We start from the raw sequence: 57,671 nt of genomic DNA, 5'->3' as shown, positions 1-57,671 counted from the left end.
AGTAGTTACTTCTAATATTTCGCTTGTATCATAAAGTGTTGCCTCGGCACCTAACATTTCAGCAATCGCTTTACCTGGAACAAATAATTCTCCATCTAAAGGAATCACATAAAGTGACAAGGCATCCCCCTCATTTTCCAGCTTAAATTGAACTAATTTCGTTTCGTGAAAAGGGAGCTCTCCTTTATTAACGACGGTCGTTCTTGTCCAAATATGCCACGTGTTCATATTTGTTATTACATCTGTTTGGTCATTGTAATATTCATACTCTTCATCGTAGTCGTAGTCATCGTCATATTCTTCATCGTAATCATATTCATAGTCCTCATAGTCCTCATAGTCATCATCGTAGTAGTCATCATCGTCCGCCTTGACAATTCCTCCATTTGCAAGGGCCCATACTAATATAACAATCGTTGAAGTTAATCCAAATTTTTTAAAATTCACTTCATCCACTCCCTTCTATAAACGTCATTTTATATAGGGAAAATGATAATTGCCTGAAAAATACATAAAAAACCATTCAAGTGTATTATTTTTTCAAGACTACACTTATTTTTCAAATTGTTGATTAGTAAAGGAATGCGCAAATGTTAGTTTGTAATAAAGCTTGATAAAAAAATTCTATTCATCCCTTATTTAACAGCACATAAAAAAGCTCCATTTTGAAAAAAAAGACCAAAATGGAGCTTCTCGTTTTAGCTAAGAATGATACATGGATAAAAAAGTTTGATTATTTCCTAAAAGTGTTGCTCAATAATAGCGCACGTTTGCGAGACAGTTATATCTCTTTCTGTAACGATAAAAAACCTTTTATTAGTTACTATGATCGGTATGAGTAAGTATAATTTTTGTACCCGATTCATTGCTCTCTATTGAAATGTGAAGGTTTAATAACTTAGGAACCTCATTAATAATATTCAATCCTTTTCGACTTGATTGATGAAGTTTTTCCATTGGGTTAAAGCCTACCCCATTATCCATTATAATCAGCTTCTGTTTACCTTCTTCTTTAGAACCTTCTATTGTTAAATGATTAGCTTCAGAATGATATAAAACATTTTGTAATACATTATCGAAAAGTCTTTCAAACCATACTTTATCCAACGTCCAAATAATATCAGGTTCTATATTGAATAGATATTTTATTTTTTTATGATTTAAAGCGTTCTTCCACTTCTCCATAAACTGATTGATGGACTCTTCCAAGTTAATTGGTGACCTGTGGGTAATTATTGAATCAGAGTTCAAGTAATTTTTGTGATATATCCGATCACTTAGGGTAGATATAGTATCTGTATTTTTATTTATTTCTTTTATTGCTTCATTGATGTTTTGTCCTGTTTGTAGGTAATATAAATTAATTTTAATGATAGATAGTGGTGTTTTAATATCATGTGCCAGTTGATCTAAGTACCTTTTCCTTAGTTCTTCCGATTCTTTATATTTATCTTGATTATACTTTAAGCTGTTAATTAATATATTCACTGACTCACCAAGGTGTTTCATTTCGATATTCTTTAACATTTGAATCTTGACAGGTTCTGGATAGTTTTGGTCTTTAGCTATATCTCTAATAAAATTGGAAAGAAAGCTTATTTCAGATGAAATATTAATTATGATTTTTGAAAGAAATGCAACATATAATAAAATCATAACAAAAAAAATGGAAAACACGTATATATACTTTTCGTATGCTATGAAAGGAGTGTCTGTTCCTTTTATATAATCATGTAATAGATGGATACCTAATACAATATAGTTCGATATCATAAAGGCAATTGGGAAGAACATAATCGAGATAAGCGTGAAAAGATATAGCTTTTTATTCAATAACATCATTCCTTTGGTACAGATAATTTATAGCCATAACCATAGATGGTTTGGATCAATTTGCCCTCAATATCCACTTTATTTCTCAAACTATTTATGTAAACGTTTAAGGAATTTGCTTGATTATTTTGATCGTTTCCTTCCCACACATGATTTATTATTTGTTCCCTTGACAAGCTAATATTAATGTTTTCATATAGGTAAAAGAATAATTTTTTTTCCGTCTTGCTTAATGGTATTTCGGTTCTTGTTTCACTGTTTAAAATGATATGTGCTTGCTTATTGACAACTATATCATTTAAATAGACAAGATGAATATACCTGGCTTGCAGCAAGTTTTTTAGCCTTGCAATAAGTTCTAACGGTTCAAACGGTTTAGGTATGAAGTCATCTCCCAACTCCAGCCCTTTGATTTTGTCATCAATTTGACTATGGGCTGTAAGAAAAATAACAGGCTTTTCAGGATAAATCATTTTAATCCGTTTACAAACCTCATACCCATTATCAAATGGTATTTCTATGTCCAATAAAAATATATCTATATTGCCAAAATCCGAGTAGTTAAATCGATTATCCGTTTTCACAATAACCTTATTAAAATAATCATTCAAAAATACATGTAAGAACTTTGATATAGTGGGATCATCCTCAAGCACAAAAATGTTTAATTTTTTGAGTGTGTCTTCCATGGCCAAATTTCTTCTCCTCTTTATAGCTTCTTTATATATATTATTCTTAAATTTATAATCAGCATAATAGAATTTATTAGAATAAACAAACCTATACCTATAATAGTTGATGACATACCCCCTTCATAGTAAAATTCATTATCAATTAGATGTAATCCCAGTCTATACCCGAATGCTGTAGGTATGAAAAATGAAAAAGGTGCTGCCATTAGAATCATTGACAATAAAGTGATTCCTATCCCAATAGAGATGCTTGCCACTACATTTTTCGTTAATTGAATAATTACAGCGAAAGTTAATATTATAGTCGGCACAACTATTGCGTTCAGGGTTGTATAAGAGTAAATCAAACGCAGTATATCTTTAATCCTACCATCTACAAAAAAATAAAAAACACATAAAATAAGTAACTGTATTAAAAAGATAATTGACATAATAATTAAGGATACAAAGATTTTGGAAAAAAGTAGCCGAAAACATGGGATATTATAAGTTATCCAGTCCAAATATGTTTTGTTCTTAAATTCAATATAAAAAACAAAGGAGATTAACACGCTTGAAATGATCGGCAACATCATAAAAGACTGATTATAGTAGGTGAAGTAAAAACCACTATCAAGGCTTATATCTCTATTATTTATGGCAAAGTTAGCAAAGTTCATTAGTAATGGAATCAAGCTAAGCACCACAATTACCAGAATTACTTTTTCGCTTTTTATTTTAACCCATTCATTTTTAATTAACTTAAGCATGTCTTGTCACCTCAATTAAATCTGAAGACATCAACTTGATATATAAGTTCTCCAAAGTAAGTTTTTGTACGTCCTTGTATATAAAATCCTTATATGCCAGTAAATCATTAAACTTCATTTCACTTGCAATGAAATAGGTTTCTTTTTTATTGTCTTCAAGTAATGTAATATCTTTTTTTAGATTATTTTCTATGTGCTGTACTTTTCCATACATATATATATTTTCTTCATTATCAATTTCCAAGATTTTTTCTCCGTTTCTCATGAATAACAAAGTATCTGTAATCAAAGAAACTTCATTTAAATTATGACTCGAGATCAATATTATTCTATCTTTGTTTTTAAGATTCCTTTCTACAAGATCCCGCATATCCTTCATACCCATAGGATCTAACCCATTAGTAGGCTCATCCAACAGTAATAAATCCGGACTACCCATTAGGGCTTTTGCCACACCCAATCGTTGTTTCATCCCCATGGATAATTCTTTAAACTTCTTTTGTTTAGCATCAACTAACCCGACTAACCTTAGTAAGTCATTTATGCTAGAATCATCCTGCTCAATATCAGCATATGATGCATGTAATTTCAGGTTTTCTATACAGGTTAAATTAGGGTAAAAGGCAGGGTATTCGATTAACTTTCCAATTGTTAGATTATCCGGTTTTCTGAGAATGTCCCCCTTATAATTAATTGTATTTAATAACGTTTTAAATAACGTAGTTTTTCCTGCCCCATTTGGTCCCAATAGTCCATACACTTTCCCTTTTTTCAACTCAAGATTGATACTTTTTAGAATAGTATTCCCATTTACATCGAATGAAACATTTTTCAAAGTTATCATTTCTTCCCTCCTAAGTGTTATATATAATTAAAAATGATATTATGCTCATGATGTAAACAACAAACAATATTAATGCTGGTTTGAAATTACTGTTTTTAAATCCATTTTTCACTATTTCAAATATAAAAAAGGAAACAGACAGTAGAAATGAAACAATTGCCAGCACTATGAACACTTTCCCCATAATTACACCCCTTTGACTTGTATTGTATCTGTACTATAATTCATGATTATTAAAAAAATATTAATCAATATGATTTTTGTAAAATAAAAATGTAGACTAAGTATCTCTTCCTAAATCAGTATTAGGAAATTGCGTTTATAATTGAAATTTCACAATAAAAAGCCTAATTCTCAATTTACTAAAGCTCCCGTTAGTTGAAGTGTATCTTTTTCAAAATGTTCAATTAAATTTTGTTAACATATACTCTAATATGGTAAAATCGATTCTATAAAAACTATTACAAATTTTGTAACATATACTTTTACTTACATTATAAAGAAAGGGAGTGTCCATACCATGAAAAAGAAAATACTTGTGCTTTTATCTATGGGTTATGGGTACTCGACTGCAGTTTTCTTTTAGAAAAATAATAATTGGTGGAGTCTGCCTAATTATTTAAAAAGATATGCAGAAAATTTATAATGAGTGAGGTAATATTATGGAAAAAATTATCAGAAAAAACCCTAAGCTAATGCCAAAACCAGTAGGCGACTACAGTCATATCACTAGAGTGCCTAAAGGGGCAGCCTTAATAGTAACATCAGGTCAAATAGGAACAGATATGAACGGCAATATTCCGAAGAGTTTAAACGACCAAATAACTAATACTTTTACAAACATGAAAAAGGTTCTTGAATCAGAGGGGTTGTCTCAAAAGAACGTTATTAAGGTTAATATCTGGGCGACTGAAGAGATAGATTGGGATTATTTCGACCTTAAATGGGATAAGTTTTTTGATAGTGAATTCCCATCTATGACAATTGCATATATATCAGCATTAGGATTGCCTGAATTAAAAATAGAAATTGAACTATGGTGTGCTGAAACTTAATGACAAAAAAGGAACAGTGTTTTACTATTCCTGTTGTGAATTTAGAATAAAGATTGATTAAAAAACTCTATTCAAACCCAGCAAATTCAAAAACACCATTTTGAAAAAAAGTTTGATCAAAATGGTGTTTTTCGTTTGAGCTAAATATCATCACTTTATAAAACAGTTTGATTATTTCCTCATAGTGTTGCTACAGTTTTTTATTTTAAAGCAATATAAATTTCAATATCACCTGTTGATGTATATTTTTCAAAATCTACTGTATAAGCACGCTGCAATTCTCCAGCTTCTTCAAGCCCCCATATTGTTTGCCACATTTTATACACACCTTGCTCGATTTCTTTATCTACAGAGAATACACGATATTGTTGTTCATCCTTTATTCTAATAGTTTCGCCACTGTTAGAAGATTCTACCGCAACTGACAATCGATAATCACCCTTATAGTTAGACATATATGTATCATACACACCATATACCGTACCTTCATAGCCATGTAAGATTGCTCCTGCGCGTTACCAAAGCTCTCCTATCACTATCGCCATATTAGGGTCTTCAAAATTATTTGTCTTAATGCTGTCTACTACATTCAACTCCATATCTATCGCCTCCTTACAACCATTACACAAACATTTGTTCTTATGCGCAAAATTTTATTTAAAAGTTAATAAAAAGGAAAATAAGTATTCACCACTAAAAGTCGGGGTTGCCATACATGGCACATTCTCCTCGTCGTTCGTACCTCCGTGCCCCGCTACGCTTTCGTCGCAAATAAATTTGGAGCGGAAATCAATCCCAAGTTACAGTGATGAGCCATTTTTAGGATGTATTTTTGCTCATTACGAGTATTCAAATAATAAATTCAACTTATATAAAAACCTATAATTTTCACATAATGTTCACATCCTAAGAAAGAAATATATAGCTGATCAAGCTATATCTCATTTAAATTTCACATTTATCCTATACAATAAGCGTTGATAAATTTATGATATTTTCTTTTGAAAAGGGAGGATTTTGTTTTGAAAAAAACATCTTTAGCGGCTTTATTCCTAGCAATTTTTGTAAATGTACCAGGTGTTGATGCACATACACATTTACACAGCACAAATCCAGAAAATGGATCAGAAGTAACGACAGAGCTCTCCAGCATCTCTTTAACTTATGAGGGACAAATTGAGGAAGGCAGTTCCTTTGACATCACATCTTCTGAAGGACAAAACATCGAAGTTGAAACATTTTCTATAGAAGATAGCGTTTTAACAGGTACACTTGCTCAGCCTTTAGAAAACGACCAGTATACAGTGGCTTGGACTACTATTAGTGAAGACGGTCATCCGCTAACAGGTGAATTTTCATTTACCGTAAATGTGCCACAAACAACAGCGGAAGAAGATATTACTTTAATAGAAGAAACACAAACTGAGGAAGCAACAAAAGAGGTTTCAGAACAAACAGCAGCAGCAAATGAGTCTACAGAAAAAGCACAGTCCTCTAACACGCTATTTATAGCATTAGGTCTTTTAGCCGCTATTATTATAGCGAGCGCTATTCTTTTATTAAAAAGAAAAAAATAAACGATGACATTATTATTAATACTCAGTCAAGCATTGTTATACTTTTGTTTTGCGCTATTGTTAGGGGCATTTATTGTACAAGCAATTCCAGAAGACTATAAACCAACTGTCCACATTAAACGTAAGTGGTTAGTCATAAGTGCAATGGCCATTCCACTACTTACGTTTATGCCAATTTTGCAAGTTGTGCTTATTTTACAACCCCATTTCGGGTTCTTTACAAGCTTAGCTAATGTTTTAGTTTCGTATAAAATTGGTTTTTCATGGGACATCACAGTATTACTTTCTGTTGTGCTGATGATTTACTTGAAGGTGTTCAATAAACGCCTTTCATTAGGCTTATCTATATTCGGCGCATTGCAAGTGCTACTTGTAATAGCTGCTGTCGCTTGGGCAAGTCATGCAAGTTCGACGGAGCCATTGTTAGGGTTCATTTTTGACTTCATCCATTTTGCGGCGGTCAGCGTGTGGGTCGGCACAGTATTTGTGATTAGTTGGTTCTCGGTCGATACAAAGAACTGGACACAATTTTTACAATGGTTCTCTCCCACTGCCATGACAGCATTTGGAGCAACAGCACTCAGCGGGATATTTCTGACAGATATACTAGTTCCTGATTATATAACAGGATGGTCAACGGATTATGGGCAAGGCTTACTCATTAAGCATTTGCTATTAGTTCCGCTTGTGTTTTATGTTTTAATTAACGGCTTACTTATCAAACTGAAGTTATCGAAGCCTGGCTTCAATCCGATTCGCTGGGCAAGACTTGAATCGATCCTTTTATTAGCCATATTCGGTGTAACGGCGATATTCAGTCAACAAGAACCACCGATCGAATTTTTAACAGAGGAAACCGTATCAAGCCTATTCCAATTTGTTTATACAGCACCTCTTGAATTAGGCATGACAGGTCACTTGCAAATGAATTGGTTTGGTTTGTTATTCTTCGTTTTAACCGCGGTGTTCATCGTCTTACTATTAGTGAGCTTTTTCAAAAATGCACCAGTAATGATCCCCATGCTGATGGGTGCCGCTATTGTCATTTGCGTCTATTTTGCGCTCATGTCTATTGTGGTGTTTAATTTTATTGGGTATTGTTTGTAGTTTGAAGGAGCTGTTTATGCAGGTATTCCTCTGAAATTGGTTATCAGATTCACGGGAGGAACATCTCCTTATACATGCAAACTGCATCTCTATTGTTAGGTAAACACTAACAATGGAAGATGCAGTTTTTGTATGGGGAAATGTAGTGTGGAGGAGAAAAATATAAAGCAAATTTTGATAGATAGAAATATTTATAGACCCATAACAAACCACGCTTCAGAACATAGTAAAACATAAGTGGATTTTTACATAAGCACACTAAACTCGCCCTTAAATATTGAAGTTATGATTTTTTCTTCATCATATTGATTAGTGATATACCCCCTCTACTAATGGAAATTAATTACCATATAAACGTATAGGGGCGGTCTGATAAAGCTGAAATAAAAAAGTTTCCCAAACAATAAGAGTCGTCTTATTTTCATAAATGCAATTAAATAAAATGAACCTCTTTTAACCTGCCATGTACTCAATAGCTGCATTTTTTATTCTTTCTGCTCTTACATCTTGTATATATTTCATTCTTATATCATCTATGTTTGCATCATATATTTCTCCAATATTTGAAAACTTTTCACCTAACCTTTTAATGATTTTCTCAGACAACTTTAGATTATCAATACCATGACTTCTTAAAATTTTATATAAAGATTCATGTTCTAACTCTGGTATTTCCATTACATTACCACACTTTGGGCAAAAACTATATTCTTCATTATTAGTTTTGAAATCGCATTTAGCATTAATGCAATGGAACTCGTTTTCAACTTTTAGAGTTTCAATTAATTGTGTCATCATTTGTGTAGTTGGATAATATGCTTGATTATTTTCAATAGCAATTGAGATATTTTGAATTTCTTCTACATCTTTTATTATTCCATCGGATATTAAAATACTTGGATTAAAAGACATAAAATATCCAAAGTGTCCTTTTTTAATACTCTTTTTTGTATAATCAATAGATATAAGATTTGAATAAGCTAATACCTCAAAGACCTGTGGTATTTTATCATATACGCTAGTAGCAACATAAAAACCACTTGAAAGTTTCTCCTCCTTACCTCTTCTTTTATTATTCCATTCCTTTAAGTTCGGTATTAAAAATTCTTTTACTAACTTTTCTGCTTGATTGATAAATTCTTTATATTTAACTAATCGATTCTTAAGAGTGTTAAACTCTTTCCATTTAGTTTCAAGAACCACCCTTATACTATTTACCACTTTTTGCGAAGGAATACTCTTTTGTTTAAACACACCACTACTCTCTAATTCATCTATTATATGAAAAGCGAAGCGAGGATTTCCATTACTACAAATGCAAATCATGTCTATTATTTCTGCTTTTACTGATAACATTTGCCAATACTTCTGATCATAACCTTGTATTCTCTTTTTTAGTATTTGTTTAATATAATTTAAATTATCTTTGTTATTTGGGAACCAACTTAAACTTAGTTCTTTAGCATCTTGCCCTCTTTCGAAATACTTACCATAATTGGTTATACCTGGATAAACAGCTGCTTTACATGCTACTTGAGGGTCTCGTAGTCCTTTAAAGAATGAAAAAAACTTTTCTTGTTGGCTGAAAGAAAAAACATGCGCTGCTTCATCAAATAATAATACTATTCTTTTAAGTTTAAAATCATTAATTAAATTTTTCAAAAAACTCTTAAAACTATTTGGATTATCTAATATATTACTTAATTGAGTTGACGGCGCTTGATCTATTAGTGCTATATTGTCTTCGATATCTCCTGTTTCTAATACATGAATATAATCAGAAAGTAATTGATAATAAAAAGAGTGATTATTCTTAGATTCTTCCGAACCAAAAATACTTGATAGTCTTTCATTTATTTTGTCAATATTGTCTGGTCTTAAATTTTGAATCTTTATTAATATCTCTAACAATATCTTGCCCATTGTCCATTGTAAAAAGGGATCAATTCCATTCCTAATCATCTTTATTCTTTCCAATCGAATTGATTCTTCGAAACTTACCCATACTCCTAACACACTATCTTTTTCAAATGCTTCATTGACCTTCAAAGCAGCGTATTTCATTAGCATTGTTTTTCCAATACCCCTACTCCCTTCAAAAATATACTGTTCAGAATCAGTTAATCTCTGAATTTTTTCTTTACTATATTCGATGAAATATTCTTTTATAAACTCATCATCTAAACTTTCTGTTCTATCAGCTATATAGTCTCCTAATGATTTTTCTAGTACACTCATAATGCCACCGTCCTTGATTTATTTGCTAATTCAACTATTTTTAAATTTGTTTTATCACCAAATCTTAATATATACATTGTTGCAAGTATACTTAATACAGAATTCAAATGTTTTATAAAGTCGCTAAAGTACTCCTGACTATACTCAATCTTTAATGTTTCTTTTTTTGTTAGTGTCTTATATCTACCATGTACAATGTCACTTAATTTTTTATAAGTTGTACCTAAATAATTACTGACTGAATCCTCTTTATTTTCTATTTCTCTTATATTTTTACAAAAAGCATTTATATATTTAGTTGTAAAAAAATTATATTCTCTTATAAGCTTACTTACATATTTATCCGCTATTGCATCATGCTCTTTAAATAAATGAAATTCCACTCGATGATCATAATAGAATAAGGACATACACCCAAGCTCTAACACACTTCTTAGCGTAATTATACCTTGTCTATAAAATCCAGAAGTAGCAGAGTTAATACTTGCTATAATATCAGATGTTATTTCATTCCAAAATTCTCCGATCTCTAAATCGAATTTTTTTATTCCTTCTAAGATTTCAAAAGTACTATCTATTATATCTACAAGAGGCATAATATTATTTCTTTCAACAGTTGTGGAAACTATTTGTTGTACATTTTTTATTATGTTATCCTCAAATACTTTTTTTGTATAAGACATACCTTGAATCCTCCAATTTAATTATCATTTGCTACTTTCGAATTATTTCTATATTATTCAACACAATTAGACAATACCATAATTTACATGTTTTTATCTACCATTCATTCAATTTATTATAATAATTATAAATAACTAGCAATGAGTAAAAAAAAATCCTAAAAATATCAATTTAATAGTAAGAGGTATTAAAAGAGAGTAGTATCATAGCCTCTGCGCTTGTGGCTCCTGTGGCTATGGCGCGCTACAGCAAAAGTGAATACTTCTCGATGTGCTAGAAAAATATTTCGCTTATGTAAAAGAAATTATTTTCTTTCATTTTGTAGGTATAATGGACCAGCCTTTACTTTCATCAATGAGTGCCTTTAATTATTTTTTAGCAATGGATTATTTTATGGAACAATAGTTACTTGTAGCGGAGGCACGAGACTCCGACGGGAAAAGCGAGACAAACAAGCCCTGCAACGAGAAGAATTGATTTTGCCCGCGGAAAGCTAATTTCGGAGCGGAAAGTAACACTTAATCAAATGGTAATTTATGTTTTGGTATTTGCTCATTGTGAGAAATAATCTAAATAAAACCTTACATAGAGTTTTTATATTCTTTTATAAAAATTGTATTTTTACATCGAATTAATTAAATTTTCAAGAAGAAAAATCATTTCAAAATAAATAAATGAAAGTTTCAACAAATTTTTCTTAAAGATTAAACACAACTAAACACTATAGAATGATTTTATTTTAAAAGATGAAAATATTACCTTTTTTAACTATAATTATAATAAAAGGTAGGTGCAAGTATGATTCTTATTTTAACAGATTCTTTCGATATTCATGTCGACATGGTAATAAAACATTTAGAAAAGCAATCTGTAAATTTCTTTAGATTTAATCTTGATACAGCTGCTTTAAAAAATTCTGTATTAACGTTTAAAAATTCAACCTGGGAGATTAAACAAAACTCATCATTAACTACGTCTGATGAGATTGAAATCATTTGGGCTAGAAGAGGCTTTGTTGAATTAACTTTAGAAGAATTAAATAACCATTCAACCGGATTCCAAATTTGGAAAAATGAGTGGAACAAGACACTTAATGGTTTTTATTCCACGTTGAAGGATAAGATTTGGCTAAATAAACTTGATTTAGCCTACAAAGGGGAAAATAAATATTTACAAATGGAAAATGCAAATCTTGTAGGATTTAATTTGCCTCCTACATTAATTTCTAATGATAAACAAGATTTATTAAACTTTGTAAACGAACATGTAACTGTTGTATTTAAAATGATGGCTCAAGATTTCTATCAATCAGAAAAAGGATTATACGAAGGATTATATGTAAATTTAATTAACTCTCAAGATCTTGAGAGAAATTTCAATGTTTCTGGTGAAAATCCCATTGTCCTACAAAAATACATCCCAAAAAGTTATGAAGTAAGATATACCGTTGTTGGAGATAAACATTTTGTCTGTAAGATCGATTCACAAAAATCTACTAAAGCAAATATTGACTGGCGAAGATACGACATACCAAACACACCTCACTTCTCAATCAATCCGCCTAGCGACATTCAAAATAAAGTAACTAAATTAATGAATCTTTTTGGTTTAAATTACGGTGCATTAGACTTTATTGTAACCCCAGACAACGAATGGTACTTCCTAGAAATAAATTGTTTTGGACAATGGTTATGGATTGAAGATTTAACTGGCTTAGAAATTTCTAAAGGTATTGCAGATTGGTTAAGCATGAATGTAAAGGAGGTGACAACACAATGAAAGTTTTCGCATTAAATTTCTTAGAAGCGCCAACTACAGATAAGCAAAAGCTTGATAACAGCTGGTCTTGGACGCCAAGCAACCCAAATGCTACGGACATCTATGCTTCTGGTAAATCTACTTCTTCACGCGAGTCTACATATGCGGCAGAAAAGGATAGTCGCTCGGATAGTGATAGACCAAATGAAGGTATGCATATTGCATAATAGACCTTAAAGAATGAAGTTTCTTGATTTAGTATTTATAAAAAGAACGAATCCCTTTCAATGGATTTGTTCTTTTTAACTTCATTTATATTAAAAAACGGCTTTGATTGTAGCTAATAAAATAGTTCTTATACCCATCTTCACTAGCATTGCATTAAATTAGCTTAAATTTTAAAAATACTCAAAATGAATAAATTTCATAAATCGATTTTTTCAAGAGCTTAGACTAACCCTATTTCTTGATTTTCATTTTTTAAAAATTAAGCAGCTGTGTTTTGTTCATTTAATTGTGCATTCAAACGATCAACGGCTAATTTGCAGGCATTATAAATAAACGTCACCATATTGAAATGGAGCTTGGCTTTTCTCCCTGTTCGATGACGGACATTATTTAATTGAACATATTCTTTTAAGTAGGCATTCACACGTTCAACGGCTGTACGTTCTTTGTACAGTTTATCCCATGATGCGGAGCCTCTTGCTGGATACGTATACTGGCGAATATCCGTTTCACATTTGATTTTAAAGACTTTTTGACACAGTGAATCCTCGCGTAATGGACACGTTGCACATTCTTTTGGACGTGTAAATTTTAAACTTGAGTATTTCTCGTCAAAGCTATCGTAACAGTACCTATGCTCACGTACACATGTTGGACGAAAATGTTCATCGAAGCCCAAGATTTCGGATTCACGACGTTTAACGTATGGAATGACTGCTTTCATGTCTTGATTTAAGATTTGTCGGTAAATCGCTTCATAATCATATCCTGCATCAAAAATAGTGGTTGAAAATTGTTTTGGTATGACTTCTGCTATCTTTTTTAACAGGGGTATGGCTGCTTTACTATCACTTAAACTACCGGACGACATCAAGCGTGCCACAATGTACTGACTTTTTGTTGAAACAGCTAAATGCCCTTTAAAGCCGAACCAGAACGTGTTTTTACCGTCACTATTTTTCTTGACGCCCCAGTTGGGTTCGATCGGGATGTCTTGCCAAAGTGTCGGTGTTGGAATCGTTCATTGGGCTTCTAATTTCTTTTCATAAGTAGTGAGATTGGCCTCGATTTCAGCTTGTTCTGCAAGCCAAGCCTCACGTTCTTTTTTCGATTTACGTCCACATTTTTTCGGTGCTTTTTCTTTTTTTTCAGATGGTTTTGACGCATCGCGAGCTTCAAAATGTGTCGCGTCAAAACTTAGGTGCTTATCATTCAGAAACTTTTCCTGCGGCTATACAAGAGCTATGAGTTAATCTGTATAATGAGTTCTCTACTCCACTATCAATCCTCATATGTTTGTTAAAGCGAATTCAAATTTAACATCACCAAGGATGTCCAGTAATCCTTATATCTCCCCGCCAACATCCACAATAAACTTTCATTATCTATTCGATAGAGGAACCCCCTACCCATCAAAATAAGCGCTCACTCTAAACGAGATGGCGCTATTTAACACGAGTTTCATATTCACTTTTCTCCTCAAACACCTTCCACATATTTTGAAATCTTGCATATCCTTGTGCCTTCGGATGCAGATTTTCATTGTATTTAGTCTGATGAATTTGATTGTATAAGCTTACATAATATGCTTGTCTGTTTCTTAAAGCGAACTGACATTTCCGCTTATTATAAACGATATCACAACCAACTGTGTATTGGGCATTCTCTACATAATCAAGAACGTCCTTAATTGCAAATGCCATCAATTCTTCTGTTATCGCATTTCGACCTAAGTTAAAATCATACTCATTTATCAGAAACACAAGATCCCCATGTGCGCGATTTACTGCAAGCTTCTTTGTATCTTTATGGTAAAGCTCCTTATTGTTGTTTACCAACTTTTTTTCGTCATAATGCCAAAAATCCCCTTGCATCTCAAATACAATGCGTTGCCCATTTTTAAGTTGTACTACACAATCATTGCGAAATAGGGTGTCTGCCACTGGTACCTCTACATCAACTTTACCCTCGTTAAAAATATATTGAATGACTTTCTTCATCAATACGCCATTTTCAGAATCACCCATACTTAGTGCACATTGAGGGCATTTCGCTAATGCATATGTGCGTGAAGCAACTGTTGCTTTCCATTCATGTCCCTTCTTACATTTCCACCAATAATAACGATTACTAGCATAAGGTAATTTACTACACAACATCCCATTCTTTAGGCTGTCCCATTCCTCAGAAATTTGAGGAAACTTAACTTTTAAAGAATTACATATCGGACAAGTAAAATTAGAATAAAACTCTCCACTGTTTTTTCTAGATGTATATTTGTTAGGTGTTGTTGCCTCCTCTTCCGTTTGAATACAACGACATTCTACACATGTTAATTTTATTTTTGTTTTACTCCCCTTTCTCCAATAAGAGAAAGGTTTATTATCATTTTCTTTTTGATCATAATATCGCTCTAAATCCGGACGGACTTCATAAAGAAAGGAAGGACCTTCATTGTTCATTTGGACAATAGATTTTATAATCGGTAAACAATGTTTACAATAAGGAGGATTTTCATCAGAAATCAAATCTTTATATATTTTCTTGCATGTACCTTTACACACTACTCCGCTACAAGGAACTTCAATTTTCGTTTCTGTTCCTTTAATAGAATAAATTTTTATCACATCAAAACCTACTCGTTGTAGATTCTCTCTTAATGTTTGCGCTGTATGTTTTGTTACTTGTTCAAATGAATGTTCTTTTTTAAACGCCTTAATATTCGGATATTTAAATGAATACGTACGTTCTCCTTCATACCAAAAAGTATAACCTTGGATTGACATCTTATTGCCTTTTAATACCTCGTTTACTTTCGTCCTATTTCGAATCCCTAATGCTTTCGCAGCTTCTGATGGAATCCTAAAAGGTCCTAAAACTTCTCCCTCTCGTTTATATTCTTCCCTATTATAAAAAGGATTTTTAAGAGAAGGAATAATTACCTTCTGTGCCCACACTAGCGGTAATATAAAGCTCTGCTCGGTAAAAAACACAATTCTCACCTCCAGAAAGAACTAGAGAACATATATTCTTATCAATATTATTATAACCTTTAAAAACAAGTGGAGCCCATAGTAATTTTTTGATTTGAAACTACAGAAAAAAGCATCTTTTATGATCAAGATCATAAAAGATGCTTTTAGTACGTCCCCAACAGGATTCGAACCTGTGACCGACGGCTTAGCTTACCACTATAGTTTTCACTACCAATGCAATCATTGTTTGATGGTCTGGACTGTAACTTCACCATTTCAGGTGCGACACGTTCAGTCTCTACGGAACCTCTCACCTTCTAAAAGGCAACGACTAATCTACCTGCTAACCGCTCTTCGACTAATCTCGTTTCCTCGGTATTGCCATCAGCATCATCTGTTAAGGGTTTACCGATACGGTGTCGTCCACTTTATATGTTACTTTTCCATATAAAGGCTCCTATTACTTAAAGGCCGTTGCTCTATCCAGCTGAGCTATGGAGACATGTCTAAATCCCTACTCAATCCAGTAGGAAGGACAATATTTATTATATGCGCTTCACATCAAAAAGTCAACATGAATTTTACTATGTAGGGAAGGATTGCCTCGTTTCACTGCAATAGAATTCAATCATGTCTATAATACGCATAATCATTACGTTATAGAAATACTATTTATTCGCATTCATTGTGTGCAGCCTATCAAGGTGCATCCACTTATTATACTGCCCCTATTCGACACTTTTTAAATGAGCTGCCTTCATAGAATAATCCTGGATGCATCAGAAAAAAAGAAGCTGATTTGATTGCTTTTTTCACCTTTAAACATAAGTTCATAAGAAAACAGGTTAGAAATTTTAGAAAAGCTTCTAACCTGTTTTTTGTTTCATTTTATTCGTCTTTTGCTACTAGTTTAAAGTATAAATTCCGTAACTCCGCCGTCCGGAAAAGTCCTAGATGGGTTCTAAATTGTGGATGCTTTTTCACACCATTTGTGCGCAATTCCTTCACATACCAACCTTTAGAGTACTTGTGCATTCCCCAGTCCCCTTTTACTTTTAATGGCCCTCATCAAAACAAAAGCCGTTTTCCGTATCTATCATATGCTGGTGAATGATTTACATTACGCCTTACTCCAACTTTTTTCGGCACAAAGGGAGTGTCCGAGAAGGTATTCTGGGACACTCCCTTTGCGCCGAGGATGGTGGAAATTTTATTTCTACCACCGCAGAAGCACCGCCTGCAGCGGCTATTGAACATACGAACGAAGCACTGTCCGTAAAAGTAAAACTTTTCGGACAGCCCCATACATTATCGTGTAAATTCAATGGTTTCCAATAATTCACTATCATCAGTAAAGCATTGCACCGTGTAACTGTGATCAACGATAGTTACGATGACATAACTTTTTTCTGCGCGCCCTCGTGGCTTTAATAAGCTACCAGGGTTAATAAACAAAATACCGTCAATCATTTCTGCACCTAATAAATGCGAATGACCGAAGCAGCAAATATTTGCTCCTACTTCCTTCGCACGATACATTAAAGAAAGGATGGATGATTTCACGTTAAAGAGATGGCCATGTGTAACAAACACAGTTGTTTCCCCTAATTCAAACACCTTTTCATTTGGAAATCTTTCGTCTGTTCGGTCACAATTACCGCGCACACGCTCGACACCTTCTAAATAAGCATGATCATAAGGCAGCTCACTATCCCCGCAATGTACAACCGCGTCTACTTGTGGATGATTGTCTCGAACCTTCTTAATCACTTCCGCATCCCCATGTGTATCACTCATCACTAATAACTTCATCCCGACACCTCCCTTCTGACGTACTATAATAAAGTTGGTAAAAGGTCTGCTAGTTTGCGGATGGCATTCCCACGATGGGAAATAGCCCCTTTCTCTTCTGGTGTTAGTTCGGCCATCGAACGATTTAATTCAGGCACAAAGAAAATCGGATCATAGCCAAAACCATTTGTTCCACGCTTTTCTTCTAAAATAATGCCTTCACAAGTACCAAAAACAGTCGTTGTTTCTAATGCCGGACCAGCAATCGCTAAAGCACACATAAAGCGCGCTGTACGCTTTTCTTCAGGCACGCCAGCTAAGTTTTCAAGCACTTTTACGATATTTGCCTCGTCATCATGGTCGCCTGCATAGCGCGCAGAATAAACACCTGGCGCGCCATCTAACGCATCCACTGCAAGCCCTGAATCATCTGCTATCACAATAGTATGTAACGCCTTTGCCAGTGTCTCAGCTTTTAACACGGCATTTTCTTCAAATGTTGTACCTGTTTCTTCAATTTCCATATCCGGTGCAACATCAAACATGGTAACAACCTCATAGCCTAGGGGACTAAATAACGCTTCAAAATCTTTTGCTTTCCCTTTATTTTTTGTCGCTATGACTACTTGCTTCATTGTGCGCTTTCCCCCTTTGCTCCTACAAGGGCAGAGACTTCACCTAATGCTTCTTTTTGCATTTCGATTAACTGAGCAATTCCTTGTTCACCTAATGCGAGCAATTCGTTCAGTTCAGCACGTGAGAATGTAGCTTCTTCCCCTGTGCCTTGTAATTCAACAAAGCGTCCAGCACCTGTCATAACGATATTCATATCAACAGCTGCATCCACATCTTCTACATAGTTTAAATCTAGTACAGCACCGATATCATCAATCATACCTACACTTGTCGCAGCAAGGTAATCGACAACGGGGAATGTTGTAAACGGCTTTTCTTCACCCAATTTCGCAATCGCTTGTGTCATGGCTACAAATGCACCGGTAATCGATGCTGTACGTGTGCCACCATCTGCTTGAATGACATCGCAATCAATCCATACTGTTTTTTCACCTAATGCTTCTAAATCCACAACGGCGCGTAATGCTCGGCCGATTAAACGTTGAATTTCCATTGTGCGTCCGTTCACTTTACCGCGCGATGATTCGCGTTGTGTACGTTGTGCAGTCGCTCTCGGGAGCATTGAATATTCAGCCGTAATCCAGCCTTTGCCTTGACCACGCAAGAATCCTGGTACTTTTTCTTCAATTGTCGCTGTACAGATGACTTTCGTATTTCCGACTGTAATCAATACGGAACCTTCTGGATGCATTAAATAATTTTTTTCAATTTGAACTGGACGTAACTCATTCACAGCTCGGTTATCATGTCTTGTCATAGTAGACCTCCTTGTATATTAGCGCACTTATCTTAACATAATTTCGAAATGTTCGAAAGGCACCACTCCCCCAAAAACGCGGGAGGACAACTAAAAAACTCGATCGATGAAAGCATCGACCGAGTGTAAGTTAAAATTTTATACGTTGGATATCTAGGTTTTCTTTTTCTAACCAGCGTTCCACGATAGAGCGGAAAATCGGTACCGAACCTGACACAAAAAATTTATGTTCTGGCGGGGACGTATCTTGACGCAGCTTATGATTAAACGCTAGGATCGCCTCTGCATCACGTGCTGTTTCCTCTGCTGAAGATAATACATGCACTTCCGGTCCAACCGCTGCCTCAATTTGCTTTTGCAAAATGGGGTAGTGTGTACAACCTAAAATAACCGTATCAAACCGCTCATCCTCTAATGGCTTTAACCCATTTTTGACTAAATCATAAGAGAACTGCCCTTCATATTCTCCACTTTCTACAAGCGGAACAAATGTAGGACAAGCAAGCGGAATTACTTTCGCCTTTGTGCTCAATGAATGGATGGCCTGCTCATAAGCTGCACTTTTGACAGTCCCTTCTGTTGCAAGAACCACGATTTCATTGCGCTTTGTTTTTTTGATAGCCGCTCGTGCACCAGCGTTAATAACACCGAGTACCGGAAACGGCATATTTTTTTGTAAGCTCTCTAGTGCCACAGCAGTTGCTGTGTTACACGCAATCACTAACATTTTGATATTCATTTTTTCTAGCGCCTTTGCCATTTGCCACGTAAATGTACGGACTTCCTGTTTTGAGCGCGGACCGTATGGACAACGCGCTGTGTCGCCAATATAATAAATTGTTTCATTTGGCAAAAGCTCCATAATCGCTTTTGCTACTGTTAAGCCACCAACACCTGAATCAATAACACCAATCGGGGCATTCACATGTACCGCCTCAATCCTATTTCATTAGTAAATGTAATTTTTGTAATAATTGCAGTAACTCTTGCGCTTCCGCTACTTCGAAATTTTCTAGCAACTCACGCAAATAATTTTGACGTTTTTCAATTACTTCCTCAATGATACGCTCACCTTCTGGAAGTAAATGAATGCGTACTACTCGGCGATCTTGCTCATCTCGAACACGCTGTACTAGCTCACTTTTCTCCATACGATCAACTAAATCTGTCGTCGTACTGAATGCTAAATACATTTTATTCGATAAATCCCCAATTGTCATATCCCCAAATTCATGTAACCACTGCAAAGCCACAAATTGCGGAGGTGTGATCGTATAATTACTTAAAATTTCACGACCTTTTTGCTTAATTAGGTGTGAAATATAACGTAATTCTTTTTCTAGCGAAGCTACTGATTCAAAGCTATGTTTACTGCTGTCATTCATGTGACCCATTCACTCCTCAAAATACATTCATACGTCTATTTTGAATTGTTTTTGCTGAAATAGCAAGTGTGCATTCAGTTTAAAGACAATTCTTGTAGTCGCAGTAATTCAACAAGTGCTTGAGTTCGGCTTGAAACGCCTAGTTTTTGAATTGTATTTGAAATGTGATTCCGCACTGTCTTCTCGCTAATTTGTAGCTTCTTAGAAATCTCTTTTGTGGAATAATCCTCAATCAGCAGTTGGAAAATTTCACGCTCTCGTTTCGTAAGTAGAAAACCTGACTGCTGGCTACTCATTTAGCAACAACCTCCCATCCTCTTCCCTGTACATTATGTTAGAAATGGCGTGAGGTGAGGGCTTTTTCACTATTTCCCAAGCAATAATTGTTTTTCTTTTTCGGTAAACGGTACACCCTTGCCCGTTTGCACATTCATTTGAACAATTGTGCCTCGCCCAGTAAATACGATCTCGCCTTTTTCGTTCTTTCCTAAGTAATGAATGTCTACAGAACTCGATCCGATCTGCGCTATTTTTACATATACTTTAATTTTTTCATCGAAATACATTTGTCGTACGTAGTCACATTGAAGATCCGCAACAACTGGAATATCGCCTTCTTTGCCCATTAAACCCATTGCCTTTAAATATTCAATACGCGCAAATTCTAAATATGTAAACACAACGGTGTTATTCACATGCCCAAACATATCCGTTTCAGAAAATCGCACTTGTACTTCAACCGAAAATTCAAATTCACTTGCCCATGTTTGTAAATCTTCAATATATTTTGCCTTCATGATACATCCTCCCCTTTATCTGTTCTTTCATCCCATCCCAAAGAATGAATACCCATTCATTATAACATGAAATAAAACAGAAGAAGATATTATTCGCTTCATTGGATTTACCATATAAAAGTTTTGAACACAGCCTTATTTGAAGCGGCATAGGTTAAAGTATAGTACAACAAACAAAAAAACTGCTTAGAAGGTTGTCCTCTAAGCAGTTTTTTGTGTATTAAACCATGTGGTCTGAACCGAAGAAGTTCTTGAACATTTGTACTGTAGCTGCACGGTTTAATGCAGCGATAGATGTTGTTAAAGGAATCCCTTTAGGACAAGCCGCTACACAGTTTTGTGAGTTACCACAGTTCGCAAGACCACCGTCGCCCATAATTGCAGCTAGGCGCTCGTCTTTGTTCATTGCTCCTGTTGGATGTGTATTGAATAAACGTACTTGTGATAATGGTGCTGGGCCGATGAAATCAGCTTTTTCAGATACGTTCGGACATGCTTCCATACATACACCACAAGTCATACATTTAGATAATTCATAAGCCCATTGACGTTTGCGTTCAGGCATACGTGGACCTTCACCTAAATCATACGTACCATCGATTGGCACCCATGCTTTTACTTTCTTAAGTGCGTTGAACATACGGCTACGGTCAACCTGTAAGTCACGTACTATTGGGAAAGTCGCCATTGGTTCTAAACGAATTGGTTGAGTTAATTTATCTACTAATGCAGAACAAGATTGTTGTGGACGACCGTTAATAATCATTGAACATGCACCACAAACTTCTTCAAGACAGTTCATATCCCATGCTACAGGCGTTGTCTTTTTACCATCTGCAGTGACAGGGTTCTTTTGGATCTCCATTAAAATTGAGATTACGTTCATACCGTGACGGTAAGGTACGCGGAATTTCTCCCATCGAGTTGAACCGTTTTCAGTATCTTGACGAAGGATCTCAACATCTACCATTCTGCCAGTGTTAGCTGTCTCCATGTTTAAGTCTCCTCCCCTTACGCTGAGTAGTCACGTTTACGTGGTGGAATTAACGAAACGTCTACCTCTTGATATGAAATGATTGGCTCGCCCGTTGCTGGGTCGAATTTAGCCATAGTTGTTTTTAAGAAGTTCTCATCATCACGTTCTGGGAACTCTGGTTTGTAGTGAGCACCACGAGATTCGTCACGTAGTAAAGCACCTTTTGTCATAACTTTAGCAAGGTATAACATATTCTTTAACTGACGTGTGAAGTGAGCACCTTGGTTAGACCATTTTTGAGTATCATTGATATTGATATTTTCCCAACGTTGTTGTAACTCAGTAAGCTTTTCGTAAGTTTTTTCTAGACGGTCATTATGACGTACTACTGTCATGTTGTCTGTCATCCACTCACCAAGCTCTTTGTGTAGAAGGTAAGCATTTTCTGTTCCGTCCATCTTCAGAATTGCTTCCCATTTCTCAGTTTCTTCTTTTACGCGTGCTTCATAAATTGACTCTGGTAAGTCTTCTGCATGCTTTTTAAGGCCTTTGATGTATTTAACAGCGTTTGGTCCTGCAACCATACCACCGTAAATCGCTGAAAGTAATGAGTTCGCACCAAGACGGTTCGCACCGTGTTGTGAGTAATCACACTCACCAGCTGCAAATAGACCTGGGATTTCTGTCATTTGATCGTAGTCAACCCATAAGCCACCCATTGAGTAGTGAACTGCTGGGAAGATTTTCATTGGTAATTTACGTGGGTCATCCCCTACGAATTTCTCGTAAATCTCGATAATACCGCCAAGTTTAATATCCAATTCATGTGGATCTTTGTGTGAAAGATCTAGGTATACCATGTTTTCGCCGTTGATACCAAGCTTTTGGTTTACACATACGTCGAAAATTTCACGTGTTGCGATATCACGTGGTACTAAGTTACCATAAGCTGGGTACTTTTCTTCTAAGAAGTACCATGGCTTACCATCTTTATACGTCCATACACGACCACCTTCACCACGAGCCGATTCTGACATTAGACGGTTTTTGTCGTCACCAGGAATCGCTGTTGGGTGAATTTGAATCATTTCACCGTTTGCATAAGATGCACCTTGTTGATACACGATAGATGCTGCAGAACCAGTGTTGATAACAGAGTTTGTTGTTTTACCGAAGATAATACCAGGACCACCAGTAGCCATGATTACTGCATCGCCACGGAATGCACGGATTTCTTCCGTTCTTAAATCTTGTGCTACGATACCACGGCATACACCTTCGTCATCAAGTACTGCACCAAGGAACTCCCAGTGCTCATACTTTGTTACTAAACCTGCTACTTCGTGAGCACGAGCTTGCTCATCTAATGCATATAATAACTGTTGACCAGTTGTTGCACCTGAGAATGCTGTACGGTGCATTAATGTACCACCGAAACGTCGGAAGTCAAGTAGTCCTTCTGGCGTACGGTTGAACATAACACCCATACGATCCATTAAGTGGATAATACCAGGAGCTGCATCACACATTCCCTTAACTGGTGGTTGGTTTGCTAAGAAGTCCCCACCATACACTGTATCGTCAAAGTGGATCCACGGAGAATCCCCTTCACCTTTTGTATTAACTGCACCATTAATTCCGCCCTGCGCACATACAGAGTGTGAGCGTTTTACCGGAACTAATGAGAATAATTCAACTTCAGTGCCAATTTCAGCAGCTTTAATCGTTGCCATCAAGCCTGCAAGACCGCCACCGACAACAATTACTTTGCTCTTTGCCATGATTGATTCTCACTCCTCTAACATTGCTAAAAGTTTAATATATAGCTTTTCTCTAGTTCAGCTACTAAATTGCAAATGATACGATTGCTACTACACCCATGATTGATAAAAGAACGAAGAAAATCATTGAAATGTAAGTAACGACTTTTTGAGATGATGGAGATTGCGTAATACCCCAGCTTACTAAGAACGACCATAAACCGTTTGCTAAGTGGAATGTAGCAGACAAGATACCTACGATATAGAATACTAACATCGCAGGGTTGTCCGCGATTTCAGCCATCATATCCCAGTTAACTTCAGCTCCAAATGCCTTTTGAACACGTGTTTGGAAAATATGCCATGCAATGAAAATAACTAAGAAAATACCAGTGATACGTTGAATACGGAACGCCCAGTTACGGAATGTGCCAAAGCGTTTTGTGTTATTCGTTGCAGTAAATGCAATGTAGATTCCGTAGAATGCATGGAACAATAATGGGATATAAATAATCACCCATTCCATTAATAACAATAATGAGTGTGGAACTAATTCCATAGCTCCTGTAGCATTATTGTAAGCTTCTTCACCACCAACTGCAGTGAAGTTCAGTGATAAGTGGAACACCAAGAACAAACCTACTGGAATAACCCCAAGTAGCGAGTGTAACCGGCGCCATAAAAACTCACGATCTTTCGACAAGATTGTTACCCCCCTTAGTACTTAAAACACGCATTTAATTGTCAACACTTTGTAATTTGTAACACATTGACTGCGTATTTCATCATGGTACAATATTATGACATGTCCATTGTACTCCCTCGCCATACAAGCGTCAAGGCACTCTGCATCATTTAGCACATACGAATAAAGTTAATTTTAGCTGGCTTAAGTACAATTTTTCTATTATTAATTTATTCACTTAATAATTAGTCTAAAAAATAAGAAAATTTAAGATAGGGGTTTTGGAAATGAATGATAGCAATATGAAAACGATTCCAACTTTCGGCTATGAATTAATTCGCGATAATATATTGCGTTCTGTTTTAGGAAAACACGAAGAAGAGGTTCTTTATTGGGCTGGTAAAGAGCTCGCTCGGAAATTCCCCCTCTTTTCAATGGCAGAAGCAGCAAGCTTTTTTGAACAAGCTGGTTGGGGATCATTATCGCTTGAAAAAGAAGGGAAAGATTTCGCCATATTTCTTCTAATCGGGGATGCAGATATTTTAAAATTCGAAGAGCGCTGTTTTCGAATCGAGGCTGGTTTCTTAGCGGAACAAACACAAAAACTAAACGGCTATTTAACAGAATGTTATGAGGAAAAAAATATTAAGCACGGGACTGTGACATTTAATCTGAAATGGGACTTAAAAGAGCCGATTAAATAACTTAAATTAGCGAACATACTACAAGTATCAAATCTAATCGGAAATATATGTCATATTAATATAGAAGAAACTCCCTATTTTATCATTAAAATAGCTACAAAATGAGGGAATTTTCTGTCAATTTTGTAGCTATCTTCTATTATATAGTTAAATTAAATTCCTCGTGTAATGCATTGGCTGCCCTTATCATATCTTCTTGCGGTACAACGACTGACACTTTAATTTCAGAAGTACTGACCATTTTTACGTCAATTCCTTCTCTGCTCAGTCGCGTAAACATACGAGCTGCTATACCTGGATGAGATACCATACCCGATCCAACAATCGATACTTTCGCTAACCCTACTTCAAAATCCGCAAAGCTAAAACCAAGTGATAGCTTACTAGATTCTAATACGCGTAAGCTTTCTGCAAATTGTTCTTTTTCAATCGAGAATGAGATTGTTGGTTTTACCTTATCAATGACAGCCTGTACAATAATATCGACATTAATGCCATTGTTCGCTAGTACGGTAAAAATATCAGCTAACGATGCTTCCTCATATGAATCATAGCCAACTGTTAATCGAATAATATCTGACTCATAGGCAATGCCGCGCACAACTAAATTTTTCTCCATCTCCACTTCCTCCTTTAACAATGTCCCTTCCACATTCACTGTACTGGAGCGAACAACTACTGGTATGTTATATTTTTTCGCTAGCTCTACTGCTCGTGGATGAATAATCATTGCCCCTAAATTGGCTAATTCCAACATTTCATCATATGATAACTCTTTTAATTTTTTGGCATTGGGGACAATGTGAGGGTCAGCGGTATAAATACCATCTACAGTTGTATACATATCTACACGTTCCGCATTAATCGCGGCGGCAACCGCTACAGCCGTTGTTTCTGAACCACCTTTGCCAAATGTCGTTATATTTTCATGGCTATCTACACCTTGGGAGCCTGCAATCACGACAATTTCCCCTTGCTCAAAATGTTTGTAAATGCGCTGAGTCTTCACTGCTTCAATACGTGCATTATTATGTAAGCTATCCGTTGCAACTCCTGTTTGCCATCCTGCAAGTGATACGGCTTTACCACCTTGTTCCGTAATGGCAATGGATAACAACGCACTCGTCATTTGTGCCTCTGCTGCTAATAAAACATCCTGCTCACGTTTTACTGGATTATCTGAAAGCTCTGCTGCGTATGCCTGCAACTCGCGGCGAATGGTTGCCATTGGTGAAATGACGATCACCACATGTAATCCTTTCCCTTGTTCTTCTATTGCCCGCCTTGCAATTGCTTGCATTTTCTCTGGCGTTGCAACAGCTGGTCCACCAAATTTCATAACAATACTGCTCATTTGTCCACACCCTTTCTTATACAAAAAGGCGGCTTTTCACTAATATGAAAAGCCGCCTCAGTAAACGATTATAACGAAAAAGTTTGCTTGAGATAGCTCTCCAGAATGTACATTCTGACAGTTTGACATTTTTTAAATGCCAAACCAGCAACTAATCGGAAACAACGGTTAGTCACTTCGGCGGCTTCCCCTTTCACACTTGCTCACTGGAGTTGTTCCTCCTCACAAGCGATACTTTTGAAACCCGCGCCTCTACCTTTACTCAATATGAATTTATGTTGTAAGCGTAGCATACGCCTACTGTTTTTTCAACGCTTCATTTTGAAAATACTGAAAAATGTTAGTTGCTTGTGCTTTCGGCATGCCCGCTTCCATTAATTGATCGATACTTGCCTCACGTACTTTTTTCACTGACCCAAAGTGTTTTAGCAGTTGTTGCTTTCGCTTTGGACCGATACCTTCTATATGATCCAGCACGGATTGAATTGCATTTGTCTGGTGTTGTTGACGAAGAAATGTAATAGCAAAACGATGAACCTCATCTTGAATACGCTGCAATAAATAAAAGCCATCACTCGTCCGTTTCATGTCAACCGATACAGGTGGATCACCAAATAATAACTGTGATGTATTGTGCTTTTCATCTTTTGCAAGTCCCGCAATCGGAATGACTAAGCCAAGCTCATTTTGTAATACACTACGCGCTACTTCCATTTGTCCTTTTCCACCGTCGACGATAATTAAATCCGGTAAAGGTAAATGTTCTTTCAGTACACGTATATACCGGCGCCGAATCACTTCCTCCATCGCCCCGTAATCATCATGCTTTGCTGCTTCTTTCGTTTTATATTTGCGATATTCCTTTTTCGCTGGTTTCCCATCAATAAATACAACCATTGCCGAAACAGGGTCAGCGCCGTGCATATGACTATTGTCAAACGCTTCAATTCGGAGAGGCGTTGAAATATTTAATGCATCCCCTAATGCCTCACATGCACCAATCGTTCGTTCTTCTTGTCTTTCGATCAATTGAAACTTCTCATGAATGGCAATTTGCGCATTTTTTGTCGCCATCTCCACAAGTTCTTTTTTCTGTCCACGCTTTGGCGTCATCACTTTAACATCTAATACCTGTTCAAGGAGTGTTCCATCAATTGTATGGGGAATAAAAATCTCTTTCGGCTTTAAATGTTGCGGCGATTCATAAAATCGCCCAACAAACGTTAAGAATTCATCTTCCGGATCACGATACACAGGGAAAATCGATACGTCACGTTCAATTAATTTTCCTTGACGCACAAAAAATACTTGTACACACATCCACCCTTTTTCCACTGCATAACCAAATACATCGCGATTTGATAAATCATCCGAAATAATTTTTTGCTTTTGCATAACCGTTTCAATATGGGCGATTTGATCGCGTAGCTCTTTTGCTCGCTCGAACTCAAGCTTTTCTGCCGCTTCAAGCATTTTTACTTCCAAATCTTTTTTGACCTCTTCATAGCCGCCATTTAAAAATTTGGAAATGTCCTCGATCATTTCGTCGTACACTTTTTTGTCGATATCCTTGACACAAGGCGCAAGACACTGCCCCATATGATAATACAAGCACACTTGGCTTGGTAACTGTGCACATTTTCGGAGCGGGTAAATACGGTCTAGCATTTTCCGTGTTTCGTTCGCTGCAAAAGCATTAGGATAAGGACCAAAATAACGAGCCTTATCTTTTTTGATTTTACGTGTTGTAATAATACGTGGATATTTTTCGTTTGTAATTTTGATATAGGGATATGTTTTATCATCTGTCAGCCGGATATTATATTTTGGGTCGTGTAACTTAATCAGATTTAGCTCTAGTATTAAAGCTTCAAGCTCAGAGGTTGTTACCATGTATTCAAAGTCTTCAATTTCACTGACAAGACGAGCTGTTTTTCCATCATGAGAGCCATTAAAATAAGAGCGTACACGATTTTTTAATTTTTTTGCCTTGCCGACATAAATAATCGTTCCTTGACGATCTTTCATAATATAACAGCCTGGCTCATCCGGAAGAATCGCTAACTTATTTTTAATTAAATCATTCATATCATCACCTACTGCCTATTATAATGCATGAAAAAAAGCCGAGCACGTGTTTGTACTCGACTTGTATAGTTATTATGATTATTTGTTGTCGTTAATGAAATCAATTAACGCTTCTTTTGGCATAAAGCCAGCAGTTTTTGCTTTTAATTCGCCATCAACGAATAATAATAATGATGGGATTGACATAATGCCATATTCACCAGCAGTTCCTTGGTTATTATCCACATCTACTTTTACGATTTTCACTTCGTTACCGATTTCAGCGTCTACTTCTTCTAACACTGGAGCGATCATTTTACATGGTCCGCACCAAGCAGCCCAGAAGTCTACTAACACTACGCCCTCAGCGATTTCTTGTTGAAAGTTTGAATCTGTACCTTGTACAATTGCCATTTTAAATAGCCTCCTTCATAATACATATGCTTGTAGTATAGCATGTTCATTTTATAAATTGGAATTATTCTGCTCTAACTAAAACGTTTTGGCAAAATGTCCATAAGGATATTATTATCTTAACAAGCGTGTTGATTTACCTTTATAGAGTCGTGTGAAACGTTGATTTCCGCTCCATTCGGCTCGCTTTCCACGGGCATGGCCTCAGCCTCCTCGTCGCTCGTACCTCGCTCCTGCGGGGTCTTCAGCTCATGCTATTCCCGTAGGAGTCTCGCCGATTCCGCTTCAATCAACTGGCAAGTCATTTTTGATCACGTTTTTCTAAAAAAATGCTTCTATAAAGGAAATATTTTGTTAATCAACACACTTGGTTGAATACAATAATCAGTTGCTAAAAATAAAGAAAAATTCTCATCCATCACGGCAGAGGCTGGGCAATTATACTTGCAATAGAAAGAAAATGATTTCTTTTAGAGAAGAGAAATGTTTTTCTAGTATATCGAGAAGTATTCACTTTTGCCGTAGCGCGCCATCGCCACAGGAGCCAAGATTTTCTTTGCGACGAAAGCGCAAGCGTCAGGAGCAGGAACAGGAGATCCAAACAGGCCACGCCTGTTTTAGCTCCTGTGTAGGCTGTGGCAAAGCGCGGAGGCTATGATAAAACACTTATACAGCTTTTTAAAAATAAATCAAAGTTGTCTACAGTCTTTATAATTTATTGATTATTCATTTAACAAACAATCACCTTATTCATTAGGCAATCATCGTTTCCCGTAGTTTCACAGCAAGATATTTGCGGGCGTCTGCTGTTAAGAGTTGTAACGTAGTCGTATCGGCTTCGCATTGTAATTCTATAAATGTACCACTTAAATTTTCGTAGACGCACTTCATCTTATAACCTTGCGCTAACAATACATCCAGCTGCGCGATTTCTTGTAACACTTCACTATGCGATGACATCGGTCTCTACTCCTTTCTATTGTTCTTGCCCTACAGGTGGATTTAGTGTTTCTGATTCGAGGTTCGGTTCTGGCTCTTGATACACTTTTTTATCAATCTCCCAGTCGTTCCCTGCTGTTATCCCTAAATACAACTCATCACTCGGATTATTAATTTCCTTTTGTGGATACTTCACAAACCACCAATATTTTGCAAGCACATAATAGACCGCTGCTCCTAAAAAGAAGCCAATCAGTGATGAGTACGTAGGAAACATGTTCGCAACACCGCCACCAATAGCCCATGCAATTAAACCAGCAAAATTAAATCCTTTAAAATATTTAAACTGTCCGTCTAATTCGTACAGTGCATGGACATTGATCCGACGCTTTCGTATTAAATAATAATCAGCGAATAAAATCCCTACAATTGCGGTTAAAATGCCACCAATAATTAAGAGAACACTATTTAAAATATCAAATAAACTCCAAGGTTGAACAATTGTCCCGATAATCCCTGTAATGATAACCCCTACCCAGAACGGAACTTTCGGACCGCCCACATTGGAGAAAACTGTCGCTGCTGGAATAACGTTTGCAGAAGTATTTGTTGACCACTGTGCTAACACAATCATTAACAGTAATACCCCTAAAACGATCCCGTTTGCACTGGATTGCAATGCTGTAATCGGATCAGCAGTTGATACAGCCATATAACAAATGGCACCAATGGCTACCATAAACGTATTTGTAATTGGCATGATAATAAGTGAACCCATTAATTGTGTTTTATTGCGTTTAAACCAATTTCGTTCATTTTTCGGTGCTTTAAAGAAGCGAGATAACGAAGGCATATCCGCTGCTAATGTTGCCCAGAAGCCCATATTGGCCATGACGACTACCATAAACGCCGTAAAGCCTGCTACTCCCGTGACTGGTGACTCGACCCAACTCCAAATGTCTTTTCCTTGAGCTGTTGCGTTATCAGCCAATGTAATATACATCCAACACGAAATTAAAATGATGATCGGTGCTGCTAAATCAGCAAAGCGTTCAATCGATTTAATACCGAGTGACGTGTTAATTAATTGCAATGTCACAAAGATAATAAAACATAAAATCCAGTTATCAAAACCGAATAATAAATTTAAAATGCCGTTGATGGCCGTTGAACCGAAATAAGAGTTAATCCCGAACCAACAGGCTGCTGTAAATGCTCGCATCACAGATGGAAAATGTGTACCAATCGTACCAAAGGGGGCACGCATATATACTGGAAAGGAAATCCCATGTTCAACACCAATGTCACCAATTAGAGTCATAAAAATCCCAATAGCTACTGATCCGATCAACGTTGCTAAAATCACATACGGTAGCGGTAAATGAATAATTCCCCCACCGCCTATAGCAAAAGCAGCTAATACGATTGCCATTCCTACCCAAATAACAGAAAAACCAAACGGGCTAATTACACGTTTTCCATGTGTCACAGGCAATAAATCGGGCGACTTTAAATAGTTTCCTTTACTCTCCATATTGATGACTCCCCTTTATGAAGTTTTCAGCGGGCACTCTACGACTTTACATTTGTCGTTGGCGTAAACCTACTCATAATCGCTTGACGCTCATTCCATGTCATTGGCGGCAATGTATTTTTCTTCTCGACCATTGTAATCGCACCATCGACAGGGCAAACAATCGAACAAAGATTACAACCAACACAATCATCTTCACGGACTTTTAACATCGGACGACCATTTTCTGTATAAAGATCAATACATTGGTGCGACGTATCTTCACAAGCAATATGGCACTTGTTGCAATTAATACATACATCATTATTAATTTGGGCGACAATTTGATAGTTGAGGTCTAGATTCCCCCAATCCGAGTAACGTGCAACAGAACGACCCACTAAATCCATCGCTGAGGCTAACCCTTTTTCGTCTAAGTAATTACTCAGTCCCTCAATCATATCTTCCACAATGCTAAATCCATGATGCATGGCAGCCGTACAAACCTGTACACAGCTCGAGCCCATTAACATGAATTCTGCTGCATCACGCCAAGTAGATATGCCACCTATTCCTGAAATCGGCACATGAATACGGGGGTTTCGTGCACATTCAGCTACCATATTCAGGGCGATTGGCTTTACAGCTGGACCACAGTACCCCCCATGCGCTCCTTTTCCAGCAACATGAGGGATCGTATTCCAAGAATCTAAATCTACCCCTGCTAAACTATTAATGGTATTGATCATACTAATGGCATCTGCGCCTCCTGCAACCGCTGCTTCTGCCGTTACAGTAATATCTGTAATATTTGGCGTCAGCTTGACAATAACAGGCGATTTCGCTGCTTCTTTTGCCCAGTATGTTTGCTTCTCTACTAATTCTGGCACTTGCCCTGATGCAGAACCCATTCCTCGTTCAGCCATCCCATGCGGGCAACCGAAATTTAACTCAAATCCATCCACACCGACATCTTCTACTCGTTTCACAATTTCATGCCATTTTTCTCGCTTCGGTTCCACCATTAACGAAGCAATAATCGTATGGTTTGGAAATCGTTTTTTTGTCTCATAAATTTCTTTTAAATTCACTTCAAGTGGTCGATCTGTAATGAGCTCAATATTATTAAAGCCTGCTACACGTTGACCATTAAAGTTGACTGCTGCAAAGCGCGAGGAAACATTTAAAATCGGGTCCCCTAACGTCTTCCAAACAGCCCCTCCCCAGCCAGCTTCGAATGCCCGCTGCACTTGATAGCCTGAGTTTGTTGGTGGTGCAGATGCCAACCAAAACGGATTTGGTGATTCAATGCCTGCTAGATTGATACGTAAATCTGCCATCTTGTTCCCCCCTCTTTATGTGCTAGACGCTTTGTGATGTTGCTTGAAATACATTATGAATATTTAAAGCTACATCTTTCCCTTGTTGGACAGCCGTCACAACCATCGCCTCTCCTTGCCCATTCCCGAAGATGACGTCTCCACATGCAAACACCTTAGGATTTGATGTTTGCAACGTTTCTTCGTTAACCGTTACAACACCCCACTCGTGTTTTAGGTCAAATGCTTCAATTAGTTGTGTATAGCGCGATTGTCCAATTGCTTTAATAACAGCATCTACTGCAATTACGTGCTCTGAACCTTCAATCGGTATTGGTTTTTGTCGACCATCTGCACCAGGCTCTCCAAGCATCATCTTCACACATTCAATCCCAACCACTTGTCCATCGTCATTGCCGATAATCTTGACTGGTGCTGTCAACCATTCAAACTGAACGCCTTCTTGCTTCGCAAATTCATATTCAAATTCATAAGCTGTCATTTCTTCCTCCGTACGACGATAGAGAATTTTGACATTTGACGCACCTAAACGAATGGCACTTGTCGCACCATCAATCGCTGTATTTCCTGCTCCGATGACTGCCACTCGCTTGCCGATTAAATCCGATGTGAGATTGTCTAGTTTTGTGTCTTTAATAAATGAAATCGCATCATATACGCCTGTAAGATCCTCACCTTTAATCCCTAGATTCGGAACGGCCCCCATACCGACCGCTAACACTACAGCATCATAGCGACTTAACATCTCCTCTACCGAAATATGTTGACCGACGACTGTATTCGTCCGAATTTTAACCCCTAAGTTTGTAATTTGTTCTACTTCCCACTCGACAACGTCATTCGGTAGACGGAAAGCCACAATCCCATAGCGGCCTAAGCCCCCAGCTTGTTCTTCTGCTTCATACATCGTGACCTGATAGCCAAGACAGGCTAACTCACGTGCAGCAGCCAATCCTGCTGGACCTGTACCGACAATAGCAATCTGTTTTTGTTGAGGCGCACCCTTTTTAAATAATGAAGCACTAGACGCCATCGCCCAATCGGTTGCATAACGTTGCAAACGTCCTATATCAATCGGTTTAGACTGATGATTTAATACACAAGCTCCTTCACAAAGTTCTTCAGTAGGACAAACACGTGCACAGCTCGCCCCAAGTGGATTAGCCTGTAAAATCGTTAATGCTGAGCCCTTTAAATTACCAGATGCAATTTTTTTAATAAACTTCGGAATATCAATACTTGTCGGGCATGCTTTTATGCAAGCTGCATCATAGCAATATAAGCAGCGATTTGCCTCTTCCATCGCTTCATAACTCGTTAATGCAGGCTCCAATTCCTCGAAATTTCTCTTTAACTTCTCAGCAATCATCTTGTCGTGAATCATTGCCATTTGTTCTTCACCCCTCTATCTTTTTTATTAGTTGAGTGCAAGTTGCTCTGTTAGTTTCGAAGTTGGTTTACGTTTAATATATTGTCCGTTGCCCAATGTTCCGACGAATTTTTTGTCCTGTATTACATATTCCCCGCGTACAAGAACCGTTTGTACCTCACCTGCTACTTCCCATCCCTCATATGGGTTGTAGTCGACATTCATATGGTGTGTTTCCGCAGAGATAACGCGTTTTACATTTGGGTCAAATAACACTACATCTGCATCTGAGCCCACTGCAATCGTTCCTTTTTTCGGGAATAATCCAAATGTTTTCGCTGCACTTGTGGAAATCATCTCAACAAATTCATTCACCGTAATACGCCCTTTTGCTACTCCTTCTGAATAAAGAATGCCAAAACGATCCTCGATAAACGGCCCTCCGTTTGGAATTTTAGAGAAATCATTGATACCAAGTTGCTTTTTACCATTAAAGCTGAATGAACATTGATCAGAGCCAATCGTTTGCAATTGTTTGGCTTTCAATGCATTCCACAATATGTCTTGGTGATACGCTGGGCGAAGCGGCGGTGACCAAACGTATTTTGCTCCTTCAAAGTCTGGCTTTGCTAGCATTGATTGATCTAACGTTAAGTACGGTGGACACGTTTCACCGAGTACATCGTAGCCTTTTTCACGTGCTCTAATAATTTCATCTACCGCTTCCTTACACGTCACATGTACTACGTATAACTTTGCTCCTGCAATGTTTGCTAATTCGATTGCTCGCTTTGTTGCCTCTCCTTCAACAGCTGCTGGACGTGTTAACGCATGGTAAATGGGTTCTGTATGACCGTTTGCTAACGCTTCTTCTACTAACTCATCAATGACCGAACCATTTTCACAATGCACCATCACAACCGTATCTGTTTCCTTGCCAATTTTAAATGCCTTAAATAACGTACGGTCAGATGATTGAAACTCCCGCGCATAGGCCATGAATACTTTGATCGAGGTAATGCCTTCTTGCTTTAAAATAGTTGGTAGTTCTTTTTCTGTTTCAGGTGTAAAGTCTGTAATCATTAAATGGAAGCCGTAGTCAATCACCGCTTTGTCTTTTGCTTTTTCATGCCATTTCGCTACAGCATCCGCTAACTTCGTCTCTCCAGCAGATAAACAGAAATCTAGAATTGTTGTTGTGCCACCGAAAGCGGCTGCAATTGTCCCGGATTCCCAGTCATCATCTGTCACGGTATTGTTAAAAGGCATGTCTAAATGTGTGTGGGGGTCGATTCCACCTGGCATCACATATTTGCCTGTAGCATCAATGACCTCTGCATCTGCTACATCAATACTTTTAGCAATTTGTGTAATGACACCTTCCTCGATTAATACATCTGCCTCAAATACATCTGTTGCTGTCGCAATTTTACCGCCCTTAATGACCTTTTTCATGTACATGAACCACCTTCCTATTTACTAATGGCTGTTTGATTTAAGCTTTGTTTTGCTTGAAGCATTAACACTGTTTCTAGTAAAATATCAGCACCTTTTGCACAATCCTCATAGCTTGTTAACTCTTCTTCACAGTGACTTTTACCATTTACACTTGGAACGAAAATCATCGCAGAAGGTACGATGGATGCGATAAACTGAGCATCATGACCCGGTCCACTATACATACGAAGCGATGAGTAGCCGAAGTTTTTACATGCGGCTGCAATTTCATCACAGATGTTTGGATTGAAATGTACTGTATCGCGTCCCCATAGCTTCACGGCCTGGACGGTACAGCCATTTTCCTCCCCCTGAAGACTAAGTAATATATGTTCTACTTGGTTCATCACGTCAGGATCTTTATGGCGAGAATCAATTGTAAAAACAACTTCACTCGGAATAACGGTATGAATATTTGGCGCCACATTCATACGTCCAAATGTGTAGACTAGTTCTTCGTCTAATTGCCCAAGCTTCTGATCCAACTCGTTCATAATCTTCGACGCAAGCATCATCGGGTCTTTACGCATCCCCATTGGTGTTGAACCAGCGTGATTAGATTCACCATTGATGCGAATTTCATAACAGACCATTCCCTTTACCCCTTCAACTACACCAATTTCAATATGTTCCGCTTCTAGTACGGGGCCTTGCTCGATATGCAATTCAATATAAGCGAGTGCATTTCGTAATCGATTTTCTTCACTTCCCTCATAGCCACTTTGTGCAAGTGCTTGTGCAAAAGTTGTCCCTTCTTTGTCTGTAGACTGGAGCATCACATCACGCGCAAACTTTCCTGTCAGAACTCCTGAACTCATCATCGCTGGGTCAAAGCGTGCCCCTTCTTCATTTGTATAATTCACAATGGTTAGTGGTGCATCTAGCTCGATGTCATTATCAAGGATGGTACGGATCGCTTCTAGTGCCGTTAATACACCTAGTACCCCATCAAAACGACCACCTTTAATAACCGAATCTAAATGTGAGCCCATCACAATAGGTGGTAAATCTTTTTTGCCGGGTAGCGTGGCATACATATTGGCCATATCATCTACCTTGACGTCCATACCGAGCTCCTCACAGCATTTTTTAAAATAATCTCTTGCTAGTACGTCTTCTTTGGATAAGGCAAGTCTTGTAACTCCACCATTTTCTGTAGCACCGAATTGGCTAAACTGTTCCAGTGTTTGCTGTAAACGAATCTGATTACACTTATACACTTCGCACACTCCCCCTTCTAACACACTCGTAAATGCTTATCACAGATTATATATGTCATATTTTCTTACGTATATGTCAAAAAATAAGAAAAAAAATGTGCATATGCACAAGTATAATGCTATATTTTACGTCATAAGAGAAAGGAGATGGGCGTATGGCAACGGTTTCGCAAATGATGCAATCATCGCTTTTTCCACAACTTCGGTTAATAGCAGGTGAAAGCGGAATTTATCGTAGAGTGAATGGTATAAACATCGTAGAAAAAGAGGAACTGACTATGTTTTGTAGACCGAATGAGCTCGTCGTTACAACCGGTGTGTTAATAGCAAATGATATAAACGCTCTCCAAAGGCTTATCAAACAAACTTTCAATAAACGTACGGCTGGATTCATTATTAATATTGGTCCATACATTGCTCAAATCCCGGATTGTATTATTCAATTCGCTAACGAACACGAATATCCGCTCTTCCAAATGGAGTGGGAACACCGCGTAACAGACTTATTAAAAGCAACGTTTCAATTTATTACGACCAATCAACAAGAACGTTCCTTAGAAGAGCAAGCGATGAATCAGCTTCTCTTTCACTACCAACATCATGCAACCCATCTATCAGAAACACTAGAACGACTCAACTTTCCGAAGCATGCTGAATACGGTATTATTGTATGCGCAACTAGAAGTGAGGCTACGAATATTCAACGCTATGCTACATTCGTTTTAACAGCATTCCAACAACGCTACGAGCATTTTATTCATTTTCAATATCGAAATCAGTTAATCTATTTAATCGATCGGACAAGTGTTAAAACAATCAATATTCCGTTTTCTCAAACCGTCACCTCTATTTATAATCGAATTGAAAAAAGATACGGTGAACTAGATGTCATCATTGGCATAGGGAGTTTTTATACAGCGTTGGAGAAAATCCATAAAAGCTACGAAGAGGCGTTAACTGTTATTCAACTTGCAAACTTGCATAACAATCAATATTTATATAAATATAAAGATATCGGGGCTTATCAAATTATTATGGGCATTGATAATCCCGTATTACTCGAAAATTTTCATCAAGAAATGTTAGGGCGACTGTATCGTTATGATGAATTGAATAACACAGATTTTATTTTGTTTTTGCGCATTTATTTAGAAGAAAACGGCAGTACAAACCGCATTAGCCAACGTACTTTCATTCATCGGAATACCGTACTTTATAAAGTAAACAAAATTGAAACGTTACTCGATATAAACCTTAATAATACGTTTACTAAAACGAATCTCTATCTCGCCTTTTTAATCGAGGATGTGTTAAAACATCGTATGTGATGTGCATCTGCACAAACTTTTTTATCAGAATATTCATTGTTTTCCATATTTAGAGTTGATACGATAGATGTCAGGAATACAAACCTACAATGAAATGGAGTGTTACGTATGACAAATTATAATTATGAAACAGTTCAACAAACTGATAAGGCGCATGTACTTCATTCTTGGTCCAGACAAAACCATATTACCCCAAAGGTGATGACAAAAGCGCAAGGTGTTTATTTTTGGGATGAGCATGATAAGCAATATCTAGATATGTCCTCACAGCTTGTGTATCAAAATATCGGGCATCAACACCCTGCCGTTTTACAAGCGTTCCGCGAAATAGGGACGTACCCATTTGCTGCACCTAGCTTTGCCACAAAACCAAAATCAGACCTTGCAGCGCGCATTATTGCACTAGCTCCTTCCAATATGCAAAAAGTATTTTTTACATGCGGCGGGGCAGAAGCAAATGACCATGCGATTAAAATGGCACGCATGGTCACAGGACGTACAAAAATCTTTTCACGCTATCGCTCTTATCACGGTGCAACATTTGGCGCAGGGAATTTAACAGGTGAAACGCGTCGCTTCAGTGCCGAGCCTGGTTTAAGTGGCTTTGTCAAATTTGATGTACCGCATGCTTATCATGAACCTGTATCATTTGAATCCGAAGAAGCCGTCACACACTATTATTTAAAAAAGCTACGTCAGCAAGTGCTCTATGAAAATCCTTATGCAATCGCCGCCATTGTTTTGGAGCCAATCCCAGGCAGTAACGGGGTCATCGTTCCACCAACAGGCTATTTAGAAGGTGTACGAGCTATTTGTGATGAATTTGGTATCCTACTGATTTGCGATGAAGTCATGACAGGCTTTGGACGCACAGGGAAAATGTTTGCTGTTGATCACTTTAATTTCCAACCTGATATGATGACATTCGCAAAAGGGGTTACATCGGGGTATGCTCCACTTGGCGGAGTCATTGTTAGTGAAGAAATTGCACAGCACTTCGGTGATGAACTGTTACTGACAGGCTTAACATATAGCGGGCATACGATGTGCACACAAATTGGTTGTGCCGCCCTACAAGTGGTAGAAGATGAGCAGCTTGTTGAAAATTGTGCTGCTATGGGGGAACTATTGAAAAAACGCTTAACTCGTATCGCCTCCCATAAATATGTTGGAGAGGTGCGGTCAATTGGTCTATTTGCAGCAGTTGAGCTAACGCGCGATAAAGACACGAAAGAGCCAATGTTACCGCTAAGCCTTGGTTATGGTGTGGATCCTAGTGGCTTTATGAAACGTTTTATGGGCTTACTCATTGAGCGTGGTTTCTATACGTACAGTCATGAATCCTCTGTCATCATCGCTCCCCCTTTAGTGATTACAGCAAATGAGTTAAACACAGCGCTCGATTTATTCGAGGAGGCACTCGCCGAATTTGAATCGATCATCGATGCGGAAGGTGTCGTTACAACATAAAAGATAAAAAGGCATGGTCGGTTAAAACCGACGCATGCCTTTACTTTTAAGACTGCTTATTGATAGAGCCTAATTAAGCATTTACTTTTAATGCTTTAAACTCTTCGATTAACATTGGAATGACTTCGAATAAGTCGCCAACAATACCATAGTCAGCTACTTTGAAGATATTTGCTTCTGGGTCTTTGTTGATGGCTACGATGACTTTAGAGTTCGACATACCTGCTAAGTGCTGAATCGCGCCTGAAATACCAGCTGCAATATAAAGGTCTGGTGTTACAACTTTACCTGTTTGACCGATTTGTAAGGAATAATCACAGTATTCTGCATCACATGCACCACGAGATGCACCCACTGCACCGCCTAGTAAGTTAGCAAGCTCTGTTAATGGCTCGAAACCTTCTTCTGATTTCACACCGCGACCACCAGCTACTACTACTTTAGCCTCTGATAAATCTACACCGTCTGTTGATTTACGTACTACTTCTTTAATGATTGTACGTAAGTTTGTAATATCTACAGTAATTGAAGATACATCGCCAGAACGACCTGCATCTCTTTCTAGTGATGCAATATTGTTTGGACGGATTGTTACAAATGCAACCCCATCTTTTACTTTCACTTTTTCAAATGCTTTACCAGAGTAAATTGGGCGGATAAATACTGCGTCATCACCAGCACCTTCAATTTCTGTCACATCCGAAATTAAACCTGACTGTAATTTAGAAGCAATTTTCGGTGATAAATCTTTCCCTAAAGCTGTATGACCGAATACGATTGCTTCTGGCTTTTCTTGCTCTACAACAGCCATGAATGCTTGGCTGAAGCCGTCAGAAGTATATGTTTTTAAATGTGGGTGCTCCACTGTTACAACACGATCTGCACCGTAAGCGATTAAATCGCTAGCAACACCTGCTACACCATCACCAATTAATACCGTTACTACTTCACCACCGTCAGCAATTTGCTTCCCTGCTGCGATTGCTTCAAATGATACATTACGTAGACTTCCTTCACGCGTTTCAGCTAAAACTAATACTTTGTTTGACATAGATTATCCCTCCATTACCTGTCTATTAGACTACCTTTGCTTCTGTGTGAAGTAGATTTACAAGCTCTTTTACTTGATCTTGTAAATCGCCTTCTAAAATACGACCTGCTGCTTTTTGAGGTGGTAAGTAGATTTCAACTGTTTCTACTTTCACTTCAACATCATCTTCGTCGATATCTAAATCATCTAGCTCAAGTTCTGCTAATGGCTTCTTCTTCGCCTTCATAATACCTGGTAAAGAAGGATAGCGTGGCTCGTTTAAGCCTTGCTGTGCCGTTACTAATAATGGTAAAGAAGTTTCAAGTACTTCCGAATCTCCTTCAATGTCACGTACAATTTTTACTGTTCCGCCATCGATTTCTAGGCTTGTAATTGTTGTTACATAGTTAATGCCTAGTAAATCTGCTAAACGTGGGCCTACTTGACCAGAACCACCATCGATTGCTACGTTACCAGCTAAAATTAAATCTGCCTCTTTATCTTTTAAATACTCTGCTAGAATGTAAGCTGTAGAGTATTGGTCTAGCTCATCTAAATCATCTTCTGTATTAATTAATACCGCTTCATCAGCGCCCATTGCTAATGCTGTACGAAGTTGCTTTTCAGCATCCTCGCCACCGATTGTAACGACTGTTACTTTACCGCCTAGCGCATCACGTTTTTGAATTGCTTCTTCAATTGCATATTCATCGTATGGGTTGATGATGAACTCAGCACCATCTTCTTGAATTTTACCATTTGAAACAACAATTTTTTCTTCTGTGTCAAACGTGCGTTTTACTAATACATAAATATTCATTTTACAGACCTCCTGAAAGCTGATTTATTTGCCTTTAAATACTGGCTCGCGTTTTTCAATAAATGCTTGAATACCTTCTTTAGCATCCGCTGATACGAATACTGTACCAAAGCTTTCCGCCTCCGCTGCAACACCCTCAAAGAATGATGCAGGTTTTGAATATTGCAGCATATGTATTGCTGCTTTCAATGCGACTGGACTCTTCTTTGCAATTTTTTTCGCGATTTCTAACGTTGTTGGCAGTAGGTCCTCATCTGAATATGCACGGTTCGCTAATCCCCACTGGACCGCTTCTACTCCTGAAATTGGATCACTTGTAAACATCATTTCTGCCGCCTTGGCTACGCCAACATAGCGCGGTAAACGTTGAGTTCCTGCAAAACCTGGAATAAGTCCTAACTGTAATTCAGGTAAGCCTAGCTTTGCTTTTTCTGTAACAAAGCGCATATGGCAGCTCATTGCTAGCTCAAGCCCACCACCAAGTGCAGCGCCATGAATTGCAGCAATGACTGGTTTTGAGAACGTCTCTATACGTTCAAATACAAATTGCCCATTTTTCGCTAGCTTTGCGAATTCTTCACCAGTTTGAACATCTGTAAACTCTTTAATGTCCGCTCCTGCTGAGAAAAAGCGCCCTTCACCGTGCAACACAATTACGCGAACAGCCTCATCATGTTCCACTGCATCTAGCAATTCATTTACTTCATTGATTAAGCCTTGAGATAGCGCATTTGCTGGTGGTCGGCTCATTGATACTACAGCTACACCATCATCAACTTTCCAACTTAGAAACTCCATTCTCCCACACCCCTTTTTAAGCTTTTAACCCATTTAACACGAGCTGTGCCACTTTCGGTGATAACGCTAACAAATCGTAGCGGTATTCATTCATGACCCATGTAGTTGTAATTTCGTCTACTGTGCCAAAAACCATTTGACGTGCAAGACGGACATCCATCGTCGGGTTGAACTCACCAGAAAGCATACCCTCAATTAAGATTTGATCTAAAAGCATCAAGTACTCTTTTAGAATCGCATTGATCTTCAGACGAAGTTCTTTATTCGACTGTCTTAATTCTAATTGGGTAACGGTTGCTAAATGACGATCATTTGCTAAGACTTCGAAATGGTTTTCGATCATCTGTGCTAGCTTTTCAGATGAACTATTCCCACTTTTAATTATATCTTGTAATTTCTCTACGAAAAGCCCCATTTTTTCATTAAATATAGAAATTAGTATATCTTCTTTATTTTTGAAGTACAAATAAATCGTTCCATCTGCAACACCAGCTTGTTTGGCGATTTTCGACACTTGTGCTTGGTGATAGCCATTTTCTGCAATAGCTATAACAGCTGCATCGATTATCTGTTTATATTTGGGTTTATCTCGTTTCAAGTTGTTCACCACCAAAAAAATATGAAAACATGAATGACCATTCATTCATATTTTCATATTATAATTTGTTCATCAATCTGTCAACAACTCGCTTCTATTATTTTGCTTCTTTGTTTAAAGTTAACTTCGCTTTTTCTTCTTCTACTAATGTACGGCGTAATATTTTACCTACTGCTGTTTTTGGTAGTTCATCTCGAAACTCATATAAACGTGGCACTTTGTATGCTGCTAAACTTTGGCGACAATGATCGTTTAACTCTTTTTCCGTTACAGTATGCTCTTCTTTTAATACAATATAAGCTTTCACTGTTTCACCACGATATGGATCTGGAATACCTGCAACAACACATTCTTGAATCGCATCATGCTCATACAGTACTTCTTCTACTTCACGTGGGTAAATATTGTATCCACCTGCAATAATCATATCTTTCTTTCGATCTACTACAAAGAAGTAACCGTTTTCATCCATATACCCTAAATCTCCTGTCAAAAACCAACCGTCGGCAAATGTCATCTCTGTATCCTCTGGCCGATTCCAATAACCTTTCATTACTTGCGGCCCTTTCACCGCAATTTCCCCGATTTCACCAGGTCGTAATGGTTCACTTTCGCCAGCAAGTAAAATGACTGCATCTGTGTTTGGCCAAGGTACACCGACTGACCCGACTACACGATGGTCCCAAATGAAGTTTGCATGCGTGACTGGGGAAGTCTCTGTCAATCCATATCCTTCCACAAGCTTACCGCCTGTAACCTCTTCAAATTTTTCTTGTATTTCAACGGGTAGCGGCGCCGAACCACTTAGACAAGCTTTAATGGATGATAAATCATATTCTCCAATATCAGGATGATTTAATAACGCAATATAGATTGTCGGTGCTCCTGGGAACAATGTTGGTTTTTGTTTATCAATCGTTTTTAATGTATCCTCTACATCAAACTTCGGCATTAATACCATCCGATTTTTCGTCATAACTGCTAAAATAAGTACGGTTGTCATACCGTAAACGTGGAAGAATGGGAGAATGCCCAAAATCGTCTCTTGACCGGCTTGGCATTTGTACATCCACGCATCACACATCATCGTGTTCGCAACTAAGTTTTTATGTGTTAACATAACACCTTTTGGGAAGCCCGTTGTTCCACCTGTATATTGTAACAGTGCTAAATCTTCTTCAAAATTAAATGGTATAGATAATTCCTTTAATGGTGCTGAACGCATAATTTCTGTAAATAAATGATTCATACCACTATGCTCTACTTTCACACTAAAACCATATTGCTTTTTTTGAATAAACGGATAAACAAGGTTTTTAGGGAATGGTAAATAATCTTTGATCCCTGTCACAATGACATTTTCAATTTGTGTCTCTTTTAATACCTTTGTAATACGTGGATATAAAATGTCCAAAGCTAAAATAACCTTTGCACCAGAATCAGCCATCTGATATTGCAATTCACGCTCTGTATATAGCGGGTTTGTCTGTACAACAATTCCACCTGCATACAGAATACCGTAATACGCAATAACCGCCTGAGGACAGTTAGGCAGCATCACTGCTACACGATCTCCCTTTTCCACCCCTAAGCTTTGTAAATAGTTTGCAAACCTTAATGCTGATTCATATAGCTCTTGATAGGTGATATCCTTCCCTAAAAAATGAATGGCGACCTTGCTTGAATTTGTCTTATAAGCATCTGTTAAAAATTGCTGAACTGGAATTTCAGGGATTTCAATGTCGTGCGGAATTTGTACTGGATACTTTTGTAACCATACCCTCTCTGTCATTAACCTCTCTCCCCTCAAATCAAACGTTTTAATTTTCTGATTATTTAATATTATAATAAAAAAAGAAAGTAGTTTCAAACACTTTTTACTTTATTTTTCATTTTTAGCTCGAATATGTATTTTTTCTCTTGTTAAACAACATTTCTTAAGTAACGATAGAAAGAAGCACATCACTTAGAAATGCTATTTTAGAAATATATTTTTTCAAGCGTGTTGATTTACCTTTTATTATTAATACAGTCTTATGAAACGTTGATTTCCGCTCCATTCGGCTCGCTTTCCACGGGCATGGCCTCAGCCTCCTCGTCGCTCGTACCTCACTCCTGCGGGGTCTTCAGCTCATGCTATTCCCGTAGGAGTCTCGCCGATTCCGCTTCAATCAACTGGCAAGTCATTTTTGATCACGTTTTGCTAAAAAACCACGCTTCTATACAGGAAATATTTTGATAATCAACATACCTAATATTTTTTCAGATATGTTGATTGCCACTAGGACTGACTCGCTTTCTTTTCCTGCTAGAGTCGAGTCGCCTCCGCTCCAATCAACGCGCAAGTATCCTTTATCAACCATTCCACTAAAAAAGCACACTTACCATCTACTACTATTTGTATAATAAACACACCTGCTATTTTTCGTTCACCACCCATATAACTAAAAACAAAAAAACTAGTAGATGAAATAAATGTCACCTACTAGTCTGCTGCTTATACATTTACTAAATAATAAACCCCAATGACTACAAAAAGAATACACACAACGATTAATACTTTTGATAATGTTTCCATTTTTTCTTCTCCTACAAAATGCTTGCGCCAATGATGAATGACAACCCTAATGAAATGGTAAATGAAATAAATCCAACAGAGCGATTGTCCTTTTCAATTTCTTCATCAATTTTAAAGCTCGGCGTTAAAAATTCAAATAAAATATATGCAAAAATCAATAATACAAACCCATATAAACCCCAACCAATCATTTCTAAAAGTGTGGAATGGCGTTCAATGGAATAGCGAAAAATATTACATACCCCTAAAATTTTCCCGCCTGTTGCAAGCGCTACAGCAACATTCCCGTTTTTAATTTCTTGCCAATTTTTATATTTCGTCACGACTTCAAATAACACCATTGCCACAACTAAACAAAGAACAACTACACTAAAATAACCGGCAGTTTCAACTAAAGGGTTTTGCCAAAATGATGAACCAAGCATCTAATCTCCCCTTTTACTTTAATTCGACTACGGTTACACCAAAGCCGCCTTCTCCCGCTTCACCATAACGGAATGATTTTACACGCTTATGTGTTTTCAAGAACTGCTGAATCCCTTGACGTAATGCACCAGTTCCTTTCCCGTGAATAATCGATACGCGATGGTAATTTGCTAAAAGTGCATCATCTAAATATTTCTCTGTGCGTAAAAGTGCATCTTCATATCGTTCCCCTCGAAGGTCGAGTTCAAGTTTCACATGACTATTGCGATTTTTTACATTCGCTACCGTACGTGTGACTTGCTCTTTTTCAGGCTTCACATATTGTAAATCGGCCTCATCTAGTTTCATTTTTAAAATACCAATTTGCACAACCCATTCACTATCGCCTGATTTTTCAAGGAGCGTCCCCTTTTGGCCATAGCTTAACACTTTTACTTCGTCGCCCACTTTTAAGCTTTGTGCTCGTTCACGTTCTGCTGCTACCTTTTTCAATACTTTGTTTTCTTCTTTTGGTGCAGCTTCCTCTAATCGTTTTTTCGCATCAATTAATTCATGTTCTTTGACAATGCGACTTGCATTCTTTTGCATTTCACGCAGCTCGCCAATAATTTTTTCTGCTTCTGCTTTTGCTTCATCCACGATTCGGCGTGCCTTGTCTTTTGCTTTTTTCTCTAGGCTTTCTTTTTTCTCATCATACGTACGTAAGCGTTCCTCTAGCTGCGCACGAATGCCCTGTGCCTCTTCTAATAAGGCATGCGCCTCATCTGCCTCTCGCTCTGAACGAAGGCGGCTTTCTTCTAAGGAAGCAATCATGGATTCTACTTCATGCCGATCTGTACCTGTAAATGATTTTGCTTGCGTAATAATGTGCTCATTTAACCCGAGTCGCTTCGAAATTTCAAACGCATTTGAACGACCTGGTACACCGATTAATAAGCGGTATGTCGGACTAAGTGTCTCCACATCAAACTCGACCGATGCGTTGACAACACTTGGACGATTGTAGCCATACGCTTTTAACTCTGGATAGTGCGTCGTTGCCATTACCCGTGCACCACGTCCTACCACTTCATCTAAAATGGAAATTGCGAGTGCTGCCCCTTCTTGTGGATCTGTACCAGCGCCAAGCTCATCAAATAATACAAGTGATTTATCATCAAACTTCGCTAAAATATCAACAATATTCACCATATGAGAGGAAAATGTAGATAGCGATTGTTCAATCGATTGTTCATCCCCAATATCTGCAAAGATTTGTTCAAAAACAGCAAGCTCTGAACCATCTAGTGCCGGTACTGGTAAACCAGACTGTGCCATAATTGTACATAAACCAACTGTTTTTAATGTAACCGTCTTACCACCTGTATTAGGACCTGTAATAACAATCGCTGTTACCTCTCGACCAAATTCAATCGTATTGGGTACGGCTTCTTCTATTGGTAATAATGGATGACGTGCACGCACTAAACGCGTATAGCCTTGTTCGTTCATTTTCGGCATCGTACATTTATGTGCTCGACCATATTTCCCTTTTGCTAAAATTACATCAATTTCACCGAGTAAGCCGACTAATACAAATAAATCATGTGCTACTTCTTGTACCTTTACAGAAAGTTCAAGTAAAATGCGCTCAATTTCTGCTTGCTCTTTTACTTTTAAACGCTGTACTTCGTTGTTTGCTTGTACAACAGCATCTGGTTCAATAAAAAGCGTTTGACCAGAGGAAGATTGGTCATGAACAATCCCACCGTAATGACCGCGGTATTCTTGTTTTACGGGAATAACAAATCGATCGTTACGAATCGTAATAATAGCGTCTGACAGCATTTTCGCTGCATTCGAACCACGAATTAAGCTTTCTAATTTTTGGCGAACTTTTGCTTCTTCCGCACGTAATGATTGACGAATGGAACGTAACGCTGAGCTTGCGGAATCCAAAACTGCGCCATTTTCATCGATGCAATCATTGATTTCATGTTGTAATGCTGTTAATACAGGCATCTGCTCTTTACGTTCTACAAAGTGTGGAATTTGGATTGTATCTTCTGATTCAATGTCTTCAATAAAATTGCGTAAAATGCGACTTGCTCGAATCGTACTCGCAATTTCCATTAATTCCATTGGGCTAAGCATCCCACCAATTTGTGCACGCTTTGCATGTGGGCGCACATCAAAAATGCCGCCCATTGGTACATCGCCTTTCACACGAAGGATAGCTAGCCCCTCGTCCATTTCTTCTAATAAGGCAACGACTGTATGAAAATCCGTTTCAGGTACTAACTCCTCGATTGCACGCTTCCCAATAGAAGACGTACAGAAGGTTGCCACCTGCTGACGTACTTTATCAAACTCTAGTGTTTTCAATGCGCGTTGTGCGATCATGAACAACACCTCCAAAACTCAAATTATTTATGTTTACGGATAAACTCCTCAAATTGATTCATATTCCATGTATTTACGATTAACTCTTTTTTCAACCATGCTTTTTGCGCATATTTAACACCAATATCCATAAAGCGTAATTGATCGATGGCATGCGCATCTGTATTAATGGCAATTGGTACATTTTTCTCCATCGCCATTTGCAAATGCTCTACACATAAATCGAGCCGGTATGGATTGGCATTCAACTCTAATATTTTACCATACGCTGCTGCCCACTCAATCAGCTGTGGGACATCTGGCTCGTAACCGCTACGCTGTCCAATAATCCGACCAGTTGGGTGTGCAATCATATGCACATACGGATTTTTCACCGCGCTGAATAGACGCTCCATAATTTTCTCTTGCGGTTGTGAGAAGTTAGAATGAATCGAGGCAATGACAAAATCCAGTTCACGCATAACTGCATCATCAAAATCTAGCGTTGTATCTGGTAAAATGTCCATTTCTGTCCCACGGTATAAACGAAAATGTGGATGCGCCTCATTAAATGCGAAAATTTCCAGCTTTTGTTTCTCTAAACGCTCTGGTGTTAACCCATTTGCTACTTTTAAATATTGCGAATGATCTGTAATAACACCGTAATGATAGCCACGTGCAATGAGCGCTTCCCCCATCTCATTCACAGAATGTGCACCATCTGACCATGTTGTATGCATATGCAAATCACTTACAATATCCTCCAGCTGGACAAGCCCAGCTAATTCCTCTAATCGCTCTAGCTCATTACCACTTTCACGTACTGTTGGCGGAATAAAAGGCAGATCAAAATGAGCGAAAAAGGCGTCTTCCGTTTCAAATGTTGCCATTGTACCATCCGGTTGTTCCACCCCGTACTCACTAATTTTCTTCCCTTGTGATTTCGCAAGTTGACGCATACGTACATTATGGTCTTTTGAGCCTGTGAAATGATGTAGTGCTGTCGCAAATTCATGTAATTTTACTAATCGGAAATCGACACTCACCGGTTCTTCACGGTCTAAAATGAGGGAAATTTTCGTATCACCTGCTGCTACTGTCTCTAATGTAACAAGACGTGATAAAATAGCTTCTCGTACAACTTCATGTGCTTCCGTTGCTACAATGAAGTCAATATCTTTACTCGTTTCTGCTACACGTCTAAAACTACCTGCTACCGAAAACTTTTGCACTTCAGGCAGACTTGCAAGCAGCTCATTAATTTCAAATACGACAGGCTCTAATTGCCAAACCGGTAGACGTTCAGCACGCTTCCCAAAGTTTTCGAGCTCTTTTAAAATCTTCTCTTCCGTTTTCGCACCAAATCCTGCTAGCGTTTTCACATGACCTTTTTCACACGCTACCTTTAATGATTCCGCATCGACAATGCCTAGCTCTTGGTATAATTTCGCTAGCTTTTTGCCGCCAAGACCAGGTAATTTCATTAACGGGACTAGTCCTTTCGGAACCGCCTCTTCTAACTCTTCTAACACGCTTGATTTTCCATGTTCAATCAATTCATGAATCACTGCAGCTGTTCCTTTTCCAATACCTTTAATCGTTGTAATATCATCTATTTCACTTAAAGAACGTTCGTCTGCCTCAAGTGCAGCGGCTGCTTTGCGAAATGCTGAAACCTTAAATGGATTTTCTCCTTGTAACTCTAAGTATAATGCTATCTTTTCTAATGTACGGATAATGATTTTCTTATTCAATAAAGCCGCCTCCTCTAATCATTATAAAAAATACTTCTCTCAAAAGTGAGAGAAGTATTTTGCTCTTCCATTATTTTGAGTAAATATACCACCAATTTTGGAACAATGATGAAATAATTGGGGTATGTTCTAATATCAAACCAGTAAAGATAGAGCTATCTAATCGAGCTTGTAATCCCTCAAGCGGTAATAGTGCCAACACATATAATCCGATAAATAGTAAGAAATACAGTTCTATAAAGCCAAGTACGGCACCTAGCAATCGATTGATGGGGCCAAGAACTGGGAGATACTTCAAAAAGTCGAGCATCGACCCGAGTATTTGTAAAATGAGCTTTGTCATAAAGAAAATAATTGCAAATGCAATCACACGATAAAATGTGCGATCAACATCTAGTTGTTCAAGTCCTAGTATGGACGTTGCACTTTCTGCAAACCCTGGGTAAGGAATCCATAATAAAAACTGTTGTGCAAGCGACTTGTAATAAATCAGCGCCACAAGAATGGCGATAATAAATCCAAACATATGAATTGCTTGAACAACGAGCCCACGTCTCCAACCGATGATGACACCGGCTATTAAAATAAGTAGTATTAATAAATCTAGCATTTACTTCAATCCTTTAACTTTTTCAACTGCTCTTCAAGCGATTCTATTTGCTCTTTTAGCTGCAATAATTCATGCACAGTATTAACAGCTGTTAACACAGCCAGCTTGGCATTATCCAGCGTTGGGTTATGAACGCTAATTTCACGCATTTTATCATCTACGATCGAAGCAACTAATCGCATATGTCCCGTAGATTCTGTACCAATGATTTTATATGTCTGTCCGTATATATCAACCGAAATTTTATTTTTTTGTTGTTCAGCCAAAAGTGATCCCCCCACCAGCATAAGCAATAACAACCTAGGGTTAACGCCTTTCATAACTTCCCATTAGGCCTCTCGCTCAGCGAGTACAAATTTAACCCCTCTTTATGTATAAAACGATAATACATATCATACCATTTTCACTTTATATCTAGCAACTCTATAGCCGAATAAACCTTATTATAACAACAAATAGCCTTATTTCCTGAAAAACTGAAGTTTCGTATAAAATAAAAATATTATGCATATTCATTATCTATGTTCATTTTAAAAAGTAGCAAATATTAATTTACAAGCCTTTATGCTAGCCGCATGTCTCTTTCACTAATCAACCATAATTAAAATACACTCGTGTGGATTTACCTCTTATTTGTGAAAGAGAACATGGGAATACGTGGATTTCCGCTACGGCTGACTCGCTTTCCGCAGGCACGGCTTTTCCTGCTGGAGTCGAGTCGCTTCCGCTCCAATCAACTGGCAAGTCATTTTTGATCACGTTTTTGCTAAAGAAACACACTTCTATACAGGAAATATTTTCATAATCAACACACCTGGTCTTTCTTTTACTCTAACCAAAATAAAGCACTCCCTTTAACGGAAGTGCTTTTAGACGAATTATTTTTAAGCGTTTTATTTTCTTGAGGAATTAAAATCTACATGTTATTTTTCTGGAAATTAGATGTGTTAAATATACTTGTTGTGGTTCATCATAGAGTTGCATTGTCAACTCTTTATGCATTTCTTCAATTTGAATCTCTTCTAGTAAAGAACCAAATTCAATAAATTGTTGATCAAATGTTGGTTGACGCCCATTCGCTATATATCCCAATACTACAGCATAAGGCTTTTCATACTCAAATTCCATATGCAAGGCACCATAAATCATTTGATGTTGCACAAAGTCATATACATAGCACCCTTGTGCATCCAATCCATCAATCAAGAAAGATTTTGGACATAAAATAACAGGAACCATATCCATTACTGTCCCTTCTTTATTTACATCCTGAATACTTTGTTGAATTATTTGTGCAAGCACATTTTTATGTAAAATTGGTTGCTGATAGGATAAAATGGAAGTTGACGTACGAATCGAACAGGGAATCGTTAAATAAGTAGGACCCCCATAGACTTTCGTAAGTGTTTCTCTAATCAAATAATGTCATTCCCATAAACTGGCGCTCCTTTAGGTCCAGGTTGCCATGTATCATGAGCTTGGTCAGTAACGGGTGTATTTAGCGCTGCTACACCGATTGCTACAATTGCAACAATGACGATCAATAACTTTTTCATATGATTAACCTCCTTTAACCTAACTATATAGGACATATTTAGTTAACTTACAGAGGTTAAATAAAATGAAATTTGATAGCAGTCACTAGGTATTTTCCCGAAAAAAATTAACCAATCTCAATCCCCTGGTATAGATATTTTACTAAAAAGCTACCATTTTTATTATTTTAATGATTGCAAAGCTTCTCTATAATATTCGCTGGATTTCTTATAAAAGCGGAGCTCCATATAATAGTCGCCTAATGTTTGTGCAATTTCTTTTACTAACTTGCCTAATACATGCTCTTTTGCTAAAAGGAGCGCCTTTTTCATTTCCTTTTCGTACCCAATCTCATCTTGGCGCATTTTCAACATATTGGCACGCACCGTCATGAGTTGAATATAAATATAATTCATTTGAAAGCGTTCTGCTAATGCCATCGCTCGTTCACTATAAGCTTGAACTTGCACCCACTGTTTTTGTGTAAAATATAAATCAACTAAACTTTTTAAAACATATACTAACGGTGCGTGTTCCTCTAATGTATCGGCTAACGCTACGTACCTTTGCAAGGCCGCTTCCTCATTACCCATTGCCTCATCTAATCTACCCCAATGATATTCTAACATAAACAGGGTAGTGTTTTGTCGCACTCCAGGGTATTCGTTTAAGTGGTCAAAAGCTAATTGTAAACTGGACTTAGCTTCTTCAAAATTTTCATTATATGTATACTGTATTGCCATTGAAATCAATACATCGATTACTTCAGCATATTGCTCTTCTTGCTCAAATAATTCATATGCTTGCTTCGCATAAATTAAGCTAATATGCATGTCATCAAAAATGCGCTGCTTTGTTAAGCTTAAATTATAGAAGATTTTCGCCAGTTCTAAACGACTTTTACTCCCATAATCCTTTGCCTTTGTATAATAGTAGTCTGCCGAATGGAATTGTTGCTGACTATAAAAGTAATTGCCTAACAAATTATAAAATACAAACACATCATGCATATCCTCTAATATTACATTTGTCTCCATTGGAATGATTTTTTCACACAGTTCATATAGCCGCTGGGCATCAGCGATTTGCGTATTGCTAATATAATATTTCATTAATAAATTAAACACTTTCACCTGCAAATCCATCGATAATATTTCATATAATGCGAGGTGTAATGTCGATATTTCTTTCTCTGTCAATCCTTCTTCCTGTCGAACTTTTTTCTCCAGTTGTTGAATTAGTGCAACGTAATATGCTGTTTTTTCTGTCCCAAAGGCCGAAGACTCTACTTCAAGTTTCTTCGTAACCTTTTCGAGAAAGCTCGCAGATGGTGAAGTTTTACCATTCTCAACTTTACTTAAATATGCTGTCGAACAAATGCCGGCTGCTAATTCGACTTGAGACAATCCTTTATAAATTCTTAACTGTCTCAGCTTATCGCCTATCTGCATATGAACCTTCACTCCTAAATCTATGTTATCCTTTATATTTTAACAGAAGGGCATCGCGAAATTAACATCCTTCCTATGATTAGGTGACCAGCAACGAATTATTATCACCAGCTGCTTATTCCATTAGACATCTCCCCTGCCCACCTGTACACTTAACATAAAGTGAACAAAATGAGGGTGACGTAAATGACCAATATTGTATTACAACTTTCTAAAGAAGAGATAAACAAAGTACAAAGCTACTATGCTTCAGATCGTATAGAACGAAATGCACCAGGCGTAGTATTTGCCGCAAAGTTAGTAGATACCGCGATTACCGTTTATAAATCTGGCAAAGTTATGTTTCAAGGAGCTGGGGCTCTTCGTGAATCAGGACGTTTTGGCGTAGCAGATGAGGCTACTGTAAAAAAAGGAAATGGGGCGAAAGGAGATACACTGCCCGAAAACTTTTCAACACTTTCGGTTATTGGGTCTGACGAAACAGGAACTGGTGACTATTTTGGACCTGTAACGGTAGCGGCAGTCTATGTGCCAGCTAATCAGATTGCACTCGTTGAAGAGCTCGGTGTGAAGGATTCTAAACAATTAACAGATGATTATATGCGCAAAATCGCACCAGACTTAATGAAAGCCTGTGTTCATAGTATTCTCACACTACGCAATGATAAATATAACACCATTCAAGCAAAGGGCTACTCCCAAGGAAAAATTAAAGCAATGATGCACAATCAAGCCTTAAAAAATGTCCTCACTAAAATGACACCAGAAAAACCAGCATACATTCTCATTGACCAATTTGCTGAACGTAATACTTACTATAACTACCTTCAAAATGAAAAAGAATTAGTACGTGAAAATGTACTATTCTCCACAAAAGCTGAAAATCTACACGTAGCGGTTGCAACGGCTTCTATTCTCGCCCGTTATGCCTTTTTAAAAGAGATGGACCGTTTAGCTGACATCATTGGCTTCCCATTACAAAAAGGAGCAAGTGGCAAAGTAGATGAAATGGCTGCACGTATTTTAGCAAAGCACGGTGAAACAACATTAAAATCCATCTCCAAATGGCATTTTGCCAATACGGAAAAAGCGAAAACATTACTACGCAAAAAAGCACAGGACTGAACTGTGCTTTTTTATATGTCCTATCATCAAATAATTATATAATTCAGAAAAATGATTTTTACCTATATTATCCTTTATAATACCAACGGGAAAATGTTACATACAGTATGAAATAATTATATTATTTATGGGGGATATTTTCAGAAAAAATGAGGAAAATTTTACATTTAAGTTTACAGAAAAAATTACTATTTGCGTTTGCTATGATTTTAGTCATCCCAACGCTTATCATCGGATTGCTATCTTACTATAGTGCAAAAACACAAATTGAAACGCAACAAATGGCAAGTGCTAAAGCGAGCATGGAATTATTAAATGCCAATATTTCTTCAACAATTGAGCCCAAACTCAATGATGCGCAATACTTTGCACAGTTTTTCAAACAAACATCGAGTGAAGAAAACTTGCGAACAAAGCTTGCCGATTATTTAGCGATACACCCTGAAGCGTTGATTGCCTATGTCGGAAAAGCTGACGGCAAAATGATTCGTGAGCCATATTATGAATATGCAAGTACATTCGACCCACGCAATCGTCCTTGGTATGAAGCCGCTATTGCAAGCAATGGACAGCCCATTATTACCGCTCCTTATATTTCAACAAGTTCAGGTGAATTAGTACTAACGGTGGCCCAACAATTACAAGACAGGTCTGGGGTTTTTGGTATTGACATTAGCATTGAAACATTAAAAACGATTGCAAACCAAGTAAACATTGGTGAGCAAGGCTATGTCACACTATTAGATACACAAAAAAAATACATTGCACACCACGAAATGGACAGTGCAACGGAAGCAACTGAAAGCTATATCGAGAAAATTTATACGAATACGAACGGGCAACTAGAGGCAACTGAAGGGTTTATTTACTATTTAACGAATGATATAACGGGATGGAAGTTAGTTGGGACGATGCTGCCAGACGAGGTACGTGCAGCCGCTGCCCCTATTTTAAAAATTAATTTTTCGGTTTTAGCGGTTGCCTTTCTGATTGGTGGCATCTTCATTTTATTCATTATTCGCTCGATCACAAAGCCAATTTTAGCGTTACGTGATACAGCTGTCACTGTGAGTGAAGGCGATTTAACAAAACATATTGAAGTAAAAACAAATGATGAGATTGGTCAACTTGCAGAGGCATTCAATACAATGAAGCATCGTTTACGTGATGTTTTATACCAAGTAGAGGATAGCACCCATGCTGTACATCAAGCTGCAAACATATTGGATGCAAGTGCTACACAGGTGATTCATGCGACAGAGCAAACTTCAAATGCAATTTCAGAAGTTGCAGCGATTGCTGATGAACAAATGCTACGTAACGAAGAAAACACACAATCATTGACTATCGTTGCTCAAAATGTGATGGGGATTGCGAAAGATACACACGATGTCTCAGCGCTTTCACACAAGGCCATGACACAAGCGGAAATAGGTAGTACTTCGATTCACGGCGCCGTATCACAAATGGCTCAAATCGAGCACTCTGTAACGGAAACAGACCGTACTATACGTAGCCTCTACGACCGTACGAAGGAAATCAATTCGATTTTAGATGTCATCCAAGAAATTTCCAATCAAACAAACTTACTTGCATTAAATGCCTCTATTGAAGCTGCACGTGCAGGTGAGCATGGAAAAGGCTTTGCTGTTGTCGCAGATGAAGTACGCAAACTAGCAGAGGATTCAAAAAACTCGACAGAAAAAATTAATCAGCTCATTCAATCGATTCAAGCAGGAACAGCCAATTCTGTTCAAATGATGCAAGACACATTGAATGATGTAAATCAAGGGATTGTCATATGTAACGAAAGCGCAGAACGCTTTGATCAAATTTTAGTAAGTATGCAGCAAATCGTACCAACGATTAACCAAATGTCCACAACGACACAAGAAATTGCATCGCGTGTTCAAGAGGTTACGGTATCTGCAGAGCAGTTAACAGAAAAAGCACACATGAATGCACGCTCGACAGAAGAGGTGGCCGCATCGTCTGAAGAAATATTGGCTTCGATGGAAGAAATGGCTGCATCCGCTGAATCATTATTAACAACAGCCAACCACCTTCAGCAAACGATGGGCCATTTTAAAATAAAATAAAATAAAATAAAGCAGTATTACTACTAATTAAATAGACGAAAATGCGGTAAGCAACGAAAATCATTCCATTGCTTACCGCATCTTTTATTTTCTAGCGACGTGCACTTTTAAATTTTTCCCTTTGACCGTTGTATGTTTCATTGCCTCTAATACAATCGATCCTTTGCCATTTAAAATTTCAACAAAAGTGGATTGATCCAAAATTGTAATAATACCAATATCTTCTGCACTCATCCCAGGAATTTTTGAAATCGTTCCGACAAAATCGACAGCACGTAGTTTTTTCTTTTTGCCACCGTTAAAGTAAAGCTTCATAATTCCTTCGTTCACTAGTTCCTTCTTTGCCCGCTTTTTCTTCGGCGTCTGACTCATCTTTCGTTCAAATAACGGCTCCATTTTCACGACTAACTCGCCATCTGGTCTTTCTGCTTTTGGTAAATCAAAGCCGACATATTCCTCAATTTGTGCTAAAAATTCATTTTCATATGGTGTGACAAATGTAATCGCCTTTCCTGTCAATCCCGCGCGTCCTGTTCGACCTGCTCGATGCACATAGGCTTCTTTTTCTAATGGTATATCAAAGTTAATGACATGTGTAATGTGGTCAATATCAATGCCACGTGCCGCTACATCTGTCGCTACTAAGTAACGAAATGCACCTTCCTTAAAGTCATTCATTACAAGCAGACGTGTCGATTGATCCATCCCCCCATGTAACTTATCTACACTATAATCTAAATCAT

Annotated in this window: 53 protein-coding genes, 1 pseudogene and 1 riboswitch (2 of these 55 running past the window's edge); of the genes and pseudogenes, 10 read left to right on the top strand and 44 right to left on the bottom strand. The window is 37.6% G+C overall.

Going from position 1 to position 57,671, the window contains the following annotated elements:
* From AAGS61_RS06725 to AAGS61_RS06705, 5 genes are all read right to left on the bottom strand, one after another.
* A protein-coding gene (locus AAGS61_RS06725; protein ID WP_391369119.1) for a copper amine oxidase N-terminal domain-containing protein crosses the window boundary here: on the bottom strand, window positions 1–447 show its 5' portion. The gene continues 198 nt to the left of window position 1, outside the view; 447 of the gene's 645 nt are visible here — the first part of the coding sequence; it begins with the start codon at window positions 445–447; its stop codon lies beyond the left edge, outside the window.
* Between the two features lie 369 nt (window positions 448–816).
* Window positions 817–1,833, bottom strand: a complete 1,017-nt coding sequence (locus AAGS61_RS06720; RefSeq protein WP_391369117.1) for a sensor histidine kinase — start codon at window positions 1,831–1,833, stop codon at window positions 817–819.
* A gap of 5 nt (window positions 1,834–1,838) precedes the next feature.
* A complete protein-coding gene (locus AAGS61_RS06715) occupies window positions 1,839–2,522 on the bottom strand; it encodes a response regulator transcription factor (protein ID WP_391369348.1) in 684 nt (227 codons plus the stop codon).
* 20 nt (window positions 2,523–2,542) lie between these two features.
* Window positions 2,543–3,274, bottom strand: coding sequence for an ABC transporter permease (locus AAGS61_RS06710; RefSeq protein WP_391369114.1), 732 nt, complete (start codon window positions 3,272–3,274; stop codon window positions 2,543–2,545).
* A complete protein-coding gene (locus AAGS61_RS06705) occupies window positions 3,267–4,118 on the bottom strand; it encodes an ABC transporter ATP-binding protein (protein WP_391369112.1) in 852 nt (283 codons plus the stop codon). Before AAGS61_RS06705 ends, AAGS61_RS06710 begins: the two co-directional genes overlap by 8 nt.
* Before the next feature lie 662 nt (window positions 4,119–4,780).
* On the opposite strand from AAGS61_RS06705, the gene AAGS61_RS06700 reads away from it, so the two are divergent.
* On the top strand, window positions 4,781–5,173 hold the full coding sequence (locus AAGS61_RS06700) for a RidA family protein (RefSeq protein WP_391369109.1): 393 nt from the start codon (window positions 4,781–4,783) through the stop codon (window positions 5,171–5,173).
* A gap of 200 nt (window positions 5,174–5,373) precedes the next feature.
* Here the strand turns inward: AAGS61_RS06700 and AAGS61_RS06695 are convergent, their stop codons facing one another.
* Window positions 5,374–5,643 (bottom strand): effector binding domain-containing protein, encoded by a 270-nt coding sequence (locus AAGS61_RS06695; RefSeq protein ID WP_391369106.1) that lies wholly within the window; start codon window positions 5,641–5,643, stop codon window positions 5,374–5,376.
* 552 nt (window positions 5,644–6,195) lie between these two features.
* Here AAGS61_RS06695 and AAGS61_RS06690 point away from each other — a divergent pair.
* Both AAGS61_RS06690 and AAGS61_RS06685 read left to right on the top strand, forming a co-directional pair.
* Window positions 6,196–6,750 carry a copper resistance CopC family protein gene (locus tag AAGS61_RS06690; RefSeq protein WP_391369103.1) on the top strand — a complete coding sequence of 185 codons (555 nt, stop codon included), beginning with the start codon at window positions 6,196–6,198 and terminating at the stop codon, window positions 6,748–6,750.
* A 3-nt stretch (window positions 6,751–6,753) separates the two neighbouring features.
* Window positions 6,754–7,857, top strand: coding sequence for a copper resistance D family protein (locus AAGS61_RS06685; RefSeq protein WP_391369100.1), 1,104 nt, complete (start codon window positions 6,754–6,756; stop codon window positions 7,855–7,857).
* Between the two features lie 453 nt (window positions 7,858–8,310).
* On the opposite strand, the gene AAGS61_RS06680 is transcribed toward AAGS61_RS06685, so the two are convergent.
* Together AAGS61_RS06680 and AAGS61_RS06675 are read right to left on the bottom strand one after the other, a co-directional pair.
* A complete protein-coding gene (locus tag AAGS61_RS06680) occupies window positions 8,311–10,095 on the bottom strand; it encodes a hypothetical protein (RefSeq protein ID WP_391369098.1) in 1,785 nt (594 codons plus the stop codon).
* The gene (locus AAGS61_RS06675) at window positions 10,092–10,778 is read right to left on the bottom strand and encodes a hypothetical protein (RefSeq protein WP_391369095.1); all 687 of its coding nucleotides are present in this window, start codon (window positions 10,776–10,778) and stop codon (window positions 10,092–10,094) included. The genes AAGS61_RS06680 and AAGS61_RS06675 overlap by 4 nt, the downstream gene beginning before the upstream one ends.
* Before the next feature lie 799 nt (window positions 10,779–11,577).
* Here AAGS61_RS06675 and AAGS61_RS06670 point away from each other — a divergent pair.
* Both AAGS61_RS06670 and AAGS61_RS06665 read left to right on the top strand, forming a co-directional pair.
* Window positions 11,578–12,558, top strand: coding sequence for an MvdC/MvdD family ATP grasp protein (locus AAGS61_RS06670; protein WP_391369092.1), 981 nt, complete (start codon window positions 11,578–11,580; stop codon window positions 12,556–12,558).
* The gene (locus AAGS61_RS06665; protein WP_391369089.1) at window positions 12,555–12,764 is read left to right on the top strand and encodes a hypothetical protein; all 210 of its coding nucleotides are present in this window, start codon (window positions 12,555–12,557) and stop codon (window positions 12,762–12,764) included. The genes AAGS61_RS06670 and AAGS61_RS06665 overlap by 4 nt, the downstream gene beginning before the upstream one ends.
* A gap of 260 nt (window positions 12,765–13,024) precedes the next feature.
* On the opposite strand, the pseudogene AAGS61_RS06660 reads toward AAGS61_RS06665, so the two are convergent.
* The 13 genes and pseudogenes from AAGS61_RS06660 to AAGS61_RS06600 all read right to left on the bottom strand — a co-directional run.
* Window positions 13,025–13,990: pseudogene (locus AAGS61_RS06660) on the bottom strand (transposase); the annotation flags it as partial.
* 220 nt (window positions 13,991–14,210) lie between these two features.
* Complete coding sequence (locus AAGS61_RS06655; RefSeq protein WP_391369087.1) at window positions 14,211–15,758, bottom strand: zinc-ribbon domain-containing protein; 1,548 nt, start codon at window positions 15,756–15,758, stop codon at window positions 14,211–14,213.
* 870 nt (window positions 15,759–16,628) lie between these two features.
* Window positions 16,629–16,775, bottom strand: coding sequence for a DUF2639 domain-containing protein (locus AAGS61_RS06650; protein ID WP_391369084.1), 147 nt, complete (start codon window positions 16,773–16,775; stop codon window positions 16,629–16,631).
* 273 nt (window positions 16,776–17,048) lie between these two features.
* The gene (locus tag AAGS61_RS06645; RefSeq protein WP_391369081.1) at window positions 17,049–17,552 is read right to left on the bottom strand and encodes a metallophosphoesterase; all 504 of its coding nucleotides are present in this window, start codon (window positions 17,550–17,552) and stop codon (window positions 17,049–17,051) included.
* A 23-nt stretch (window positions 17,553–17,575) separates the two neighbouring features.
* Window positions 17,576–18,166, bottom strand: coding sequence for an XTP/dITP diphosphatase (locus tag AAGS61_RS06640; RefSeq protein WP_391369078.1), 591 nt, complete (start codon window positions 18,164–18,166; stop codon window positions 17,576–17,578).
* Window positions 18,163–18,924, bottom strand: a complete 762-nt coding sequence (rph, locus tag AAGS61_RS06635; RefSeq protein ID WP_391369076.1) for a ribonuclease PH — start codon at window positions 18,922–18,924, stop codon at window positions 18,163–18,165. Before rph ends, AAGS61_RS06640 begins: the two co-directional genes overlap by 4 nt.
* A 130-nt stretch (window positions 18,925–19,054) precedes the next feature.
* Window positions 19,055–19,849 (bottom strand): glutamate racemase, encoded by a 795-nt coding sequence (racE, locus tag AAGS61_RS06630; protein ID WP_391369074.1) that lies wholly within the window; start codon window positions 19,847–19,849, stop codon window positions 19,055–19,057.
* 16 nt (window positions 19,850–19,865) lie between these two features.
* Window positions 19,866–20,309 (bottom strand): MarR family winged helix-turn-helix transcriptional regulator, encoded by a 444-nt coding sequence (locus AAGS61_RS06625; protein WP_391369072.1) that lies wholly within the window; start codon window positions 20,307–20,309, stop codon window positions 19,866–19,868.
* Between the two features lie 74 nt (window positions 20,310–20,383).
* Window positions 20,384–20,605, bottom strand: coding sequence for a helix-turn-helix domain-containing protein (locus AAGS61_RS06620; RefSeq protein WP_391369069.1), 222 nt, complete (start codon window positions 20,603–20,605; stop codon window positions 20,384–20,386).
* A gap of 69 nt (window positions 20,606–20,674) precedes the next feature.
* Window positions 20,675–21,106 (bottom strand): acyl-CoA thioesterase, encoded by a 432-nt coding sequence (locus tag AAGS61_RS06615; protein ID WP_391369066.1) that lies wholly within the window; start codon window positions 21,104–21,106, stop codon window positions 20,675–20,677.
* A 220-nt stretch (window positions 21,107–21,326) separates the two neighbouring features.
* On the bottom strand, window positions 21,327–22,100 hold the full coding sequence (gene sdhB / locus AAGS61_RS06610) for a succinate dehydrogenase iron-sulfur subunit (RefSeq protein ID WP_391369064.1): 774 nt from the start codon (window positions 22,098–22,100) through the stop codon (window positions 21,327–21,329).
* A 17-nt stretch (window positions 22,101–22,117) separates the two neighbouring features.
* Window positions 22,118–23,863 carry a succinate dehydrogenase flavoprotein subunit gene (gene sdhA / locus AAGS61_RS06605; RefSeq protein WP_391369061.1) on the bottom strand — a complete coding sequence of 582 codons (1,746 nt, stop codon included), beginning with the start codon at window positions 23,861–23,863 and terminating at the stop codon, window positions 22,118–22,120.
* Between the two features lie 64 nt (window positions 23,864–23,927).
* Window positions 23,928–24,545 (bottom strand): succinate dehydrogenase cytochrome b558 subunit, encoded by a 618-nt coding sequence (locus AAGS61_RS06600; RefSeq protein ID WP_391369058.1) that lies wholly within the window; start codon window positions 24,543–24,545, stop codon window positions 23,928–23,930.
* A gap of 269 nt (window positions 24,546–24,814) precedes the next feature.
* Here AAGS61_RS06600 and AAGS61_RS06595 point away from each other — a divergent pair, with 269 nt between their 5' ends.
* Window positions 24,815–25,231, top strand: a complete 417-nt coding sequence (locus tag AAGS61_RS06595; RefSeq protein ID WP_391369055.1) for a YslB family protein — start codon at window positions 24,815–24,817, stop codon at window positions 25,229–25,231.
* A gap of 139 nt (window positions 25,232–25,370) precedes the next feature.
* Here AAGS61_RS06595 and AAGS61_RS06590 read toward each other — a convergent pair whose 3' ends face one another.
* From AAGS61_RS06590 to AAGS61_RS06550, 9 genes are all read right to left on the bottom strand, one after another.
* Window positions 25,371–26,585: an aspartate kinase gene (locus AAGS61_RS06590; protein WP_391369053.1), complete on the bottom strand. Its 1,215-nt coding sequence runs from the start codon at window positions 26,583–26,585 to the stop codon at window positions 25,371–25,373.
* A gap of 85 nt (window positions 26,586–26,670) precedes the next feature.
* Window positions 26,671–26,848: riboswitch (Lysine riboswitch) on the bottom strand.
* 34 nt (window positions 26,849–26,882) lie between these two features.
* Entirely contained in the window at window positions 26,883–28,673 is a 1,791-nt protein-coding gene (gene uvrC / locus AAGS61_RS06585) for an excinuclease ABC subunit UvrC (RefSeq protein ID WP_391369050.1), read from the bottom strand.
* Between the two features lie 78 nt (window positions 28,674–28,751).
* Window positions 28,752–29,066 (bottom strand): thioredoxin, encoded by a 315-nt coding sequence (gene trxA, locus AAGS61_RS06580; protein ID WP_391369048.1) that lies wholly within the window; start codon window positions 29,064–29,066, stop codon window positions 28,752–28,754.
* Between the two features lie 753 nt (window positions 29,067–29,819).
* Window positions 29,820–30,026, bottom strand: coding sequence for a hypothetical protein (locus AAGS61_RS06575; protein WP_391369045.1), 207 nt, complete (start codon window positions 30,024–30,026; stop codon window positions 29,820–29,822).
* Window positions 30,027–30,042: 16 nt separating this feature from the next.
* Window positions 30,043–31,539, bottom strand: a complete 1,497-nt coding sequence (locus AAGS61_RS06570) for an NCS1 family transporter (protein WP_391369042.1) — start codon at window positions 31,537–31,539, stop codon at window positions 30,043–30,045.
* Window positions 31,540–31,577: 38 nt separating this feature from the next.
* Window positions 31,578–32,858 (bottom strand): NAD-dependent dihydropyrimidine dehydrogenase subunit PreA, encoded by a 1,281-nt coding sequence (gene preA, locus AAGS61_RS06565; protein ID WP_391369039.1) that lies wholly within the window; start codon window positions 32,856–32,858, stop codon window positions 31,578–31,580.
* 22 nt (window positions 32,859–32,880) lie between these two features.
* Window positions 32,881–34,248 carry an NAD(P)-dependent oxidoreductase gene (locus tag AAGS61_RS06560; protein ID WP_391369036.1) on the bottom strand — a complete coding sequence of 456 codons (1,368 nt, stop codon included), beginning with the start codon at window positions 34,246–34,248 and terminating at the stop codon, window positions 32,881–32,883.
* 27 nt (window positions 34,249–34,275) lie between these two features.
* Window positions 34,276–35,682 carry a dihydropyrimidinase gene (gene hydA, locus AAGS61_RS06555; RefSeq protein WP_391369033.1) on the bottom strand — a complete coding sequence of 469 codons (1,407 nt, stop codon included), beginning with the start codon at window positions 35,680–35,682 and terminating at the stop codon, window positions 34,276–34,278.
* Window positions 35,683–35,699: 17 nt separating this feature from the next.
* The gene (locus AAGS61_RS06550; protein WP_391369030.1) at window positions 35,700–36,944 is read right to left on the bottom strand and encodes a Zn-dependent hydrolase; all 1,245 of its coding nucleotides are present in this window, start codon (window positions 36,942–36,944) and stop codon (window positions 35,700–35,702) included.
* 155 nt (window positions 36,945–37,099) lie between these two features.
* On the opposite strand from AAGS61_RS06550, the gene AAGS61_RS06545 reads away from it, so the two are divergent.
* A complete protein-coding gene (locus AAGS61_RS06545) occupies window positions 37,100–38,272 on the top strand; it encodes a PucR family transcriptional regulator (protein WP_391369027.1) in 1,173 nt (390 codons plus the stop codon).
* A 108-nt stretch (window positions 38,273–38,380) separates the two neighbouring features.
* Entirely contained in the window at window positions 38,381–39,742 is a 1,362-nt protein-coding gene (locus AAGS61_RS06540) for an aminotransferase class III-fold pyridoxal phosphate-dependent enzyme (RefSeq protein WP_391369024.1), read from the top strand.
* A 73-nt stretch (window positions 39,743–39,815) separates the two neighbouring features.
* Here the strand turns inward: AAGS61_RS06540 and AAGS61_RS06535 are convergent, their stop codons facing one another.
* From AAGS61_RS06535 to AAGS61_RS06475, 13 genes are all read right to left on the bottom strand, one after another.
* Window positions 39,816–40,793 carry an electron transfer flavoprotein subunit alpha/FixB family protein gene (locus AAGS61_RS06535; RefSeq protein ID WP_391369021.1) on the bottom strand — a complete coding sequence of 326 codons (978 nt, stop codon included), beginning with the start codon at window positions 40,791–40,793 and terminating at the stop codon, window positions 39,816–39,818.
* A gap of 25 nt (window positions 40,794–40,818) precedes the next feature.
* On the bottom strand, window positions 40,819–41,592 hold the full coding sequence (locus AAGS61_RS06530; protein WP_391369018.1) for an electron transfer flavoprotein subunit beta/FixA family protein: 774 nt from the start codon (window positions 41,590–41,592) through the stop codon (window positions 40,819–40,821).
* A gap of 24 nt (window positions 41,593–41,616) precedes the next feature.
* A complete protein-coding gene (locus tag AAGS61_RS06525) occupies window positions 41,617–42,390 on the bottom strand; it encodes an enoyl-CoA hydratase (protein ID WP_391369015.1) in 774 nt (257 codons plus the stop codon).
* A 16-nt stretch (window positions 42,391–42,406) separates the two neighbouring features.
* The gene (locus tag AAGS61_RS06520) at window positions 42,407–42,988 is read right to left on the bottom strand and encodes a TetR/AcrR family transcriptional regulator (RefSeq protein WP_391369012.1); all 582 of its coding nucleotides are present in this window, start codon (window positions 42,986–42,988) and stop codon (window positions 42,407–42,409) included.
* Window positions 42,989–43,085: 97 nt separating this feature from the next.
* Entirely contained in the window at window positions 43,086–44,780 is a 1,695-nt protein-coding gene (locus AAGS61_RS06515) for a long-chain-fatty-acid--CoA ligase (RefSeq protein ID WP_391369009.1), read from the bottom strand.
* A 797-nt stretch (window positions 44,781–45,577) separates the two neighbouring features.
* Entirely contained in the window at window positions 45,578–45,991 is a 414-nt protein-coding gene (locus AAGS61_RS06510) for a DUF350 domain-containing protein (protein ID WP_391369006.1), read from the bottom strand.
* A gap of 13 nt (window positions 45,992–46,004) precedes the next feature.
* A complete protein-coding gene (locus AAGS61_RS06505; RefSeq protein ID WP_391369003.1) occupies window positions 46,005–48,374 on the bottom strand; it encodes an endonuclease MutS2 in 2,370 nt (789 codons plus the stop codon).
* 23 nt (window positions 48,375–48,397) lie between these two features.
* Window positions 48,398–50,107, bottom strand: coding sequence for a DNA polymerase/3'-5' exonuclease PolX (gene polX / locus AAGS61_RS06500; RefSeq protein ID WP_391369000.1), 1,710 nt, complete (start codon window positions 50,105–50,107; stop codon window positions 48,398–48,400).
* 70 nt (window positions 50,108–50,177) lie between these two features.
* Entirely contained in the window at window positions 50,178–50,717 is a 540-nt protein-coding gene (locus tag AAGS61_RS06495) for a CvpA family protein (RefSeq protein ID WP_391368997.1), read from the bottom strand.
* A gap of 5 nt (window positions 50,718–50,722) precedes the next feature.
* Window positions 50,723–50,983, bottom strand: a complete 261-nt coding sequence (gene zapA / locus AAGS61_RS06490; RefSeq protein ID WP_391368994.1) for a cell division protein ZapA — start codon at window positions 50,981–50,983, stop codon at window positions 50,723–50,725.
* Window positions 50,984–51,626: 643 nt separating this feature from the next.
* The gene (locus tag AAGS61_RS06485; protein WP_391368991.1) at window positions 51,627–52,136 is read right to left on the bottom strand and encodes a hypothetical protein; all 510 of its coding nucleotides are present in this window, start codon (window positions 52,134–52,136) and stop codon (window positions 51,627–51,629) included.
* Window positions 52,133–52,273 carry a hypothetical protein gene (locus tag AAGS61_RS06480; protein ID WP_391368988.1) on the bottom strand — a complete coding sequence of 47 codons (141 nt, stop codon included), beginning with the start codon at window positions 52,271–52,273 and terminating at the stop codon, window positions 52,133–52,135. The genes AAGS61_RS06485 and AAGS61_RS06480 overlap by 4 nt, the downstream gene beginning before the upstream one ends.
* 162 nt (window positions 52,274–52,435) lie before the next feature.
* The gene (locus AAGS61_RS06475; RefSeq protein ID WP_391368985.1) at window positions 52,436–53,704 is read right to left on the bottom strand and encodes a helix-turn-helix domain-containing protein; all 1,269 of its coding nucleotides are present in this window, start codon (window positions 53,702–53,704) and stop codon (window positions 52,436–52,438) included.
* 186 nt (window positions 53,705–53,890) lie between these two features.
* Between AAGS61_RS06475 and rnhC the strand changes: the two genes are divergently transcribed.
* Both rnhC and AAGS61_RS06465 read left to right on the top strand, forming a co-directional pair.
* Entirely contained in the window at window positions 53,891–54,829 is a 939-nt protein-coding gene (rnhC, locus tag AAGS61_RS06470; protein ID WP_391368982.1) for a ribonuclease HIII, read from the top strand.
* 149 nt (window positions 54,830–54,978) lie between these two features.
* Window positions 54,979–56,928, top strand: a complete 1,950-nt coding sequence (locus AAGS61_RS06465) for a methyl-accepting chemotaxis protein (RefSeq protein ID WP_391368979.1) — start codon at window positions 54,979–54,981, stop codon at window positions 56,926–56,928.
* A gap of 84 nt (window positions 56,929–57,012) precedes the next feature.
* Here the strand turns inward: AAGS61_RS06465 and AAGS61_RS06460 are convergent, their stop codons facing one another.
* Window positions 57,013–57,671, bottom strand: partial view of a DEAD/DEAH box helicase gene (locus tag AAGS61_RS06460; protein WP_391368976.1) — the 3' portion only. It continues 778 nt past the right edge of the window; only the last 659 of its 1,437 coding nucleotides appear in the window; its start codon lies off the right edge, out of view — the gene reads right to left on this strand; the stop codon is at window positions 57,013–57,015.

This window comes from Lysinibacillus sp. KU-BSD001 (genome assembly GCF_042920265.1).
Classification (GTDB): Bacteria; Bacillota; Bacilli; order Bacillales_A; family Planococcaceae; genus Lysinibacillus_B.
This window is presented reverse-complemented; position numbering and strand designations above follow the sequence as displayed.

Coding starts and splice junctions, on each gene's coding strand:
- AAGS61_RS06465 (WP_391368979.1), top strand. CDS start 54,979: ATGAGGAAAATTTTACATTTAAGTTTACAGAAAAAATTACTATTTGCG.
- AAGS61_RS06665 (WP_391369089.1), top strand. CDS start 12,555: ATGAAAGTTTTCGCATTAAATTTCTTAGAAGCGCCAACTACAGATAAG.
- trxA (WP_391369048.1), bottom strand. CDS start 29,066: ATGGCAATTGTACAAGGTACAGATTCAAACTTTCAACAAGAAATCGCT.
- AAGS61_RS06595 (WP_391369055.1), top strand. CDS start 24,815: ATGAATGATAGCAATATGAAAACGATTCCAACTTTCGGCTATGAATTA.
- AAGS61_RS06535 (WP_391369021.1), bottom strand. CDS start 40,793: ATGTCAAACAAAGTATTAGTTTTAGCTGAAACGCGTGAAGGAAGTCTA.
- AAGS61_RS06560 (WP_391369036.1), bottom strand. CDS start 34,248: ATGGCAATGATTCACGACAAGATGATTGCTGAGAAGTTAAAGAGAAAT.
- AAGS61_RS06590 (WP_391369053.1), bottom strand. CDS start 26,585: ATGAGCAGTATTGTTATGAAATTTGGTGGACCAGCTGTTGCAACGCCA.
- AAGS61_RS06685 (WP_391369100.1), top strand. CDS start 6,754: ATGACATTATTATTAATACTCAGTCAAGCATTGTTATACTTTTGTTTT.
- hydA (WP_391369033.1), bottom strand. CDS start 35,682: ATGAAAAAGGTCATTAAGGGCGGTAAAATTGCGACAGCAACAGATGTA.
- AAGS61_RS06650 (WP_391369084.1), bottom strand. CDS start 16,775: ATGCACAAGTACTCTAAAGGTTGGTATGTGAAGGAATTGCGCACAAAT.
- AAGS61_RS06545 (WP_391369027.1), top strand. CDS start 37,100: ATGGCAACGGTTTCGCAAATGATGCAATCATCGCTTTTTCCACAACTT.
- AAGS61_RS06540 (WP_391369024.1), top strand. CDS start 38,381: ATGACAAATTATAATTATGAAACAGTTCAACAAACTGATAAGGCGCAT.
- AAGS61_RS06710 (WP_391369114.1), bottom strand. CDS start 3,274: ATGCTTAAGTTAATTAAAAATGAATGGGTTAAAATAAAAAGCGAAAAA.
- AAGS61_RS06640 (WP_391369078.1), bottom strand. CDS start 18,166: ATGAAGCAAGTAGTCATAGCGACAAAAAATAAAGGGAAAGCAAAAGAT.
- sdhB (WP_391369064.1), bottom strand. CDS start 22,100: ATGGAGACAGCTAACACTGGCAGAATGGTAGATGTTGAGATCCTTCGT.
- AAGS61_RS06525 (WP_391369015.1), bottom strand. CDS start 42,390: ATGGAGTTTCTAAGTTGGAAAGTTGATGATGGTGTAGCTGTAGTATCA.
- AAGS61_RS06645 (WP_391369081.1), bottom strand. CDS start 17,552: ATGAAGTTATTAGTGATGAGTGATACACATGGGGATGCGGAAGTGATT.
- AAGS61_RS06575 (WP_391369045.1), bottom strand. CDS start 30,026: ATGTCATCGCATAGTGAAGTGTTACAAGAAATCGCGCAGCTGGATGTA.
- sdhA (WP_391369061.1), bottom strand. CDS start 23,863: ATGGCAAAGAGCAAAGTAATTGTTGTCGGTGGCGGTCTTGCAGGCTTG.
- AAGS61_RS06670 (WP_391369092.1), top strand. CDS start 11,578: ATGATTCTTATTTTAACAGATTCTTTCGATATTCATGTCGACATGGTA.
- uvrC (WP_391369050.1), bottom strand. CDS start 28,673: ATGAATGATTTAATTAAAAATAAGTTAGCGATTCTTCCGGATGAGCCA.
- AAGS61_RS06715 (WP_391369348.1), bottom strand. CDS start 2,522: ATGGAAGACACACTCAAAAAATTAAACATTTTTGTGCTTGAGGATGAT.
- AAGS61_RS06505 (WP_391369003.1), bottom strand. CDS start 48,374: ATGATCGCACAACGCGCATTGAAAACACTAGAGTTTGATAAAGTACGT.
- rnhC (WP_391368982.1), top strand. CDS start 53,891: ATGACCAATATTGTATTACAACTTTCTAAAGAAGAGATAAACAAAGTA.
- AAGS61_RS06495 (WP_391368997.1), bottom strand. CDS start 50,717: ATGCTAGATTTATTAATACTACTTATTTTAATAGCCGGTGTCATCATC.
- AAGS61_RS06705 (WP_391369112.1), bottom strand. CDS start 4,118: ATGATAACTTTGAAAAATGTTTCATTCGATGTAAATGGGAATACTATT.
- AAGS61_RS06530 (WP_391369018.1), bottom strand. CDS start 41,592: ATGAATATTTATGTATTAGTAAAACGCACGTTTGACACAGAAGAAAAA.
- AAGS61_RS06615 (WP_391369066.1), bottom strand. CDS start 21,106: ATGAAGGCAAAATATATTGAAGATTTACAAACATGGGCAAGTGAATTT.
- AAGS61_RS06480 (WP_391368988.1), bottom strand. CDS start 52,273: ATGAAAAAGTTATTGATCGTCATTGTTGCAATTGTAGCAATCGGTGTA.
- AAGS61_RS06570 (WP_391369042.1), bottom strand. CDS start 31,539: ATGGAGAGTAAAGGAAACTATTTAAAGTCGCCCGATTTATTGCCTGTG.
- AAGS61_RS06625 (WP_391369072.1), bottom strand. CDS start 20,309: ATGAATGACAGCAGTAAACATAGCTTTGAATCAGTAGCTTCGCTAGAA.
- AAGS61_RS06510 (WP_391369006.1), bottom strand. CDS start 45,991: ATGCTTGGTTCATCATTTTGGCAAAACCCTTTAGTTGAAACTGCCGGT.
- AAGS61_RS06700 (WP_391369109.1), top strand. CDS start 4,781: ATGGAAAAAATTATCAGAAAAAACCCTAAGCTAATGCCAAAACCAGTA.
- AAGS61_RS06475 (WP_391368985.1), bottom strand. CDS start 53,704: ATGCAGATAGGCGATAAGCTGAGACAGTTAAGAATTTATAAAGGATTG.
- preA (WP_391369039.1), bottom strand. CDS start 32,858: ATGGCAGATTTACGTATCAATCTAGCAGGCATTGAATCACCAAATCCG.
- AAGS61_RS06620 (WP_391369069.1), bottom strand. CDS start 20,605: ATGAGTAGCCAGCAGTCAGGTTTTCTACTTACGAAACGAGAGCGTGAA.
- AAGS61_RS06680 (WP_391369098.1), bottom strand. CDS start 10,095: ATGAGTGTACTAGAAAAATCATTAGGAGACTATATAGCTGATAGAACA.
- rph (WP_391369076.1), bottom strand. CDS start 18,924: ATGACAAGACATGATAACCGAGCTGTGAATGAGTTACGTCCAGTTCAA.
- AAGS61_RS06675 (WP_391369095.1), bottom strand. CDS start 10,778: ATGTCTTATACAAAAAAAGTATTTGAGGATAACATAATAAAAAATGTA.
- AAGS61_RS06515 (WP_391369009.1), bottom strand. CDS start 44,780: ATGACAGAGAGGGTATGGTTACAAAAGTATCCAGTACAAATTCCGCAC.